The 57,671-nt window shown below is 37.2% G+C and carries 37 protein-coding genes, 2 tRNA genes, 1 pseudogene and 1 riboswitch (1 of these 41 cut by a window edge); of the genes and pseudogenes, 18 read left to right on the top strand and 22 right to left on the bottom strand.

The window, feature by feature from the left end:
- The 6 genes from mutL to ACN1CD_RS07975 form a co-directional block, all read left to right on the top strand.
- A protein-coding gene (mutL, locus tag ACN1CD_RS08000) for a DNA mismatch repair endonuclease MutL (protein ID WP_419129887.1) crosses the window boundary here: on the top strand, positions 1 to 1,073 show its 3' portion. It extends 766 nt beyond the left edge of the window; only the last 1,073 of its 1,839 coding nucleotides appear in the window; its start codon lies beyond the left edge, outside the window; it ends in the stop codon at positions 1,071 to 1,073.
- 236 nt (positions 1,074 to 1,309) lie between these two features.
- Positions 1,310 to 2,050: a rhomboid family intramembrane serine protease gene (locus tag ACN1CD_RS07995; protein ID WP_419129886.1), complete on the top strand. Its 741-nt coding sequence runs from the start codon at positions 1,310 to 1,312 to the stop codon at positions 2,048 to 2,050.
- Positions 2,043 to 2,897, top strand: coding sequence for a rhomboid family intramembrane serine protease (locus tag ACN1CD_RS07990; protein ID WP_419129885.1), 855 nt, complete (start codon positions 2,043 to 2,045; stop codon positions 2,895 to 2,897). The genes ACN1CD_RS07995 and ACN1CD_RS07990 overlap by 8 nt, the downstream gene beginning before the upstream one ends.
- On the top strand, positions 2,897 to 4,021 hold the full coding sequence (locus tag ACN1CD_RS07985; RefSeq protein ID WP_419129884.1) for an endonuclease/exonuclease/phosphatase family protein: 1,125 nt from the start codon (positions 2,897 to 2,899) through the stop codon (positions 4,019 to 4,021). Before ACN1CD_RS07990 ends, ACN1CD_RS07985 begins: the two co-directional genes overlap by 1 nt.
- Before the next feature lie 95 nt (positions 4,022 to 4,116).
- A complete protein-coding gene (locus ACN1CD_RS07980) occupies positions 4,117 to 4,749 on the top strand; it encodes an NAD(P)H-dependent oxidoreductase (protein ID WP_419129883.1) in 633 nt (210 codons plus the stop codon).
- Positions 4,750 to 4,926: 177 nt separating this feature from the next.
- Positions 4,927 to 7,653, top strand: coding sequence for a carboxypeptidase regulatory-like domain-containing protein (locus ACN1CD_RS07975; protein ID WP_419129882.1), 2,727 nt, complete (start codon positions 4,927 to 4,929; stop codon positions 7,651 to 7,653).
- A gap of 203 nt (positions 7,654 to 7,856) precedes the next feature.
- On the opposite strand, the gene ACN1CD_RS07970 is transcribed toward ACN1CD_RS07975, so the two are convergent.
- The 6 genes from ACN1CD_RS07970 to ACN1CD_RS07945 all read right to left on the bottom strand — a co-directional run bounded on the left by ACN1CD_RS07970 (position 7,857) and on the right by ACN1CD_RS07945 (position 18,332).
- Positions 7,857 to 8,816 (bottom strand): 2-hydroxyacid dehydrogenase, encoded by a 960-nt coding sequence (locus ACN1CD_RS07970; RefSeq protein ID WP_419129881.1) that lies wholly within the window; start codon positions 8,814 to 8,816, stop codon positions 7,857 to 7,859.
- A 51-nt stretch (positions 8,817 to 8,867) separates the two neighbouring features.
- Positions 8,868 to 9,665 carry a DUF4249 domain-containing protein gene (locus ACN1CD_RS07965; RefSeq protein ID WP_419129880.1) on the bottom strand — a complete coding sequence of 266 codons (798 nt, stop codon included), beginning with the start codon at positions 9,663 to 9,665 and terminating at the stop codon, positions 8,868 to 8,870.
- Between the two features lie 3 nt (positions 9,666 to 9,668).
- A complete protein-coding gene (locus tag ACN1CD_RS07960) occupies positions 9,669 to 11,993 on the bottom strand; it encodes a TonB-dependent receptor (RefSeq protein WP_419129879.1) in 2,325 nt (774 codons plus the stop codon).
- A gap of 123 nt (positions 11,994 to 12,116) precedes the next feature.
- Complete coding sequence (locus ACN1CD_RS07955; protein ID WP_419129878.1) at positions 12,117 to 12,779, bottom strand: GDSL-type esterase/lipase family protein; 663 nt, start codon at positions 12,777 to 12,779, stop codon at positions 12,117 to 12,119.
- A 935-nt stretch (positions 12,780 to 13,714) separates the two neighbouring features.
- Positions 13,715 to 15,148, bottom strand: a complete 1,434-nt coding sequence (locus ACN1CD_RS07950; protein WP_419129877.1) for a SusD/RagB family nutrient-binding outer membrane lipoprotein — start codon at positions 15,146 to 15,148, stop codon at positions 13,715 to 13,717.
- Positions 15,149 to 15,158: 10 nt separating this feature from the next.
- A complete protein-coding gene (locus ACN1CD_RS07945; RefSeq protein ID WP_419129876.1) occupies positions 15,159 to 18,332 on the bottom strand; it encodes a SusC/RagA family TonB-linked outer membrane protein in 3,174 nt (1,057 codons plus the stop codon).
- 355 nt (positions 18,333 to 18,687) lie between these two features.
- A riboswitch (SAM riboswitch) is annotated at positions 18,688 to 18,793 on the bottom strand.
- Between the two features lie 133 nt (positions 18,794 to 18,926).
- On the opposite strand from ACN1CD_RS07945, the gene ACN1CD_RS07940 reads away from it, so the two are divergent.
- Positions 18,927 to 20,189, top strand: coding sequence for a peroxiredoxin family protein (locus ACN1CD_RS07940; protein WP_419129875.1), 1,263 nt, complete (start codon positions 18,927 to 18,929; stop codon positions 20,187 to 20,189).
- Positions 20,190 to 20,637: 448 nt separating this feature from the next.
- Here the strand turns inward: ACN1CD_RS07940 and ACN1CD_RS07935 are convergent, their stop codons facing one another.
- The 3 genes from ACN1CD_RS07935 to ACN1CD_RS07925 all read right to left on the bottom strand — a co-directional run bounded on the left by ACN1CD_RS07935 (position 20,638) and on the right by ACN1CD_RS07925 (position 25,312).
- Entirely contained in the window at positions 20,638 to 23,091 is a 2,454-nt protein-coding gene (locus ACN1CD_RS07935; protein WP_419129874.1) for a TonB-dependent receptor domain-containing protein, read from the bottom strand.
- Between the two features lie 109 nt (positions 23,092 to 23,200).
- Positions 23,201 to 24,955, bottom strand: a complete 1,755-nt coding sequence (locus ACN1CD_RS07930; protein ID WP_419129873.1) for a PspC domain-containing protein — start codon at positions 24,953 to 24,955, stop codon at positions 23,201 to 23,203.
- Positions 24,956 to 24,967: 12 nt separating this feature from the next.
- Positions 24,968 to 25,312, bottom strand: coding sequence for a PadR family transcriptional regulator (locus tag ACN1CD_RS07925; RefSeq protein ID WP_419129872.1), 345 nt, complete (start codon positions 25,310 to 25,312; stop codon positions 24,968 to 24,970).
- A gap of 974 nt (positions 25,313 to 26,286) precedes the next feature.
- Here ACN1CD_RS07925 and ACN1CD_RS07920 point away from each other — a divergent pair.
- The 4 genes from ACN1CD_RS07920 (at position 26,287) to ACN1CD_RS07905 (ending at position 33,394) form a co-directional block, all read left to right on the top strand.
- A complete protein-coding gene (locus ACN1CD_RS07920) occupies positions 26,287 to 27,744 on the top strand; it encodes an amino acid permease (RefSeq protein WP_419129871.1) in 1,458 nt (485 codons plus the stop codon).
- A gap of 456 nt (positions 27,745 to 28,200) precedes the next feature.
- On the top strand, positions 28,201 to 31,278 hold the full coding sequence (locus ACN1CD_RS07915; RefSeq protein WP_419129870.1) for a SusC/RagA family TonB-linked outer membrane protein: 3,078 nt from the start codon (positions 28,201 to 28,203) through the stop codon (positions 31,276 to 31,278).
- A gap of 11 nt (positions 31,279 to 31,289) precedes the next feature.
- Positions 31,290 to 32,948 carry a RagB/SusD family nutrient uptake outer membrane protein gene (locus tag ACN1CD_RS07910; protein WP_419129869.1) on the top strand — a complete coding sequence of 553 codons (1,659 nt, stop codon included), beginning with the start codon at positions 31,290 to 31,292 and terminating at the stop codon, positions 32,946 to 32,948.
- 281 nt (positions 32,949 to 33,229) lie between these two features.
- Complete coding sequence (locus ACN1CD_RS07905; protein ID WP_419129868.1) at positions 33,230 to 33,394, top strand: hypothetical protein; 165 nt, start codon at positions 33,230 to 33,232, stop codon at positions 33,392 to 33,394.
- A 14-nt stretch (positions 33,395 to 33,408) separates the two neighbouring features.
- Here ACN1CD_RS07905 and ACN1CD_RS07900 read toward each other — a convergent pair whose 3' ends face one another.
- The 9 genes from ACN1CD_RS07900 to recO form a co-directional block, all read right to left on the bottom strand.
- On the bottom strand, positions 33,409 to 34,305 hold the full coding sequence (locus ACN1CD_RS07900) for an NAD(P)/FAD-dependent oxidoreductase (protein ID WP_419129867.1): 897 nt from the start codon (positions 34,303 to 34,305) through the stop codon (positions 33,409 to 33,411).
- A gap of 71 nt (positions 34,306 to 34,376) precedes the next feature.
- Positions 34,377 to 35,003, bottom strand: a complete 627-nt coding sequence (locus ACN1CD_RS07895) for a class I SAM-dependent methyltransferase (RefSeq protein WP_419129866.1) — start codon at positions 35,001 to 35,003, stop codon at positions 34,377 to 34,379.
- Positions 35,004 to 35,056: 53 nt separating this feature from the next.
- Entirely contained in the window at positions 35,057 to 35,968 is a 912-nt protein-coding gene (locus ACN1CD_RS07890) for a hypothetical protein (RefSeq protein ID WP_419129865.1), read from the bottom strand.
- Positions 35,969 to 36,388: 420 nt separating this feature from the next.
- Positions 36,389 to 37,813 carry a hypothetical protein gene (locus ACN1CD_RS07885; RefSeq protein ID WP_419129864.1) on the bottom strand — a complete coding sequence of 475 codons (1,425 nt, stop codon included), beginning with the start codon at positions 37,811 to 37,813 and terminating at the stop codon, positions 36,389 to 36,391.
- A gap of 3 nt (positions 37,814 to 37,816) precedes the next feature.
- Complete coding sequence (locus ACN1CD_RS07880; protein ID WP_419129863.1) at positions 37,817 to 39,016, bottom strand: hypothetical protein; 1,200 nt, start codon at positions 39,014 to 39,016, stop codon at positions 37,817 to 37,819.
- A gap of 278 nt (positions 39,017 to 39,294) precedes the next feature.
- Positions 39,295 to 39,489 carry a GIY-YIG nuclease family protein gene (locus ACN1CD_RS07875; protein WP_419129862.1) on the bottom strand — a complete coding sequence of 65 codons (195 nt, stop codon included), beginning with the start codon at positions 39,487 to 39,489 and terminating at the stop codon, positions 39,295 to 39,297.
- A 63-nt stretch (positions 39,490 to 39,552) separates the two neighbouring features.
- Positions 39,553 to 39,627 (bottom strand) — tRNA-Val (locus ACN1CD_RS07870).
- 54 nt (positions 39,628 to 39,681) lie between these two features.
- Positions 39,682 to 39,756 (bottom strand) — tRNA-Val (locus ACN1CD_RS07865).
- A 63-nt stretch (positions 39,757 to 39,819) separates the two neighbouring features.
- The gene (gene recO / locus ACN1CD_RS07860; protein ID WP_419129861.1) at positions 39,820 to 40,545 is read right to left on the bottom strand and encodes a DNA repair protein RecO; all 726 of its coding nucleotides are present in this window, start codon (positions 40,543 to 40,545) and stop codon (positions 39,820 to 39,822) included.
- A 117-nt stretch (positions 40,546 to 40,662) separates the two neighbouring features.
- Between recO and ACN1CD_RS07855 the strand changes: the two genes are divergently transcribed.
- Together ACN1CD_RS07855 and ACN1CD_RS07850 are read left to right on the top strand one after the other, a co-directional pair.
- Complete coding sequence (locus tag ACN1CD_RS07855) at positions 40,663 to 43,014, top strand: efflux RND transporter permease subunit (RefSeq protein ID WP_419129860.1); 2,352 nt, start codon at positions 40,663 to 40,665, stop codon at positions 43,012 to 43,014.
- 223 nt (positions 43,015 to 43,237) lie between these two features.
- Positions 43,238 to 43,678 carry a transposase gene (locus tag ACN1CD_RS07850; RefSeq protein ID WP_419129859.1) on the top strand — a complete coding sequence of 147 codons (441 nt, stop codon included), beginning with the start codon at positions 43,238 to 43,240 and terminating at the stop codon, positions 43,676 to 43,678.
- 109 nt (positions 43,679 to 43,787) lie between these two features.
- Here the strand turns inward: ACN1CD_RS07850 and ACN1CD_RS07845 are convergent, their stop codons facing one another.
- Entirely contained in the window at positions 43,788 to 44,060 is a 273-nt protein-coding gene (locus ACN1CD_RS07845) for an isoleucyl-tRNA synthetase (RefSeq protein ID WP_419129858.1), read from the bottom strand.
- Positions 44,061 to 44,329: 269 nt separating this feature from the next.
- On the opposite strand from ACN1CD_RS07845, the gene ileS reads away from it, so the two are divergent.
- The 4 genes from ileS (at position 44,330) to ACN1CD_RS07825 (ending at position 49,568) form a co-directional block, all read left to right on the top strand.
- Positions 44,330 to 47,731, top strand: a complete 3,402-nt coding sequence (gene ileS / locus ACN1CD_RS07840; protein ID WP_419129857.1) for an isoleucine--tRNA ligase — start codon at positions 44,330 to 44,332, stop codon at positions 47,729 to 47,731.
- 30 nt (positions 47,732 to 47,761) lie between these two features.
- On the top strand, positions 47,762 to 48,145 hold the full coding sequence (locus tag ACN1CD_RS07835; RefSeq protein ID WP_029286865.1) for a TraR/DksA family transcriptional regulator: 384 nt from the start codon (positions 47,762 to 47,764) through the stop codon (positions 48,143 to 48,145).
- Complete coding sequence (locus ACN1CD_RS07830) at positions 48,145 to 48,747, top strand: lipoprotein signal peptidase (protein WP_154281572.1); 603 nt, start codon at positions 48,145 to 48,147, stop codon at positions 48,745 to 48,747. Before ACN1CD_RS07835 ends, ACN1CD_RS07830 begins: the two co-directional genes overlap by 1 nt.
- 308 nt (positions 48,748 to 49,055) lie before the next feature.
- Complete coding sequence (locus ACN1CD_RS07825) at positions 49,056 to 49,568, top strand: DUF4269 domain-containing protein (protein WP_419129856.1); 513 nt, start codon at positions 49,056 to 49,058, stop codon at positions 49,566 to 49,568.
- A gap of 412 nt (positions 49,569 to 49,980) precedes the next feature.
- On the opposite strand, the gene odhB is transcribed toward ACN1CD_RS07825, so the two are convergent.
- From odhB to ACN1CD_RS07810, 3 genes are all read right to left on the bottom strand, one after another.
- Complete coding sequence (odhB, locus tag ACN1CD_RS07820) at positions 49,981 to 51,225, bottom strand: 2-oxoglutarate dehydrogenase complex dihydrolipoyllysine-residue succinyltransferase (RefSeq protein ID WP_419129855.1); 1,245 nt, start codon at positions 51,223 to 51,225, stop codon at positions 49,981 to 49,983.
- A gap of 100 nt (positions 51,226 to 51,325) precedes the next feature.
- Complete coding sequence (locus ACN1CD_RS07815) at positions 51,326 to 54,124, bottom strand: 2-oxoglutarate dehydrogenase E1 component (protein ID WP_419129854.1); 2,799 nt, start codon at positions 54,122 to 54,124, stop codon at positions 51,326 to 51,328.
- 335 nt (positions 54,125 to 54,459) lie between these two features.
- On the bottom strand, positions 54,460 to 55,734 hold the full coding sequence (locus tag ACN1CD_RS07810; RefSeq protein WP_419129853.1) for a DASH family cryptochrome: 1,275 nt from the start codon (positions 55,732 to 55,734) through the stop codon (positions 54,460 to 54,462).
- Positions 55,735 to 55,916: 182 nt separating this feature from the next.
- On the opposite strand from ACN1CD_RS07810, the pseudogene ACN1CD_RS07805 reads away from it, so the two are divergent.
- A pseudogene (locus ACN1CD_RS07805) lies at positions 55,917 to 57,530 on the top strand (DUF4139 domain-containing protein).
- The last annotated feature ends 141 nt before the right edge of the window (positions 57,531 to 57,671 follow it).

Genomic DNA, 57,671 nt, shown 5'->3' with positions numbered 1-57,671 from the left:
ATCGTTTCATTAAAGATCCTTATTTAAATCATGCCGTAAGCTCTGCTTTTGAAGATCTTTTACCTGACGATAGCTATCCGCTTTATGTCTTGTTTATTGAGATCGATCCGTCGAAAATTGATGTGAACGTTCATCCTACCAAAACAGAGATTAAATACCTGGATGAAAAATCCATTTATGCAATTTTGAAATCGGCCGTTAAGCGTTCGATAGGAAGATACAACATTGCCCCTACTTTAGATTTTGATCAGGAAACTGGTTTCAGTAACATGATTACGCATAAAGCGGTAGAAGATATCGTTCCGCCGAGCATTAACTTTAATCCGGATTTTAACCCCTTTGCCAGTGATAGCAGTTCTGTTTCCGGTTACGCTTCCTCGCCAAGAAACTACGATGCAAAACCGAGCGCTAAAAACTGGGGATCATTGTATGAAATTACCGATCAGCCGGTGATCGAGCAAACGTCGATTTACGCAGAAGACACCAATGAACTGGAAACGCCGAAAAAGCAATATATGCAATTGCACAATCGCTACATTGTTTCGCAGATCAAATCTGGCTTAATGGTAATCGACCAGCAAATGGCACACGAACGAATCCTTTACGAACGTTTCCTCGTACATCTCGATGATCGGAAAGGTGCTTCGCAACAAAGCTTGTTTCCACAAACCATTACTTTAAATGCCAACGATTTTGAACTGGCCAAAAGTTTATTGGATGATATAAAAAGTTTAGGCTTCGACGTACGGGAATTCGGTAAAAATACGTTGGTGGTAGAAGGTGTTCCTGTAGACTTAGGAAGCAGCAATATTAACGAAACGCAACTCTTTGAGCAATTAATTGAAGGTTTTAAAAACACTCAGCAAGAATTGAAGTTAAGTAAGCGTGATCGCCTGGCCCGGAGTTTAGCTAAAAATAGTGCAATTAAAGCTGGCACCGCTTTAGCGCAGGAAGAAATGAATACCCTGATTGATGAACTATTTGCCTGCAAAACGCCTAACTTTAGCGTGAGCGGAAAACCCGTGATCCAAACCATTACCCTTGGAGAATTGGATAAGAAGTTTGAGAAGTAGGAGAAGCGGAAAGCCTAAAGACTAAAGCTAAAAGACCAAAGCTTGATAGCCATGACGGTAAACGAAGGACGAAAAACAATAGACTAAAGTTATGAGTTGAAAGTTATAGGTTGTAAGTTATAAGGTCAAAGCTAAAAGCCGAAAGATTAGCTTGATAGCCATAACGGTAAACAAACAACGATACGCGATAGACGACCAACGAAAAACGACAATAACGATAGAAGATAAACTAATAAATGAACAACATATATATCCCACCAGTAGTAAAAAATCTGCTGATTATTAATATTTTATTTTTTCTTGCCACACTATATTTTGAAACAAAAGGAATCAGATTAGGCTTTTCCCTTGGTGCTTTTTATTTCGATTCGCCATTAGCGAAACCATGGCAGCCGCTTACCTATATGTTTATGCATGGTGGCTGGGCACACATTTTCTTCAACATGTTTGCACTTTATTCTTTCGGTACATTATTAGAAAGCCGTTGGGGTGCCAAGAAATTTTTAACATTTTATTTAATCACCGGGCTTGGCGCATTGGCATTACAATTGGGTGTGCAGGCATTTGAAACTTATCAGTTAACAGGCGCAGTGGTAAATCCTGGTGCAGTTACTGTAGATTTTGCTTCAAACATGGTTCAATCAAATGTCAAGGGCTTAAATAATGAGCAATTAAACAAGTTGATTGAGATTTACACCACCCCGATGGTTGGCGCATCTGGTGCTATTTTTGGGTTATTGGTTGCGTTTGGAATGCTTTATCCAAATGCAGAGCTGATGATCATGTTTATTCCAGTACCTGTAAAGGCGAAGTACATTATACCTTTTTATATTTTAGTAGAATTATTTTTAGGCATCGGTCAGTTTGAAGGAGATTCTATTGCGCACTATGCACACTTGGGCGGGGCTTTAATTGGCTTCATTCTCATTAAAATATGGAAGGATAAAAACACAAATTTTTACAATTATTATGAATAATACTTTTAAAGATTTAAAGTTTAAGATCTTTCAATCTGGCAATCCTCTGTTTTTTTACATTGGTATTAATGCCATTTTATTCCTGGCCACAGCGATCATCTCTGTATTTTTGTTTCTCGGCAAAAGTGATTTTATTATTGGGGAATGGATCAGGGATTATTTTGGTGTGCCTGCAGCATTTTCTGCACTGCCAACCCGTTTCTATACGGTACTTACCTACATGTTTTTTCATGATGGCTTTCTTCACCTCTTGTTCAATATGCTTGGGCTATTCTGGTTTGGAAATATTTTTATGAATTTCTTAAAAGGCAAACAATTTCATTTTGTTTACCTGGCGGGGGGCATGGCTGGTGCATTAATTTACATTGCAGGTTTAAACATCTTCCCTGCTTACGCTGGTGGTTTGGTTGGGCAAACTGTTATTGGTTCTTCAGCGGCGGTAATGGCCATTATAGTAGCTACGGCTACACTTGTTCCAAACTATACCATTATGTTAATGCTTATTGGTGAAGTGAAGATAAAGTGGGTGGCAATCGCTTATTTCCTGATTTCATTTATTGGATTATCATCTGCCAATGCCGGTGGTAACCTGGCACATATTGGTGGGGCACTTTTAGGCTTTGCATTTATAAAAAGTTTGCAAAGCGGCCGCGACTGGAGTAAATTATTTGAGCGGAAGCCAAAACTTCGCGTCGTTAAAAATGAAAAACCGCCCATAAAAAAACCTGCTTTTAAAGATGTTTCGCAAAAAGAAATTGATGAAATTTTAGATAAGATTTCATCTTCAGGTTATGATAAACTCACTGCAACTGAGAAAGAAAAGTTGTTCAAAGCAAGCAAAGATTAATGGCAAATAAAAAGTATAATTTACTGGATAAACTTTTATTACCAATTGCAATTATATTGGCAATAGCATTGATATTGGGAACAGTTGCAGGCAATATGGATCCGAGGCAACATCCCATCATTGCTTTTTTTGGTTTAGCTTATCCTTATTTTTTATTCCTTCATATCATTTTCATCGCCTGGTGGTGCATTAGTAAAAAATGGATTTTTGCGTTGGTGAGTGTATTGGTCATCGCCTATGGCTACAAAACATTAAGGGCAACTTTTTCTATCATGGGCGATCAGGGGCCCGTGGCGAAGACTGAAAACAGCATCAGAATGATGACCTATAACGTTCATAATTTTAAGTTATATGGCGGCGAAAATGATGAATCGGTAAAAGAGAAAATGCTTCAGGTAATAAATGAACAGAGTCCTGATATCATCTGTTTCCAGGAATTTTACACGCGTTATAAGGGAAACTTCGATATCATCGATAGCCTGAAAACGATTCTAAAAACAAAGCACTTCTACTTCGTACCTACCAATAAAAATGATTATGAAGCCATTGGCTTAGCTATTTTTTCCAAGTTTCCAATCAAGCATTCAGGCAAAATTTCTTTTGCAGAAGGTTATGCCGGAAACATGAGTATATATACCGATTTAGACATTAAAGGGCAAACCTTACGTGTTTATAACGTGCATTTCCAATCTATTTCTTTTGAGAAGCAGGATTATGATTACCTGGATAAGGTGAAGGAAATGAATACACAGATTCAACCATCTAAACGCATCTTAAGAATGCTAAAAAGTGCATTTTTAAAGCGAAGCAGTCAGGTAGATGAAATGAAGAAGGAAATGGACAATTGCAAAATACCATACCTGATTGCCGGCGATTTTAACGATACGCCCGCTTCCTACGTGGTGACGCAGATTACCGAAAAGCTGAATAATGCTTTTATCAAAAAAGGTTCGGGTTTTGGAACGACCTATAATGGTAAATTTCCAAATTTCCAGATCGATTACATTGCTACTTCGAAAGATTTGGAAGTGCTGAATTATAAAATAGAAAAGGCTAAGCTATCAGATCACTTCCCGGTTAGAAGTGATTTAAAATTCATTACAAAAACAGCAGAAACAAAATAATCTGTCTGCTTATGGCAGAATTGACTATTTCTTAACATAAATCAATAATTACAGCTAAATTAATTTAGATCTTTGTTTACAAAATTCAAAAAACTATGAGCACAATAGACGCACTAAACTGGCGCTACGCCGTTAAAAAAATGAATGGTCAACCGGTAGAACAAGAGCAGGTTGATAAAATTATAGCGGCTGCGCACCTGGCTCCAACATCATCAGGTTTGCAACCATTCAGAGTTATTTTGATTACCAACCAGGAATTGAAAGAGAAGATCGCACCCATTGCTTACAACCAATCACAAATAATAGATTCTTCTCATCTATTGGTGTTTGCTGCGCAAGAAAAGTATACAGAAGAAGGCATAGATAAGGTATTTGATAGAATGAATACTGAACGTGGTTTGCCATTAGATACAACTGATGCTTATAAAAATCAGTTGAAAGCGACTTTATTATCTAAATCTGATGAAGAAAACTTCCACCATGCGGCCAAACAAGCTTACCTTGCTTTTGGAATTGCCATTGCTGAAGCTGCTGTATTGAAGGTAGATGCTACACCGATGGAAGGCTTTAATAATGCTGCGCTGGATGAACTTTTAGGTTTAGACAAAAAAGGCCTAAAAAGCGTAACCTTATTGCCGCTCGGCCATAGAGATGAAAATGGCGATTGGATGGTAAATCTTAAAAAAGTCCGTACCCCTAAAGATGAATTTTTAATCGAAATAAAATAAGTTATTTAACGTCAATTCAGAGTTGTCGACTTTAATAGCCATCTGGTTATAAAGTTGACAACTATTCTTCCCCAGCGCAACAGTATTTTATGTAAAAAAGTGTTAAACATGATGACAATTTAGGCGCTCTATTTTTAATTGGATATATTTACAACCTAAGTATTTAATTTCCAATTCATGAAAATTTTTAGACTATCCCTTTTAATACTCTCCGTTCTCCTCACTATAAACTTCTCTTCATCGGCACAAACCGATACCGTTAGTATCAATACCCTCATTAGTAAAACCAGTAAAGCACTTAATGATTATCCATCGGAGAAAATTTACCTCCATTTTGATAAACCATATTATGCCATTGCCGATACGGTTTGGTTTAAAGCTTATGTAACCGAAAATCAGAATCTGCTTTCAGGAATCAGTAAGATCGTTTATGTTGATGTGATTAATCAGAAAGATTCGCTTATTCAAACCATTAAATTACCCATCACTGGTGGCGTGGCGAATGGAAACTTCCCGTTAGACCAGGTAAACTACAAACAAGGAAATTACCATGTTAGGGCTTACACCATGTGGATGCTGAATTTTGATAGTCCGGCGTTTTTTAATAAGACTTTTTTTGTTGGCGAGGCTATTGACAAAGAAGTAAAAACACACATCACTTATAAAGATACATCTAACGATAAGCAGGAAAAAATTGATGCACGCGTACAGTTCAAAGACCCTAATAATAAACCTTATGCCAATCGAAATGTGAGCTGGCAGGTGGTTACCAGCTATACCGTTATTGCAAAAGGAAGAGGTACAACTGATGCAAATGGTTATCTAACCATTGCCATGAGTGCCAACCAGAAAGCAGAATATCAATTGAAGAAAGGCGAATTGATTACCAGCATCAATACGACTGATAAAGATGTAGCAAACAATAGCTTCACCTTGGCTAATGCGATTCTGAGTAAAGATTTTCAATTCTTCCCGGAAGGAGGAAACTTCATTGCAGGTTTAACAAACAAAGTTGCCATTAAAGCAATTAGGAGTGATGGATTGGGAATCAACTCGAAAGGAACCGTTACCGATAGCGATGGCAAACAAGTGGCTACATTTAATGCCCAGCATGTAGGGATGGGAAGCTTTGATTTACTTCCCGAAACTGGAAAAACTTACAAAGCCAATGTGACTTACGTTGATGGAACAACGGAAACTTATAACCTGCCTGCGGTAAGTGAAAAGGGCATTAAAGTAACCGTTGATAATACTGATGCAGAAAATATTCAGGTAAAAATCCTTTCTAATGATGGTTTTTTCGAAGAGAATAAAGGAAAGAAGTTTTACCTGGTGGCGCAAAGTAAAGGTGTAATTTGTTACGGTGCGCAAACCGCTTTATCCAATAAAGAATACAGCTCAACGATTTTAAAATCAAAATTCCCATCTGGCATTGCACAATTTACCTTGTTTACCGATGCAGGAAAACCATTGAGTGAGCGACTGGCTTTTATTCAACATAAAGATAACATGGCAGTAGCCCTAACCACTGCGGCTCCATCTTATGGGGTTAAGAAAAAAGTAAAAGTAAATGTTGCTGCTAAAAAAGACGGTGTGCCAGTAGAAGGAAATTTCTCTGTAACTGTGGTTGATGAAACCAAAGTTCCGGCGAATGAAGATGCCGCCAGCACCATTTTAACTGGTTTACTTTTAAGTAGTGATCTTAAAGGTTACGTGGAAAAAGCCAATTATTACTTTAACGCTCCAGACACAAAGAAGAATACAGACCTGGATAATTTGCTGCTTACGCAAGGTTATCGCACCTTTAATTACAGCAATATTCTTGCTGGCAGCCTGCCAAAAATCAGCTTTTTGCCAGAGCAGGGAATTGAGGTTTCAGGGATATTGAGGATGAGTAACGGGATTCCGGTTAGGAAAGGCCAGTTGTTGTTAACCATCCCTGATAAGCGTTTCAACCTGGAAGGCACTACTGATCCAGTAGGAAACTTTAAATTCCAGAATTTAGTTTTAAATGATTCTTCAAAAGTGACCATCACCGCAAAATACAATCCGAATTACAGGGCTATGGCCATTAGTTTAAACGGTTCTCCGGTACCAAGTTTAACCCGAAATTTCAGTGCAGCAGAAGAGGTTTTGAATATTGATAGTGCCCTTACTACCTATTTAGATAATAGCAAAAAACAATATTCTTACCTGCATACCTTGAAAGATGTTGTAATTAAGGGGGCAGTAATTCCGAAAGTGAGTCATAAGGATTACCCGGCCTTAACGGGTTTGAGCCAAATGGCCGATCATGAAGTTACCGGAGATCGTTTACAAGGTTGTGCTTTGTTGATCAACTGTTTACAAGGCATGCTGGCAGGTGTTACTTATCAGGATAATAATTTTTACGTAACCAGAGATTTTAATGCTGGAAAACGCATTCCGATGGGGATTTTTATTAATGGAATGAGCGTTGATGTAAACCAGATTAACACCTTAAATCCAAATAATATCGAATCGATTGAGGTATTTTTAAGAGATGAGCTGGGATTGGTAAACCGTGCGAATAACGTAAATGGTGTTATCGTTTTCAACCAGAAGAAAGCGCCAAAAGGAACTAAAATTTCTAAAGCGCAATTGCTGGATATGATTCCTAAAAATTACGAAGTAACTTTCTCTCCGCAAGGATACAACAAAGAGAAACAATTTTATTCGCCTAAATATGATGTTCCGGCTAATATGAATAGAAATGATTTGCGTACCACTATTTACTGGAACCCGAAAGTAATTACTGACGCGACTGGAAATTCATCTTTCGAATTCTATAACGCAGATGGAAAAGGCCAATATAAAGTGATCATAGAAGGGATTGATGCCAATGGAAACTTAGGTAGATCAGTGTTACGTTATACCGTTAAATAAAATCAATAGCTTTATGATAGAAGGCTCGAATGCATACGCATTTGAGCCTTTTTTGTTTATCTACTATAAAGAGTAAAATATTTCCCGCTAATTTTGCAGATTACGCAGATCTAGAGCGCTTAATTGCATTCTATATGGCTCAGATCCATTTAAGTCTACGCTTTTTATCACCTTAAATCTGCGGGAAAACCACCCGATCGCCCTTACCAAATAGGATGTGGCAATTTCTCACCATCCAATCCGGCGATGATATTCTCAGCGATAAGATTAGCCATTGCATCTCTGGTTTCTTCTGTGGCAGAGCCAATGTGAGGCAAAACAGCAACGCTATCCATATTTAGTAAAGGATTATCTTTCTTCATCGGTTCCGGATTAGTAACATCCAAACCAGCACCCCAGATCATTTTTTCTTCTAAAGCCTGAATCAGGTCTTTTTCATTATGGATTCCGCCTCTTGCTGTATTTACAAAAATCGACTTCGGCTTCATCTTTTTAAAAGCCTCCATCGAGAACTTATCTTTGGTTTCATCAGTCAGTGCAGTATGTACAGAAATGACATCGCTCTGCGCCAACAGTTCATCAAAAGAAACATATTTGGCATCAATCTCTTTCTCTGCATCCTCATTACGGGATCTGTTGTGGTAAATAACAGTCATCTGGAAAGCTCCGGCACATTTCTTTGCCATCTCTAAACCAATTTTCCCTAAACCGAAAACGCCTAAGGTTTTACCATTTAATTCGATACCGAGTTCTGGCGTAGGTTCATAATTGTGCCAGTCGCCATTAATGATTTTTTTATGCAGGTAAAAAGCTTTTCTCGAAACCGCCAGCATCAATAAAAATGCGGTATCAGCAGTCGCGCCACTTAGCACACCTGGCGTATTGCCAACAGGAATATTCAACTTTTTGGCCTCCTCCATATCAACCTGATCAAAGCCTACAGAGTGAAGTGCAATAACTTTTAAATGTTTGCAGGCATTTAAAAATTTAGCATTAATTTTGTTAGGGCCAACACTCACTAAAGCATCCTGATCCTGACAAGCCTCAATTAATTCATCAGCAGAAATTTGTCTGTCTTCTTCCCACCGGGAGATTTCAATACCATGATCTTCCAGTTGCTTTACGCCAACCTGTGCAATATTACCACTTATAAATACTTTCATACTTTAAAAACAAGGAACCTTTTCAGGAGTTTTAATATTTTAAAATCAGTACTATTTTACCGTAGCATTCATCCTTTGGAAAGTATTCGCGCTAAAATAGCCTAATGCACCATTAGAAATGTTAGAGGTAGGATTTGAAGGCGTTGTGCCTTGATTTGGTCCTCTTCCATCCTGCTGACTTAGCGCAAACCAATAATTAAAAATGTTCGAATCAATTCCTTCCATTTCAATACTGAAAGTATCTCCGCTTTTTAAACCATCATCGTTATCATTGGCTTCGTAAAACAGTTGGACACGAAGATTATTCCCATTGGTTAACCGATCATTTTCAACGAAGATCCGATCAGCAAAAACTCCATTTACATACAGGTTGAAATGATAAGCATTAGTTTGGTTAGCAGGATCAACAAAAAAAGCAGCAGCCGTTTTACGCTCCTCTCCAAAAAAAGAATTACTAACTACACCAATCGAATCCAACTTAACCGGATTGGGCATTTTAGAACTGGCCTGATAGTTTTTACCTTCAGCAGTAACATCCATGGTATAGGTTACACCATAAACTCCTCTCATTCTGTTCACGTAGATACCAGGTGATTTCTCCGTAAAAGCATAATTATTTCCCCTGCTGTCTGTTACCTTAACCGTGGCTCCGGTTATTTTCGGATAAATCCCTACCTCATCATAGCCAACCGTTTTAGTGATCAAAATTTGTTGTTCAACCAAACGGTCTACAATTTTCCCTTCAATCACAACCTGAGGTTCGGCATTTTTAGTGTCGATTTCGATAATTTTAGTACAAGACGTAAGCCCGGCAGTGGCAATCAACAGATATATAAAAAGTCTTTTCATGGTTTAAAATTTAAAATTCCAGGTAACAGATGGAATAATGCCAAAAAGGGAGGTTTGCTCCGCAGCTGTTTTACCAGGGTTTGTTGGATCGTTTATAAACTCTATGGAATAAGGGTTCTTCCTGGCCAGGGCATTGTAAATACCAAAGTTCCAGCTCGACTGAAATCTTCCCCTCCGCTTTCCTTCCAGCGTTGCACTTAAATCCAAACGCATGTTATATGGCATTCTGCCTGCATTTCTTTCCGTATAATAATAAATGGTTTGGCCGCCTACCACATATTTCCCTGCCGGAAAAGTCACCGCATTTCCTGTACTGTAAATAAAGCTGGAGGAGAATGTCCACCTTTTGTTGAGGTTATAAATACCCACAACAGATAAATCGTGTGTACGATCCTGCCTTGCCGGAAAATAGTTTCCATTATTTAACTGTGCAAATTTGCGTTCGGTTTTAGATAAAGTATAACCTACCCAACCGTTCAGTTTTCCAAATTTCTTTTTGAAAAATAATTCTAAACCATAAGCCCGCCCGATGCCGTAAAGTAATTCTGATTCTACATTGGAATTGGCAAGCAATTGCGCTGCATTCTTATAATCAATTTGATTTTGCAACCATTTGTAGTAAACCTCTCCGGAGAGTTCAAATTTATTTTCATCGAGGTTTTTGAAATAACCCACCGCTACCTGATCTGCAATTTCTGGCTTGATGTTATTACTGCTTAACACATATTGATCGGTAGGTGAACTTGATGTGGCATTGGTTAAAATATGGATGTTTTGCGTGTTCCTATTATAAGACGCTTTTACGGAGTTTTGCTCATTAAATAAATAACTAACAGAAAAGCGAGGTTCCAGATTGAAATAGTTTTTATGAAACTTCCCGCTGCTTACGGTTTCAGTGCTGACAATGTTGCCGCTAGCATCGTATTCGCTAAAGTTACCCGGGCCCAAAAGTGAAAAAGCAGCCAACCGAACACCATATAAAAAGTTCAGCTTTTCATTCGCCGCCCATTCATCTGACACATAAGCTGCGCTTTCCAAGCCATACCTTTTTTCTTGCGTAAGTGGATTTACCTGAGATGCCTGACTGGTAGTGATATCAATCGGCGAAATACGGTGATGCGTGGCATTTACCCCAAACCTCAGCGTATGCTTATTGCTGAAATATTGAAAATCTTCTTTAAAATTGAAATCCCGAACCAAAGAGGTCGCCTTAAAGTTGGTTACATCATTTAGCAATTGTACCGTGTAGTTGTAATTATTGTAAATTAGGGAAGTATTGGAAAACAACCGATCGTTAAAAATATGATTCAGGCGGACGGTAGTGGTAACATTACCCCAGTTATTTTCGAAAAGATCTTTGATCCCGATATTATCCTTGCCAAAGTAGCCAGAAAGGTAAATGGTATTTTTATCGTTAATTTTGTAGTTCGCCTTGGCATTTATATCATAAAAATTTAAGGTACTTCCGTTGATGGAAGAATCGGGAGAGGCCCGTAAAAACAGATCGATATAAGTTCTCCTGAAACTCACCATAAATGATCCTTTATCTTTTACAATTGGTCCTTCAGCTTTAAACCGGGAGGCAATTAAACCAATTCCACCCTGAAACTTAAATTCCTTATTATTTCCATCATCCATTTTAACATCTAATACAGATGATAAGCGGCCACCATATTGCGCTGGCATTCCACCCTTATAAAGACTTACATCCTTTATGGCATCTGCATTAAAAGTGGAAAAGAAACCTAACAGATGTGATGAATTATAAACCACCGCTTCATCCAGAATAATCAAATTTTGATCGGCCGCGCCGCCACGAACATAAAAGCCTGTATTTCCTTCACCGCCCGATTTTACCCCCGGCAGCAATTGAATGGTTTTTAAAACATCTTTCTCGCCCAATAAAACAGGGATAGAATTTAAGGATTCCATATCGATCCTTTCTAAACCCATTTGCGCACTTTTAACGTTTTCGTTTTTGCGGTTATTGGCACTTACCGTTACTTCGGCAAGGTCATTAGCTGTTTTCAGTTCTTCATTCAGCTTAATATCCTTGTTTAAATCGATATTTCTGGTTACAGGAACATAGCCTGTGTAACTGATGGTAACAGTATAAGTTCCCTGAACTTGCGTCAAAGCAAAATAACCATATCCATTGGTTAAGGTGCCAGCACTTACCGGACCAGTAAGTTTAACGGTTGCACCGATGAGTGTTTCGCCAGAACCCGCATCGCGAATGGTACCACTTAGTGTAAATTTATTTTGCGCAAAAATAGAAGAACTGAGTAAAAGGAATGAAAGAACAGAAAGGTAAAATTTTATCAACATATAAGCGCAACATTTTGAGATGAAACCTCAAATGTACGAAATACAAAATGATGTAGATGTGACGAATCTGTTAACTAAAATGCGTTCTGTAATTTGATAAAACACCACCAAAACAACCTGTGGTTATTTCTTCAATAAGTGCGGTTCTACAGCCTTCCTCCAGATGGCATAGCCAGCCACGTTCATGTGAAGCATATCTTCAACAAAAAGTTCAGGGCGAAGTTTTCCACCTTTGGTGAGCATCAAGCTATACACATCGATAAATTTAGTGTTAGCCTCTTTAGAAAGAAAGGTTTTGATCAAAGCATTCGAAGCGATTGCTTTTTCTTTAAATGCATCTCTGCTTGGGCTAGGCTTAATTGAAATGTAAACAATTGGTGTATTTGGAAGCTTTGCCCTGATCGATTGGTAAAGATTAACCGTTCTGTTTAACACAGAATCTGGAGTGGTTTGCGCATTAGGCAGATCATTCTCTCCAACATAAATTACAATTTGGCGGGGCTGATATGGGAAAACAATGTCTTTCAAATAAAAAGTAATATCGTTGGTTACTGCACCGCCGATACCCCGATTTAGTGCATTGTATTTCGCAAAAACCTGTGTTAAATCGTCCCACTTCCGAATGGAAGAACTGCCCACAAACAAAACCGGATTAACCGGTGGCTTAAATAATTGATCATATTTTTTAATGGTTTGCACATCATCCCAAAAAGCGGGTTTGCTTTGACCAAAGGCAGCAATAATTATAAGTTGCAAGAAGAGCAGAGTTAAGCATATTTTTTTCATGCGGCTATTATTATTTAAAAGCACACAAGGTAGTAATCATCCTAAAAAAATGCAGTAAAAAGTCTGTAACGGATTGAATAGTTTGAACAATATAACTTCAAAAGCGGTTAGATGTAATAGAGTTTAAAACAAAAAAAATCATTAAGACTGACGAAGTTTCCCCTATGCGCAAATTCCCTCTAAGCTTCGTAAGTCTAACTTGCGAAGTCTCAAAGGGCAGAGCGTAGCAGGACTTCGCAAGTTTCTGATTTGAAACATTCATGTATTAAGAAAACGAAGAATTCATCATTTCAGTTCAAGCGAATTTACCACCCCACCTTTCAGGCAACCTCCGGAGGAGGAGAATAGCAATGCGCAGATAACGATCGCTGTAAAAGCCAGCAAGGCCAAACCACTGTTTCTTCGTTCTGCTCTTAGACCGGCATGGTCAATTTTTCGGGATGGCACTAACCTAGCCTAACTACTGACTTTAACAGAAAAACGGCGCAGCCCTCATGAATACCATTAAAAACATATAAACTATATGAATAATTGCGAGCCGGCAGTTTTGTTTCTTTTGCTGTCAAAAGAAAATAAGCCCGTCCGACAAGGACAAAATAAAATCGTTTTAAATACAAAGAGTGAAAGACATTTTAATTGTAGCATCATGTTATTAATAAACGCAGATAGCGATCGCATTAAGATTGCTTCGTACCTCGCCATGACGACCTGTCTACCATTGACGCAATTTCTTTAATTACTAAAAATCCATTAATTACGATCAACTTGCGAAGTTTTGGAGGCCTTTGTTGTGGGAAATAATCGAAAGTTTTATGGTACACTGTCATTAAAACTTACGAAATTCTTCAGCGCACCGGCTTTTGAAATTTCGTAAGTTGATAAATTATAATTATTAGACAGCCTCATTAAATAATCAATGTTTAAATATTGCTCATTTACTTTACATCAAACCATAATCTGGTGGTTAACAAATCCGTTCCCTGGCTGGCTACCGCATTTCTGTATTGTTGTCCGTTCAACGATTGTTCCGTTCCAGGATAAATAAACCGAACCGGAATTTGTCCGTTTAATACGGTATTTACAGATGCAGTAAGTTCGGGGTAATCCAATCTGCGTCTTTCTGCCCAGGCTTCTAAACCTTGCCCAAAGAGTGCCAGCCATTTTTGTTCTCCAATAGATTTTTTATAGTTTGCCCCATCGTATTGAACTGCAGCCTGAGCTGTATAGTTGGCCACTAAAGCATCGGCAATGCCAAATTGTTTTAACGATGCTACGATACCTTGATTGTATAAATCAGCTGCATTTTCTGTGGTGAAACCACGAGCGGCTGCCTCTGCCCGATCAAATAACAATTCAGCATAACTGAAAATTACCGCCGGCGATTGAGGCGTTAGAAAATAGGCGCCTGGTCTTGATGTTCTGGCAAAGCCAAGATTACTGGCTTCAGAATTAGTCAAACCATTTGGCAATCCCACATATTCTTCTGGTGTAGCCGTTTGTGTTTTACTGGCGTAAACAGGTAAACGTGGATCATTCAGGCTGAATAATTTATCTACAATTATTTTACTGATTCGGTAATCATCCCTGGTATCAAACTGTGCGCTTACCGGATTTTGTTGTGGAGAAACCTGATAAATTAACTGGGCGATATCTGCATTTGCACTAATATAACTACTGCCCTCACTTTTAATCTCATCTAATACCTGTTGCGCTTTTGCTGGTTCTCTATCCGCAATGCGAAGTGCAATTCTCAACCGCAAGGAGTTAGCGAACTTTTTCCATTTTGTAATGTCGCCATTATAAACAATATCGCCACCAATAGCTGATCCGGCAGGATTTAAAATATTATTCGCAGTTTTTAAATCTTCCAGTATTCCATAATAAACGTCTTTTTGTTTGTCGTAAGCAGGTGTAATAAACTCATTTATTTTACCGGCCTGGCTGTAAGGCACGTCGCCATAAGCATCAGTAAGCAATAAAAACGACCACGATCTTAACGTTAAAGCCACACCCCGGTAATTTGGATTATTGGTGGTATTTCCAATTTCAATCACCTTATTTAAACCCGTAATACTGGTAGCATATAAGGTAGACCATAGGGAGGTGAAACTACTGTTGGAGTAGATAAAACGATCTTCTTCTGTATACTGAACCTTTGCCCATTGCTGAACAAAAAGCAAGCTGGAATTCATGTTATTGGTGGTTCCCCAATAAGCATCAGCCGTGTTTTTAATGGCAGCAGTTAACAGGTAATCTGGCTGTGCATTTTCAGTAGCATTTGGATTGATATTTACATCGTCTAATTCTTTACGGCAAGATGCAGAAAACAGTGAAAGTAAAATAAAGGTATATATGATATTATTTTTCATGATGGGAAGATTAAAATTTAATGTTCAGGTTGATTCCGTAAGTACGTGTAGTTGGGTTTGATAAACTTTCCAAGCCTTGTCCGTTACCCGTATTAAAAGCCACTTCGGGATCGATGTCTTCAGTATTACGATGTAAAATGGCGAGGTTTCTACCCACTAATGCCACCGAAACACCCTGTAAATTCAGAGAACGAATCCATTTAGTTGGTAAATTGTAGGTTAATTTAATTTCGCGAAGTTTTACATAAGAAGCATCGAAAATATTGGCTTCGTCTATCGTACGGAAAGACTTGTAATAAGTTTGGGCAGATAGGATTTTATCGTTGCGTTTTCCATCAGCAGTTACGCCATCGAAAATCATTCCGTCATCGTAAACTGTTGTCCCGGCTGGTGCACTGGCGCCATTGGCCAACCTAACGGCTGCATTGGTTTTTAAATTATCTGGATAGTAATAAGAAATTCCGCCAAATTCTGCCCCTCTTCCAGGTAGAGTTGAAGCTAAAACACCCGTGTAAGTACCTGTAGCATAAGTACCATTATAAATAGAACCGCCAAAACTGGCATCAACCAAAACACCCAGACTAAAGCCTTTATAATTGAAGGTATTGTAAATTCCACCGATCCAATCTGGTGTATATTTTCCTAAAACCCTTTTCGTTGGATCTGTTTGTGGGGCACCTGTTGCATTCACCACAATATTACCATTACCATCTCTCAGAAATGCATTACCAAATAAGGTTCCGTAAGGTTGGCCAACTGCTGCAATTACCTGTGCAGAATTGGTAGCTACCACATAATTTTGCAATAAACCTTCTTTGTCTAATTCAATTACCTTACTCCTGTTTGCTGCATAATTTACATCGATATCCCAGGTGAATTGTTTCTTAATCGGCGTAATGCCCAATTGAACTTCAATTCCTTTATTATTAATTTTTCCGGCATTTAGCAATTTAGATCTAAAACCTGTACTCTGACTCACATCAACACTCAGAATCTGATCGTAACTATTGGTATTGTAAACACTTAAATCAAAACGCAACCGCTTATTAAACAATACGGCTTCTGCACCTAACTCTGATGATGTCGTTGTTTCTGGTTTTAAATTTGGATTCAAATCTGTAGCAGATGGTGTAAGTTGAGGACTTGACCCAAATGGTGCGCCTGAAGTGTAAGTATTGAGCAAACGATAAGGATCTGCATCTTTACCCACTTTAGACCAGCCTCCGCGGATTTTCGCATAATCCAATACTTCACTTTTAATATCAAAAGCCTCGGTAAGTACGAAACTTCCGTTAAAAGAAGGATAGAAATACGACCTGTTTTGTGCTGGCAAAGTAGAAGACCAATCGTTACGAGCAGTTATATTTGCAAACAGGTAATTTCTAAATCCAATTTGCGCTGATGCATAACCACTGTATGATTTTAGTTCGCTGTAGTTGTTGGAAGATGTTAATGGATCTCTTGAGTTACTTAAGGTATATAAACCAGCTACAGCCAAACGAGGAGCACTTTGATCATTTTGTTCGATATATCTGGAGCGAATATTTCCTCCCAATAAAACTTCCAGACTAAAATCATCATTCAGCTGCTTGTTATAGCTTAAAGTTGCATCGGTATTATTCTCGTTTACAGTAAAAGCACTTTCCGTGTAAGATCCAAATGGTGTCCCGTTTGTGCCATAGGCAATTTTTATCTTCCGCCGATCATTATAGTAATCCGTTCCCGAACGGAAATTAAAATTTAATCCATCGATAATTTTATAGTTCAAACCAATGCTTCCAATAATCCGGTTTCTGTTTTGAGATACGGTATTTTCATAAGCTACCCAATAAGGATTGCTATAGTAACTGTTGTTCCAGTTGAAGGTATTTCCATTTTCATCCAGGTAGTTTTTCAACTGATTAATATCCACCTGTCTGCCAAACCAGGCAAACTGAAGCATGGTACTTGTTGATCTTGAACCGCCTGTTCCAGGCAAATTATCAGAACCCAGTTTACTATAATTTGCATTGGCGGTAATCGTTAACTTTGGTGTTAACCTCAACGTTGTATTTAATGCGAAGGAGTTTTTATCCTGACCAGAATTCGGCACGATACCTACCTGTTTCAGGTTATTGTATGATAAACGGTAATCAAACTTATCGCTCGCATCTTCTATAGATAAACCATTCGCCAAAGAATATCCTGTTTCGAAGAAATCTCTCACATTATCCGGATTGGCTACAAATGGAACAGCTACTCCTTTTGAAAAGAACTGAGGAATTAAACGGCCATCCATTCTCGGGCCCCAACTCTCATCCACACCATCGTTTACACCTGCACCTCTTCCATTTACATAACTAAATTTCCCTTCAGATCCTTGTCCGAATACATCCTGATATTTTGGTAAGGTTAATAAACTTTCAATTACCGCATTTGAATTGAAGGAAATCCCTAAGCCTTTTTTCGATTTTCCGGTTTTGGTTTTGATGATGATCACACCCGCTGCAGCCCTGGATCCGTATAATGCCGCAGCATTCGGGCCTTTTAGCACACTGATGGATTCAATATCGTTCGGGTTGATATCTGAAATGGCATTGGCATAATCTCTCGCGCCAGCAGAATTAAGTTGCGAGTTATCTACCGGAATTCCATCCACCACAAACAAGGGCTGATTGTTACCAGAAATAGAAGTTTCTCCCCTGATGACCACCCGGGAAGAACCCATATCACCCTGACTGTTTGTTACCCTAACTCCGGCTACTTTACCAGCAAGTGCGTTAACCAGGTTGGATTCCCGTGCTTCGGTTAAGCTTTCGCCCTTTAATTCCTGAACGGCATAACCCAAAGATTTCTTTTGTCTGGAGATACCCAAAGCCGTTACCACCACTTCATCGAGCGCATTTTCACCGTCGCTGAGCGTTACCACCAAAGTTTTCGTTGCTTCGGTTACTTCTATTTCGCGGGTAGTAAAACCAATATAAGAGAAAACCAGCGTGTTTTTTCCGGCAACTGAAATACTGAATGCACCATTATTATCGGTGGTTACCGCTTGTTTAGTCCCTTTTACAAATACCGAAACGCCTGGCAGGGTCTCACCGGAAGCGCCCTTTACTGTTCCGGAAACTGCGATGTTTTGCGCCTGAACGAAATTTGAAAGCAATAGCAAAAAGAATATCGCCGGCAGCTTTATTTTCTTAAACATAATTTAGTGTTGATTAATGATCATTTAAAATGGTGAATGCAAAAAATTCGGACAAAGCAATTCCATTTCGCTGTTAGGCGATTTTTTTACAGACATGAATAATTATTTAATTGGAGTGGGATAGTCTGGTATTTATCAGCTGCTACAGCAATAAATACCACTGCACATTCGAAGACTTAAAAAGGTTCCGAAATTTACTTTTTGAATTAATTGTTTTTTGTTAGTTTTTTCCATCAAATTTCTTTTAACGCTACATCACTACTTATCAGGTTTTGCAAATCTGGCTTATAAAAAAAGCACGCCTGTAAAATCAGGAGTGCTCTCATATATTATCAATAATATTTTGCATTCAACTGACTTAACTTACCCAAATTGCTTTGGGATGGAATTAGCACCATGTCTTTTTAAAACTGGTTGCTAAGGTTTCACAGGGCCATTCCCTCCACCTTTCTTGATAAGTATTTTAAAATAACTGGCGCAAAGATAATATAAAAATCATAATGACTACAAATTCTATAGATTTTATTGAAAATATTTTTTCTCCGCTCATTTGATGCTTACATTTGTCGTATTATCAATAGATTAAAACATCCCATGAATATAAAATCATCATTATTTCTGCTATTTGCTTTTACACTTGCACAAAATCTACAAGCACAAACCCAGAAAAAACAATTACCTGCTCAACATAAATTAAGCACTGCATTTGCGCCAGGTGGCAACTGGCGAGGTATTTTTGAGATTAAACCAGGCATAGAAGTACCATTTAATTTTGAAATTACCAAGAGTATAGACAAACCTCATTTAGTATTTTTAAATGCGGAAGAACGTTTTGAAGGAGGCATCGTAAAGCAGACTTCAGATTCTATCTTAGTTTCTTTAGATCAGTTTGATAATGAACTTGCTTTTAAAATTTCAGGCGATTCACTGGTTGGAACATTACGGAAACAAGATCGATCCGGAACACCCTTGGCCGTAAGTGCAACAAGAGGAAAAAATTATCGCTTCAAATCAACTGGTAAAGCGGCAGCAGCAGATTTTTCTGGCAAGTATGACGTTACTTTTAAATCTCCAAATGGGAAAGACGAAAATGCTGTCGGACTGTTCAAACAAGATGGCAACAAAATCTCCGGAACATTTTTACGCATTACCGGCGATTCCCGTTATCTGGAAGGAATTGTAGAAGGCAATGATTTTTATTTATCAAGCTTTATCGGCTCGGGTCCGTCTTATTACAAAGGAAGTTTTGAAAAAGATGGAACCATTACAGGTGAGGTGGTTAGCGCAAGGGGAAATACGCCATTTAGTGGAAAGCAAAATGAAAACGCTGCGTTGCCAGATGCCTATAAACTAACTTATTTGAAAGATGGTTACAAAACACTCGACTTCTCTTTTCCTGATGTGAACGGTAAGAAAATCTCGCTCAGCGATGAAAAATTTAAAAATAAAGTCGTGATTTTAACCATTACTGGTACCTGGTGCCCGAACTGTGTGGATGAAGCTTCCTTTATTGCGCCATGGTATAAAGAGAACCGCAACCGCGGAGTAGAAGTGATTGGTATTCATTACGAGAGACAATTGGATTCTGCCTATGTGCGTAAAGCATTGACTCGGTTCAGGGAAAAATTTGATATCCAATATGACCAGGTGATTGCTGGTACACCAGATAAAAAAGTGGTGGCTGAATCATTGCCTGCTTTGAATAATTTCCTTTCTTTCCCAACCACGATTATTATCAACAAGAAAGGCGAAGTAGCGCAAATTCATACCGGCTACAGCGGACCGGCAACTGGAAAATATTACACTGACTTTGTTAAAGAATTTAACACCGAAATTGATGCTTTGTTAAAGGAGTAATGAAGTAAACCTTTGGTAATAATTGTTTATGCTGGATTTATTATTTTATCCTATTGAGTGAGGATAGGGTAGAATTTTGGTTCTGTGCCTTGTAGCCTGGGGATTCTTCACTGCATTCTGAATGACATCTTCGGAATAGGTTCTGAATCAAGTTTAGAATGACCCGTGATATTTTTCTTAATGCTCCTTAATGCCTTAATGTTTCAAAATAAACCATACTTCCATATTTTCGGTTCTGTACTTTGTGCCTGGAGATTCTCACTGCATTCTGAATGACATCTTCAGAATAGGTTCTGAATCAAGTTCAGAATGACGCGTGATGTTTTTCTTAATGTCCCAATGGTTAATAAAAAACCTGCTTTTACCTTTAAATTTAAATGATCCTTTAGACTTTTAATTTCATGCCGATTCGACTAATGACTTTGGACTAAAGACTCTAGACTCAACACTATCCCCCCGCTCTATTCTTCATATCCTCAGTTGCGGTATTTCTAGATCTTGCCGATTTTACATTTTGATTTCCGAAGCTGTAACTGATATTAAAGGAAACTCTTCTATTGATGTAATAATTCTGAGCCCGTAAGTTTACATTCTGATAATTCAGTGTACCCTTCCAATAATTTGTTGCGAAAATATCATCGATGTTCAATTTTAACTTTAAAGATTTGTTCAGGAAACTTTTCTGCACACCTGTATTTAAAGCATATTGATAAATAGTGGTTGTCTCCAATCCCCTCACCCTTGGAGAATTTAGCCAGAAATTAGTTTCGATAGTCCAGTCGGCGGGCAATGTAATTGAACTTGTGATATTAAAATTATAAGACAGCTTACTTAATTCAAAAGGTGCTCCCTCCAAATTGTTATCATTAAATTTGTTGTAAAAAAGGTTGAAATTATTTTGAAAATTCCACCATTTCGCAACCGCCAAAGGAAAATACAAACCTGCAGAATAATACTCACCACTGCCAATATTTCCTTGCCCAACGGTTACAATCCTTGTGCTATCGTTCTGTGCTGTTTTACTATCCAGGATCAGATCTTTAACCTTCGAATAACCTAAAGAAAAGGATAATCCACTTTTATAACTATAGCTCACCTCAAAATTATTAGTAAACTGAGGTTTTAAGTAGGGATTTCCTTGTTGTATGGTATAAGGATCCATATAAAAATTGAAAGGATTTAACTGTTGGTAATTAGGTCTGTCAATTCGTCTCCCATAGGTATAACGCAAGTTACTATTTTCAGAAATTTTTTGGTTAACAAAGACTGTTGGAAACAAAGAGAGGTACTTTTGATCTGCTTCCGTATTATTGGTTACCAAAACCCCGGTGGCATCGGTATATTCCGCCCTTAAGCCAGCTTGAATTTGCCATTTACCTAAGTCTTTTGATAGGTTTGCATAAGCGGCATTTACATTCTCTTTATAAATAAAATGGTTGCTTTGGCCTGCAATATTTTGCCATTCATTATTCAAAAATGCTGAAGACAAAAAATCGTTGTTGGTTTTAACAAAACTGGTCTTTAAACCAGTCTCTAATTTTGCTGTTTTGGATAATGGCCATGTAAAATCGATTTTCGAAGCAAATATATTGATATCAGTTTTACTATCATTTTTAATAAAAGTTTGATTGTAAACAATTCCGCTTTCATTATAAAAATCAGTATTAAAATTCTCTAAACCAGTATAATTAAATCCTGAATAATCAGCATCGAAATTTAGGCTTGCACCTTCCTTTTTAAAGTCGTGTTTAATATTAAAGTTTGCACTATAATTTTTATTAGGAGTATTAGCATCTGAAGATAATTGAAGTGAGTTATTACTTATTACTCCCGCTCTGATTTCATTAATAAATGTTTGCGAAAAATTATCTAATTTCCTGGTGCTGGTACTCCCATCCACCATCACACCAATTGTTGTTTTTTCACTAACATAATAATCTGCACCTAGCTTAGCGGCTAATCTGGAACCTGTATATATTTTTTGAAAGTTTTGATTAAAAGCACTCTGTAATCCATCAGAGTTAGTGGTTCTTTCTAAAAATAAGTTGGAGAAATTATTGTTTTTTGAGGCATTGGCATTACTGTAAAAATTCCATTTCTTATTGCGATTGTTAATGTTAAAATTCAGGTCAGAACCATAGATATTCCTGGGCAAATTTGCCCTTATTGCATTCCGATAGGTAGAAGAAATACTTCCATTTGTACCAAAAGCCTTGTTCTTTTTTAATTTAATGTTGATAATTCCTGCGGTTCCGGCTGCATCATATTTTGATGAAGGATTAGAAATAATTTCGATGGTAGCAATCTGACTACTCGTCAAATTACTTAAATAAACGGCTAAATCTGATCCAGATAAAAAATTATTCTTTCCATCTATCATCACCATTACGCCCGATTTATTGTTTAATAAAATCCTTTCGTTCTGTTTGTCAACCTGCACACCTGGCGCCTTTTCCAATAACTCAAGTGCCGTGCTTCCTGTGGAAACGATACTATTTTCTACATTCAGCACCGTTTTATCAATTTGATGTTCGATAAACGGCTTTTTACCAGTCACACTCACCTCATTTAACTGCCTGGTAGCACTTTCCAATTTTATGGTGGGTATTTGCCAATCGCTATTTAAAACGAACCGTTCCGTTTTTTTTGTTTTGAAGCCGATAACCGAAATTGAAAGCATATAAGTACCATCTTTTACCTGGTCAATTTTAAAGATACCATCAATATCTGCAGCCACCATTTTCACCTTGCTGGTGTCTGATGCATTTAATAGTTGAGCGACCGCAAAAGGTACAGCAACAGTCTTTTCATCTACAATTTTCCCGGTTATGGTGTGAAGTTTTTGGGCAAAAGAAGTCCCCCATACCATCAGGCATGTCATTAGCGTAAATAATATTTTCATGGTTTTTTTAGCTTTTATTATAACTGTAGTGTAGCGGAGATATTTTTTTTAATTCATATGTGTATTTAAAAAATCTCCGCTTTGGCAGGAATAACAATTCAGGTATATTTTAACGATATTTACGATCTTCAGGATTAATACCCAATTCTTCTTTCAATTCCCTGATTCTGTTTAAGACAGAATCCTGCTTAAGTGTATCAACAGGTTTATTTTTTTGCGAAAGTTCTAAATCATGCAATTCATCTTCAAGTTTTTGCTTATTTATCGCTTCTTCTTTTAACTGAGCGATGCATTTTAAGCCATCCTCTGTCATGATCCAAGAAGTGTAATCATTTTTGTCGCCTTCCTTTTCGCCGCAATCCCAGATTCCATAATTATTTACATACCTATATGAATCTTCTTTTAAGATTACTTTTGTACCAACCGGAATTTCAAGTTGTAAGCGAACTTCCTGATTTCTCCAAATGGTTCCTTTTCGGAGCTGAAAACGTGGATTAAAAACTATTGTCGAATCTTTTAGGCTGTATTTATAATCTATATTCTGTGCGTTTTGTAAGGCGCTTTGAAAAGTTTTACCCTGAGATTCATATTTTTGTATCAGGCGTGTAGCATTTGTAGCACCTCTTTCAATATCAATACGGATATTATTTGGCATCACGAAAGGTCCGTTTTCAAAATCATCAGTCACAATTTGCCTATTTTCATTGTCATTAATATGATAAGTAATACTGTCTTCTTTGCTAAAATATTTACTTCTGTCAATATCAATAATATAAGTTTTAAAAGATTTCAAATCAACAGTTTGTGTTAATTCGGCATGTTGCTTAAATTCTGAGGAGATTTTTGCGGCCTGGTAACCGCCAATCGCCACACCAGCCAACCAAATGATCAGTAAAGCGAAAGAAAACGTTTTGTTAATGGCCTGTTTATTAAAAGCAACCCGTATAGAGAAGAGCACCAGCGCTAAAACCGGGATAAATAATATGATAAATGCACTGAACAAAATTATACCCCTGTTGCCATCATCGATAATTGAAAAAGGGAAAAAATCATAAATACTCGCATCCAAAAAGCCCTGAAAAGCAGCAGTACCCAAAATCAGCATCAGTAAAAAAAACGCACCAAACACGATGATAAAACCTGCGATGACTTTGAAAATGACTTTTCCTGTTCCGGATATAAATCTACCTAACCATTCAAAAAACTCACCGATAAATATTCCAAAGCGTGCAAATAATGGTTGTGCATGTCTGTTAACTTCTCCTAAACGTTCTTTAACCGCTTGTAATTCTTCATCTAAATTCTTCTGAAAACCTTGCAAGTTTGCAGGCTCTCCTTTCATCTCCATTTTCTCAATCCGTGATTTCGCCTTTGGCATAATGATCCACAGAATCATGTAAACTAAAATTCCAAAACCGCCCAAAAAGGCCATAAGTAAAACAGCAACCCTGATCCATTTTGCATCCGTATTGAGGAAATGTGCTATTCCAGAACAAACACCAGCAACCACCCGGTCGTCCATATCGCGGTACAATTTCTTCTCCGCATACTGATGTTGGTAACCCGTTTGAAGTACAGGTTCTTCTTCATTTTCTTCGATCGTATCAAAATCTTTTACGCTACCCATTTGCGCAACCACATGTTGTACATCTGCCGCGTCAACTACTTGTTTCTTCTGCGCTTCCAGCTGCTCCGTTAACAATTCTGCGATTCTGTTTTCGATGTCTGTTACGATCTCCAGATCGTCGGCATGGTTGGCGAAATACAACTTAACTTCATTTAGATAAGCTTTTAAAGTATCGTAGGCACTTTCCTCGATGTGAATAATCGTATTTCCTATATTGATGATGATGGTCTTTTCCATTTCCTTGTTGCGTTAAGAGGTTTTTGTATTGGCACCACTTTGCGATATGCCAACAGCATAAGCAAGTTCTTGCCAGGTTTGATCTAGTTTGGATAAAATTTCCCGACCAACTTCAGTTAAAGTATAATATTTTCGGGGCGGACCTGAGGTAGATTCTACCCAGTTGTAGCTTAATAAACCATTGTTTTTAAGCCTGGTTAATAATGGGTAAAGTGTGCCCTCCACCACCAACAGTTTTGCCGAGCGTAATTCAGCAATAATATCGGAAGCATAAATCTCTCCCCGAGATATAATCGATAAAACACAGTACTCCAGAATTCCCTTCCGCATTTGCGTTTGCGTATTTTCTGCTATCATAATACAAAGATATATGTTTTATATTGTACTATGCAATACATAGTACTAAAATAATTTAAAATTACAAATCAAACAACTGATTTTCAATATCTTAATTTTTATTATAAAATTTTAACTTGTAGTATTTAGGTTCTTTTTAGGCTGGACTTCGTTAAATCAATCAACTTGCGAAGTCTCAAAAGGCATGAACGGGGTAGGACTTCGCCAGTTTAAACACGCATCCTAATTTGTTATTAGACTGACGAAGTTTCCCTTCCGCGCAAATTCCAATTAAACTAACTTGCGAAGTCTCAAAGGGCATGAGCGTAGCAGGACTTCGCCAGTTTAAACGCATATCCTAATTCGTTATCAGACTAACGAAGTTCTCTCCGCACACAATTCCAACTAAACTTCGTAAGTCGATCAACTTGCGAAATCTCAAAGGCCAAAGCGCAGAAAGACTTCGCAAGTTTAAACACGCATCCTAATTCGTTATTAGACTGACGAAGTTTCCCTTCCGCACAAATTCCAATTAAACTAACTTGCGAAGTCTCAAAGGCCAGAAGCGCAGCAAGACTTCGCCAGTTTAAACGCGCATCCTAATTCGTTATCAGACTGACGAAGTTTCCCCATCGCTCAATTCCATCTAAACTTCGTAAGTCGATCAACTTGCGAAGTCTCAAAGGGCATGAGCATAGCAGGACTTCGCCAGTTTAAACGCGAATCCTAATTCATTATCAGACTGACGAAGTTCTCCCTTCCGCACTAATTCCATCTAAACTTCGTAAGTCGATCAACTTGCGAAGTCTCAAAGGGCATGAGCGCAGCAGGACTTCGCCAGTTTAAACGCGCATCCTAATTCATTATCAGACTGACGAAGTTTCCCTTCCGCACTAATTCCATCTAAACTTCGTAAGTCAAATCACAAAACAAAGCACGACAAATACCATGGATTTAATATATTTTGATAATTTTGCAACTCTTTAACTTGTTTCATGAAAAAATCAATAGCCAGCATCGTTGCTGAGGCGAATCAAAGCGGCGAAGGTACGCTCAAAAGAACCTTAGGTCCGGTTAATTTAATTTTAATTGGTGTTGGTTTAACGCTTGGTGCTGGTTTATTCTCTATCACTGGTTTGGCTGCAGCCAATCACTCAGGTCCGGCGGTAACGCTTTCTTTTGTAATCGCAGCCCTGGGTTGTGGCTTTGCAGCACTTTGTTACGCAGAATTTGCCTCCATGATTCCGGTTGCAGGTAGTGCTTATACTTACTCTTATGCCACAATGGGCGAACTTTTCGCCTGGATTATCGGATGGGATTTGGTATTGGAATATTCTGTTGGCTGTGCAACAGTGGCCATTAGCTGGTCGCAATACTTAACGAGATTTTTAAGCAGTTTAGGCATTTTTCTTCCTCCACAACTCACACTATCCCCTTTCGAAACTGCAAAACTTGCAGATGGATCAACAGTAAACGGAATTATAAATATTCCCGCAGCTTTGGTAGTCGTTTTAATGACTGCCATTTTGATTCGTGGCACAAAAGGATCTGCAATTGTAAATGGCATTATTGTATTTTTGAAGGTTGGCGTAGTTTTGGTTTTCATCGCCTTAGGCTGGCAATATATTGATCCGGCTAACTATCATCCATATATTCCAGAAAACACGGGAACTTTTGGTCAGTTTGGCTGGAGTGGTGTGTTACGTGGTGCGGGGCTTGTATTCTTTGTATTTATTGGCTTCGATGCTGTTGCTGCTTCCGCCCAGGAAACTAAAAATCCAGGAAGAGATTTACCGATCGGAATTATCGGATCTTTGGTGGTTTGTACCGTACTCTTTGGCTTATTTGGCCACGTGATGACGGGTTTGGCAAATTACAAAGAGTTTGCAAATAGTGGCGCTCCTGTAGCAATAGCCATTGAGAAAACACCTTATGCCTGGTTAAGTCAGGCGATTATTTTGGCCATTCTGATCGGTTACACTTCGGTAATTTTAATTGATTTGATGGCGCAATCTCGGATGTTTTATTCCATTAGTAAAGATGGATTGCTACCTAAGATGTTTTCTGATGTACACAGCAAATTCAAAACCCCCTGGAAATCGAACATTATTCTTTGCATTTTCATCGGGCTTTTTGCTGCATTTGTACCCATGAATGTGGTTGGAGAAATGACGAGTATCGGAACATTGCTCGCCTTTCTAATGGTATGTGTTGGCATCTTAATTTTAAGAAAAACTAACCCTGAAGCGAAGCGACCATTCAGGGTTCCTTTTGTACCCTTAATTCCCATTCTTGGAATTCTAACTTGTATCGCTATGATGGTGTTTCTTCCCTGGGAAACATGGCTGAGGTTAGCTGTATGGTTAGTTATCGGGTTAGGTATTTATTTCTGGTATGGTAAGAAGCATAGTAAACTTAATATCGGTGCTGAAGAGGAAACTAAAAGTCTTTAATCTATTAATGGAAAGGTATTGATTATTATTAAATAGCTGTTTTTGAAACATTAAGATATTAAGGAGCATTAAGAAAAACATCACGCGTCATCCTGAACTTGATTCAGAACCAAATCCCGGGATGTCATTCAGAATGCCGTGATGAATCCCCAATCGACAAAGCACTGAAGCTAAACTTACTCACCATCTAAATAGTGCAGACTTATTCTGTATTACTACTTTTTCTATTCATTTTTTGATTTTCTAAATCAAAAAAACTAAATCGTTATTCTATATAATTGACGCGGATGTATTCTTAAAATGAGTCTCAATTTCGAATTAACTTTACGGGAACGATTGCACAGTTTTGTAGCAAATTATAGTTAAGAATTGAAATGGGTTGGCTAAATTGTAAATAAGTAACCAAATATAGTAGTCATCTCAAATGACTATTTTTCAATTTTAACCAAATAACCCATGAAAAAAACATTACTTTTTTTCGCCATTTTGCTATTGTTCAATACCATTCTGATGGCCCAAAACCAGAGAATTTCAGGTAAGGTAATAGATGAAAAAGGCGAAACCTTAATTGGCGTATCAGTCAAAGTCAAAGGCGCAGCAATAGGCGGCTCCACAGATGTAAACGGCAACTTTTCGTTCGATGCGCCACCAAATGCCACGTTAGTTTTCTCTTTTGTAGGCTATAATAATAAAGAAGTAGCCATTGCCGGACAAAAAACTTTAACCATTACCCTCACAGAATCTGCAAGTCAGCTAAATGAGTTAGTGGTTGTTGGATACGGAACGCAAAGAAAATCTCAGGTAGCTACGGCAGTAGGAAGCGTACAAGGCGATGCCATAGCCGAACGCGGAACGGTAAGTGCCTTGCAAGCCGTTCAGGGGCAGGTTGCCGGGGTAGATATTTCCGCAGGTTCTGGTCGTGCAGGTGCCAGTTTCAATGTGCAAATCAGGGGACAAAACTCCCTTGCAGGTGGTCAGCCGCTTTTTGTGGTAGATGGAGTAATCGTATCAGATATTAACTTCCTTAATCCGCAGGACATCGCCAAAATGGACGTGTTAAAAGATGCGGCATCTACCGCAATTTACGGTTCTAGGGGATCAAACGGGGTTGTGTTAGTTACCACAAAAAATGGTGCTACCAACAAAAGTAGCGGTGCAACGATTTCTTATGATGGCTATGTTGGCGTTCGTAAAGTAGCCAGAATGCCCGATTTTATGACTGGTGAGGAATGGTGGGAATACAGACAAAACACTTTCATCTCGCCCGAACTTATCGCCGGAAGAACCTTTACCAATACCATTGGAAGTTTAGATAACCCAACTGTTTTACAAACGGTGGCTAGCCACGATTATACTGATTGGAAAGACCTGGTAATTCAGGATGGAATTCAAGCCAATCATTGGGTAACGGCATCGGGCCGGAGTAGTAACAATGATATTCAATATTTAATTGGCGCAGGTTACCAAAATGAAAAAGGCAACTTTTTACAGGATAATTTAAGTCGGTATAATTTCAAAATCAATGTTGATGGGAAGATAAACAAAAGTTTTTCTGCTGGAATGAGCATCAACTTTTCATTTACCGAAACGGAACGCGGAAGTGATGATGCGGTTAGGAATGGCTTCAATATGGCGCCGATATTCAAACCTTATGACGCCAATGGAAACCTCGTTTTTAGGCCAGGTCAGATTCCAGTTCCGGGATCTAACGTTGTTTCCAGTTTTACAAGTGTTGTAAATCCGTTGTTGGAAATTACCAATTCACAAAATAACACGAGAAGACACTTTGGTGTGGGTAATGTTTATCTTCAATATGCACCTGCAAGCTGGATAGATGTAAGATCTACTTTCTCTCCAAGTGTAAACTTTGTTAGAAATGGCAGGTATTGGGGTTCTTTGACAGGTGTTGGAGATGGATTGTTACCTGATGCGCAACGCGTAAATCAGCAATCACAATCTTATATATTCGACAATGTGGTGAACATCCGTAAGAAAATAAAGGAGCATAATTTTGCCTTCACAGGCTTGTACAGCATGCAGAAAGACAGATTTGAAAGCGATACGACAAAAGTAAATGATCTTCCTTTCAACTCATCTTTCTACAATTTGGGTTCATCGAATAACAGACAATTATCATCCAGTAATTTCAATCAATTTTCTATCCTTTCATTTTTAGCCAGGGTAAATTATTCCTTCAAAGACAAATATTTTGTAACGCTTGCCAATCGGTGGGATGGCTCATCAAAACTGGCCGAAGGCAATAAATGGTCATCATTTCCATCAGCAGCAGTTGCTTGGCAAATTTCGAGAGAGTCTTTTATGCAAAGTGCAACCTTTGTATCTGATTTAAAATTGAGGTTTAGTGCCGGAGTTGCGGGGAATAACAATAACATCAGGCCTTATGAAACGCAGATGAATTTAAGTTCACCTACTTATTATGATTTCGGTGGAACACCGGCATTGGGATATTCTCCTAGCAGATTGCCCAATTCGTCACTCACTTGGGAAAGAACCCGGGAATTTGATTTAGGTGTTGATTTTGGCTTCTTAAAAAACAGAATTTCCGGATCCATAGATCTTTATGACAAACTTTCTGAAGGTTTACTGCTGAACAGAGATTTACCTCTCGAAACGGGTTATACTTCTATTAAAGATAATGTGGGTTCTGTAAGCAACAAAGGGATTGAAGTTTCCTTGAGAACAATCAATGTTTCTACTAAAGATTTCACCTGGTCTACCTCATTTACATTCGCCAGAAACAAAAATGCCATCATCGATCTACTGGATAAGAAACAAGATCTGGTAGGTAACTCCTGGTTTATCGGCCAACCGATCAATGTAAATTATATTTATGTTTTTGATGGCATCTGGCAGGAAAGCGAACGTACACAAGCTTTAACCTATGGTCAGCTTCCTGGTCAGGCGAAAGTGAAAGATTTAAATAACGATGGTAGAATCAGTAGTACAAACGATAGGGAAATAATTGGCCAGAAAGATCCGAAATGGACTGGTGGTTTCTCAACACAGTTTACTTACAAAGCTTTCGATTTATCAGCTTCGCTATTTGCCAGACAAGGCATGCAGGTTTACAGCGCTTTCCACAGTGTTTTCACCAGGTACAATGATCGCGGAACCAATAAAATTTACAATGATTATTATATGCCGGCAAATTCGGTAACGCAGGGAAGAAGTTCTAATACTTATCCTCAGCCAAATAACATCGGCCCTTATTGGGATGGCGTAGCTGGCGTTGGTTATTATAAAGACGTATCATTTGTAAAAATTCAGAACATTTCTTTAGGTTATACTTTACCAGGCAAGCTGATTGAAAAACTTAAAATCAAAAGTTTAAGAATTTATGCCAATGTGCTGAATCCTGTAGTATGGACAAATTATGATGGTTTTGACCCGGAGAGTGCAAGTGGTATTGATCCATCAATAACCCTGGAACAAACCAATACGACCGTAGGAAATATCAACAATACCGGTCCGAGCACCATTACTTATCAACTTGGCGTTAACCTTAAATTTTAAATAAAGGGATCATGAAAAAGCAAATTATACTGTCACTTCTCCTTCTTGCCTGCGCATTTACAGGATGCAAGAAGTTTTTAGAAGAAGAAAATAAATCAAATATTGTATCCAATGAATATTATGCAACCGCAGAAGGATACGAAAAATTAATTAACTCCACTTACGCAACCTTAAGGCGGGTTTACAGTTCACCATATGTGTTTTGTGCCGGTACTGATATGTATGTAGAAGGGAGAGATGCACAGCCAGTGGGTATTAGTGAATATCAAAACTTAAACCCCGATAATACCGAGGTAACTGCATTTTACACCAATACTTATTCTTCTATTCAGCTGTGCAATACCGCACTTTATTTCAATAGCAATACTGCGGCCAGTGCTAACCTGCCAATTAGAAAAGGGGAAGTGCAGTTTATACGTGCATACTATTACTTTTTGCTGGTACAATCTTTCGGCGGAGTAAGTTTAGTAACCGATCGTTTCGACTCGCCGGTTGAACAATTTAAGCGAAATACTGCCCAGGAAACTTATGATTTCATCATTAAGGAAATGAATGAGGCACTTGCTCTGGTACCAGAAACAACCACTGATTTTGGTCGTGTAACGAAAAGAGCTATTCGCCATTTCCTTGCAAAAGTGTATTTAACCAGGGGATATGAATCCTTTGGTTCCGCACAAGATTTCGCTACTGCAGCTACCTTTGCCGATGCTGCCATTGCCGGAAGAACGTTAACTACTTCTTTTGAAAATTTATTCTATCCAGGCAATGAGAAGGATCAGGAAATACTATTTTCAGTGCAGTTTGATGCCGCTTCATTACCTACTGCAACCACAGGAGGAAATACACAAGCTGCATTTTTTGGGCCATATCAAGGTGGTTCTGGCGGCGCACAAGGCTATCCTTACCGGGCGTTTGTGCTGGTACCAACACTTTATACCTTTAATACTTTTACTGAAAATGATGCCCGCTTTGACGCCACTTTTATGATCAACCTCTATCAGAGATATTATGATTATTACGATAGAAGTGCAGAAAGAGCAAACCTGAACATCAGATTTTACTATAAACCAAAATGGGATACCACTACTGATGCAGCATGGCGAGCCGCAGATCCAACACGTAGGGCGACTACCACAATTATCCCCTATTCTAATGCTTGGCAGGCATCCAGAAGTACGGTATTGGATAATGCCACACCTTCTGTTAAAAAATTTGATGACCCAAAATCTCAGTTTGGAGGCGCAACTAGTACACGAGATTTATTTTTAGCCAGATTGGGCGAAACTTATCTAATTGCTGCTGAGGCTTACCTTAAAGCAGGTAACCAGGCACTTGCAACCGCAAGAATAAATGAAGTAAGAAGAAGAGCTTCAAAGCCAGGAAAAACTGCTGAAATGGCCATTACTGCAGCCGATGTAAACATTGATTTTATTCTTGATGAAAGAGCAAGAGAAATGGTAGGCGAATATGAAAGATGGTTCGATTTAAAAAGAACCGGAACACTGGTAGAAAGAACCCGGTTATACAATCGCGATATCAAAACCAACTGGTTTGATAAAGGTATCAATCCATTTGCTGGTGTTGGCGGAGCATTAAAATTGTTAAGGCCAATTCCAAGCAGGGCGATAGATCTTAACGCTGGATCATTTGCTCAAAATCCCGGCTATTAGTTCCATTTACTAAATAAACATTAACCCTAAAATATTTGGGTTAATGTTTATGACTTTTCAGCGTAACTATTTTAACTTACTATGAAACAAATACATACAAAACAGTTACTTGCATCATAATCTATACACAATATCAGCTTTAAAGCATCAAAAATAATACAATAAGCTTAAAGCAAGGCTGTTAGTTAACAAAAAAGCTTTAGTTATCCACAATTCAACATATCTAAACTTTTTTGGCTTGGGGTTTGTCTTAAATGAAATACCTTTTAAAACATATCCCTATGATTATTAAATTAGACACCTCAATATTCAGGCTGGCAAGACCGAAAGCGGAAACGATCAGAAATGCTGAAGTTCCTTTAACAAAAGCACAGTGGATCAATGCAGACCGGATTGTAATGGCTGCAATGTTCATCGCCGTAATTATTTGTGCGATTATATTCTAAGTGCTGATGCTTTTTCAAAAATCTTCTGCAAGTATTTCCCGATTAATCATAATGCCCGCCATAGTTCCGGAAGCATTAATGATAGATAACGATCTCATTAGTGTCGTACTATCTCCTGCGGCATAAACGCCTTTAGCAGTAGTTTCATGCTGCTCATTTATTTTTATTGTATTCAACTCTGTTAACTCAAATCCCAATTGGATATCAAAATTTACATGTTGAGACACTGCTGAACGGGCATAAAGCGCTTTTAAAGCTACCTTCTCTCCTGTTGATAATATTACATTTTCTAAAATGCCATCTTTGTGTTCGAGTTCAACAATTTCTGCTTCAATAATTTTTATTGATTTCGAAGTTAACTTTTCAGTTTGCTCATTTGTTAACTGTGATTTTCCATTGGTTAGCAGCGTTAAATCACTATTCCATAAACTGATCGTTTTTGCCATTTCAAAGGCATGATCACCGTTCATCATTAAGCCAACCTTTTCATTTTTCACTTCATAACCGTGGCAATACGGACAATGAATAACTGTAATTCCCCAGCATTCGGAGAAACCGTTAATATCGGGTAGTGTATCTTTCAATCCCGTAGACAATAATATTTTCCGGGCTGAAAAGGTTTCTCCAGTTTTAAGGTTGATACTAAATCCTTCAGTTGTCTTCCTTGCCGTATCCACATAACCATCAATAAATTTAACGGTTGGATATCTTAATACCTCAGCTTTTGCTTGTTCTGAAATCTCTGCCGGAGTATCTCCATCATGGGTAAGGAAATTATGTGAATGTGGGGTTTGTCTGTTGCAAGGCTCACCAGAATCTACAATGAGCACCTTTCTGGTTGCTCTGCCTAATGTTAAAGCTGCAGACAACCCTGCATAACTTCCGCCTATTATAATTACATCGAAATCCATATCTAATTTTTAAACAAAAATCGACATACAAATCATCAAACGCAATTTAGTTGCACTAAAAAATTGTCATTTTATTTTTGATAGACGGTTGCTGAGATAAAACTGGCATAATAAAACTGCTGCTCTACAACCAAATAGGATTTTTTATTAAAGAGCGGATGCATATCGGTTAGCTTATTTGTTTCAACGATTCCGATTAATTTAAAGAATACATACATCGATTTTAATATAAGTGATTTCCACCATCTCCCGTTTTTGGCATTCAATGAAAAATCAACAAAAAACCACAGACCCGTTTTTTTTAGCCGGCTATGTAATAATTCAAAAACCATTTCCGCCCGATGCTCAATAAAATTATCAAATAAGAAAGGAGTTAGCATCACATCAAAAAGTTGATCAGTTTTGAAATCCTCAATTCCGAGGTTGATGAATTCAACTTTGTTATTTTTGAAATCTCTGGTCTGAGAAAGTGAGATCATTTTTTCCGAAATTTCTACATAAATAATCTGCAAGCCAGAGGCATGAATTTTTGCAATTTCTTCTAAAATCCAACCTGTTCCGCCGCCAACAATGAGTATCGAACTGTTTTCAGCGATATATTTTAATTGATTAATTTGCGCATTTACCTGCGATTTAAAAAAAACCAACCTACTTAAGAAATCATATTGATTGGCTATTTTGTCGTAGTTATTAATCAAGATTTTTAGGTTTTAAGATTATACCGGAATCAAATTTAATATTCATTTATAACTTACATTACAAATTGCATCCCAATGATTCCACAAATGGCTTTGAATAAAATCAATCCATCAATAACCATCAGGTAGTACAAAATATTTTTTCGCCTGTGCATAGAATAAGCCACATAAATGGTCAACACAAATGGCAATACGTTACAAAAAACTTGAGGCAAACCAAACCCCTTATAGTCGGCAAAAATGCCTAAAGAAATTAAACCAATTAGCAATAATGGAATTAAAATACTAAAAATTGTTTTCCGTAATCCATAGCGCACAACGAAAGTCCGCAAATATTTATTTGCATCTGTAGGATAATCTTTAATATCGAAAATGATGGCATTAACGGTACAAAACATCCAGTTTTTGATGAAGAGCCATGTCCATAAAACGGAATCGTGATAACCAATTCCTGTTTCAATCTTAAGCATAATTAAAGGCAATACATTGGCGCAGCAGGCCCAAACGAAACCAATTACAAAAGCCTTTAACCAACCAGTGTTTCTGAGATTAAATTTAAGGAATGATCTGGGCAGTAAACCATAATACAATGCCCCGGCAATAACGATGATGATAATGGCCAGCCAGTAAATAACCGGAAGACTTAAGATATGTCGATAATTTTGATAGAAGAGGTTTAGCGATAGAAATATACAAAACACAAAAAGCAAAATCTGACTCCAGCCGATTATCTTCTTATGTTCAAAATACCACTGTGTTCTGGGATTAGTTGCAGATGGCTGAGTAGAAACTTTATTATAAGCGTAGGTGTAATAGATAGTCGGCGCTAAAAAAAGCAACAGGTAATAATTTAGCGAGTTGAAAGGAAGCCGCAATTGATAAGTTGCCTCGATGGTTAGCGCAACAGCTAAAATGCCGACAAAGTAATTCCCAAAGAAAATAAACCGGACAATTTTATTTAACATCAAGACGTATCATTTGCAGTTGGCAATTTCGGATATAAAACTGAAATATGCCAGAAATAGAAATGTTAAATAATATCTGCAACATTAAGATTGAAATTCTTTTATCAACTCAACCACCATTCACGTAGAAGAAAGCAATATGTTTTGGAAGCAACTAATGATTCTAAACCATTAAATTCGATTATCCATGATTAGCTTCGCTACTCGTGGCCGAAATGGAAGATTTACTTGAAAAACTGAACTTTGGATTGAATCCAATTGGTTTTTATCTCTATTGATATGAATGTAGATACCATAGATAAACTAATTAAATCACGAAAAGGTATTAACAGAATTTTATTTACCTGATTAGACGAATTAAAACAGTTATTAAAAGGTCTAGTTACTGATATTCTCTAGACCTTTTACTTAGTATTTAGCTTATTTTATTTTAAAGCTTAATAGAGACATTTCATTATTGTTGACAATTCTCCCTTGAAGGATAGTATTTTTGTCTGGAAAATAAGTAATTAACTGATTCAAATATTTTCCTGAGCCATTCCCATAGGGATCAACACCTTTAGTACGAGCTTTGTAAATGTCTTTATCTATTTCATTAAGATTATTTAAAGAATAAATATCCCCAGATTTACCTTTTGCAATATAATATGCACCCTTTGCGTTGATAAAACCAAAAGAAGGAAATATTTCAGTTTCAGCAATGGAATTTACACGAAGATCCCTTGCTTCTTTAAGCTCTCCCTCAAAATTAATTTTAAACATGAAAGAAGGCCCTACAATCATCTTGTCAAGTGATGTAGATATAGGCGCTGCACCATATCCTGTAGTTGAACCCATCATAACATTTGCCTTTGCTTCAGCTAAGATATTTATTTCATTATTCTGTAAAACGACATTACGAATAGTAACTTTACGGAGTCCTTTTACCGATGCGAAGGATGTAATTTTTGTGTTATTTAAAATTTTACCTGATTTTAAATCATAAAGCATTAATGAATTATAAAAATCTTCAATGAAGTTTTTAGAAGCAGAGTTAAATGCAACCAAATATTCTTCAGGCCCGATAGATATTGATTTCATTTCATTAAGGAAAACAGGTGACTCAAAAGTTTTATTTTCCTGACTGCTATCAGATATCGAAACCAAATAGGTTATTCCCTTTTTTGAACCCTTCATATCTCTAACTAGGATAACTTTCCCTGAATTTGTAACAGTAAAATTTTGAGATGTATATTCATCTTCAAAAGAAAGTTCCTTTTGCCAAACAACCTCCAATGTACTTGAATTAATTACAATAATTTGGTTTTTTTCTGCCAATCCTTTATTCCGGTACTTTTGAAAGTTAATCGCGATAAACCTTCCATTCTCTGATTTTTCGAGAGAAATTGAACCTGATTTCATTAATGAAATTATTGGATTTGTGGCAAGCAGTATAGTCGTGAATTTAGATGTTACTTTATCAAATTCAATTTTATAAATCTCACTTTTATTGGCTCTTCCTGAGTGAACTTCAACAAATGTTGCAAGCTTTCCATTTTGACTCTCAGCAAAGCCAAGGTATTCATATAAAGAATTTGCATCCATTGTAGGGAAGTCAGCCTTAAAGTTCCCAACCAGATTATTTTTTTGATCGAATTTTCTAATAATAATTTGATGTCCAGCCATAACTCCATCAACATTTATATTCGTTAGCAGATAATGGTTGTAATTATCTAGAAGCACAAATGAAGGGTCTTTTTCATTGGAAGTTTCAAATTCAAACTTTTCACCATGTAAATTTTCTTCCTGAGCATAACTATTTGTAAGAAAAAAGAAGATCAGAATAATGGCATATAAATATCTCATCTCTTATTTTTTTATTTGATAAATATCTTTTTCCATATTTTTTAATTCATTGGCTTCATCATAGGATAGTTTTATATATACCAGATTTTCTTGCAACTGATTTAAATATTTTTCGGCATCAGCTTTTTTATTCAAAGCAATATTTAAATTAATTAAATTGAAATAAATAAATTTTCCAATCTTGTCATTGAAATCAGCTTTGTCATTTTTATATTCAATTTTGGATAAAGTTTGTGTCCAGATATCAATCCCTTTTTGAAGATTTGCAAAGGCCGTAACATTTACATCACTGTTAGATGCCTGCATTTTTCTTAGATTTGTCTTCACATAAATATCAGCACGTTCTAAATAATCAAATTTCCCCTTATTCTTAACACTAAGGATTTTTACACTTTTCGTTTCTACCTGAAAACCAAAGATATTATTTATATAATCGTTTAGAAATTTGATAACTTTACTTAAATGGTTCTTCTCCTCAAGTGGCTTATTAATATTATTACTGGGTGAAGATGATAGGAAAGTGTACTCTTGAAAAAATGTATTATTTATTTTTTCAATTCCATTAACTTTTATAACAAGTTTTGTTGGCTGATTAGCAAAAGTTTGCCCTGTATTATCCTGAAAATTAACTGCTTTTATATCTACGCTTATATCTACATATCCTACACCCCTCGTAAAACCTGCAATATTAATTTGTGACGCTAAAACATTATTATCAACGATAGTAAAATCGTTAAGATTAGGCTGTTGATAGATAGGCAATGCTGGTTTAACGTAATAAGGTTTTGCAGGAAGCACCAGTTTTGGATTTTTACCTTGATCGGTAAGTGTTAGTCGTTCTAAAAGTGTATTTTTTTTAAAATCAGCAGATTCAATTGCAAACTTTTCTTTTGCTTTCAAAACATCAGAATCATAGTCTTTTGTTTTCTGATCAAAATCTTTTACACTGTTTGCAACTGTAGCATCGTAATCGGCTAATGCTTTTTGATGATCGATTTTAGATTTTTTAATTACATCATCCGCAGTAACGTTATAAGGCGACATAACCGTAACTTTATAATTACGTGAGTTTTCATCAATAGTTACTTGAGGAGATTTTACTAATTGAAAATCAATTGTTTCTGCACTAATACTTTGAGCAGATAGGTTGATAGAGCTGAGCTTGAGTATTAAAAATAATACACAAATAATTTTAGATTTCATTTTTTATCTTTCTTGCAAAGATATGAATTCTAATTTACAAGCAATACGTTAGCAGACAATTATATATTATATTACCTACAATATATATATGAATTTGATTTTTTAACACTTAAGAAAAATATATTTTTCAATAAATAAAAGCATCTCAATTCCCTGAAAGGCTTAATGCAAGAAATGAGGAGTTTGATAGCTACACCAACTCTCCAACTGAAATATCTGGATTTAATGGACTTGCTGAGCTAATTAATTTTTCTATTAAAATCTTACTTTTCCACGATTTAATTTGCTTTTCTCTTTAGGACCTCAAATTTTGTTTGAAAATTTTCAGCCCAAACTATCTCCCAATCACCCGTATGCCCTGTGAAAACAGAGTGATTAGTATTATGCTTTTTCAATCTTCCTTCTAAATTGGAAGTGGATCTGACATAATATTTACTTCGAAGTTTAGAATACAAAATATAAGCATAGAACATACTTAAAGATACAGAAAAACATATAAATCAAAAAAGCCTCTCAGTTTCCTGAAAGGCTTAGTGTGGGAAATGAGGGGTTCGAACCCCCGACCCCCTCGGTGTAAACGAGGTGCTCTGAACCAGCTGAGCTAATTTCCCTTTTTTGTAAAGGCTTTTTGTTAGTAATAATCTTTCAAATCCTTGAAAGTTGTGTGGGAAATGAGGGGTTCGAACCCCCGACCCCCTCGGTGTAAACGAGGTGCTCTGAACCAGCTGAGCTAATTTCCCTTTCCTTTTGGGAATGCAAATATAGCGCTATAATCCTGTTTCGCAAATCTTTTTTATCTTTTTTCAGCTTAATAACGTTTCTAATATTTTATGAGATTGTACTTCACCAAACGACGCAGTATGTAAGGTATAGAAAACCAATATCTTATCTAAGAGAAATCGCCTTCGCACATTACTCATTTTTATTTCATAAATTTTTTCCAGAGGGGTATTAAAAAGAGAAACGAAGCTCAATGCATCCTCAAGCTGAAGATAATTTGAATGAATGGGCACCCGGGATACAAATTCACCTTCCTGTAAATCGAAATAAACCTGATCACTTCGTTTTTTCTCATTTGGCGAAAAACCCAGAAACCGCGTTAACTTCAACAAAAAAGACAAATGAAAATTCGGATTAATTTCTTCTATCTCATCAAACCAGGCTATAGAATTGAAGATATAATCGAATAAACTTTCATCAGCAGATTGCTGCCTGATACTTTTATAAAGCACTTCGTTTAAAAAAATGATAATGCTGGTCTTAACAATATCGTATGGAATAGTTTTGAAAACTGGTGTTTGTCTCATCTCAGAAACCCGCTGAATATTTGTATTTGCTTTATGATAAACTACCATATCTAACAAATGGAGCGACTGAAGCATATTCATTTTAATCTTCGCCTTTGGCTTTTTAACACCATTAATCAAATAAGATTGCATCCCAAATTTATCGGTAAGCACCTGTACAATTACGCTGGTTTCGCTATAATTTGTTGTTTTTAAAACAATGCCTTTTACTTTGTGCAACATCTTACGGAAACATTTTCTTCAAAAGTAGATTATTTGTGCAAATTTAATTATGCTAAAAGTTATTCTGATTTATAAATAAGATTAGTTTTGTCAATATCATTAAATTAAATTAGACACATGTGGGTAAAGCTATCCAGGTTTATTCTTCAGAACCGTATTGCCATCATTACTTTCTTTGTATTGGGCACCGTTTTCATGGCTTATCAGGCGAAACATGTAAAACTTTCTTATACGGGCAGTAAAATTTTACCAGTTACGGATAGTGCATTTGTGAAATACAATGCTTTTAAGAAAACTTTCGGGGAAGACGGTAGCGTGATGGTGATAGGTATCCAATCGCCGGGTATTTTCAAAAAAGAGATTTACAATCAATGGGTTCAGCTTTCTAACGATATTCAAAAATTAAGCGGCATTAAGCAAGTGTTATCTTCCGGCAGGATATTCCAACTGCAAAAGGACACTGTTGAGCAAAAATTTATTCTTGAAGCAATTCCCGGAGGTTTAGTAAAAACGGATGCAGAAATGGATTCGATTAAAAACACACTCTACAATACGCTGTTCTTCGAAGGACTTGTTTACAACAAACAAAACGCCACTTTAATGGCCATTACCTTCGACACCAAAATACTCAATTCAGCAGCGCGTAATCCAATTCTTAAACAGATTGAGGAAAAAGCGAAAGCTTTCCAGAAAAAATCAGGTATCCAGATTCATATCTCTGGTTTACCCTATATCCGCACTGCGGTAAGTAAATTAGTTAGTAATGAATTTGTATTGTTTTTGGGTTTATCAATCCTGGTTTCGGCGATTATCCTGCTATTTTTCTTCAAAAAGTTTTATGCCGTTTTCTTCCCGATTTTAGTGGTAATTATGGGCGTGATCTGGAGCATCGGCACACTGGTGTTATTCGGATTTGAACTCACCATTTTAACCGGGTTAATTCCGCCACTCATTGTAATTATCGGAATCCCGAACAGCATTTTGTTATTAAATAAATACCAGAATGAGTTAAGAAAAGACGGAGATAAACAAAGGGCTTTAAGCGTTACTATTGAAAAGATTGCGGTCACCACATTGATCGCGAACATTACGGCAGCGATCGGTTTCGGCGTTTTATATTTCACCGGAAGTGAATTATTAATGCAGTTTGGTAGCGTAGCTTCCATCAATGTAATGATCACCTGGCTGATGTGCCTATGCTTAATTCCAATTATTTTCAGCTATTTACCCGCGCCAAAACTAAAAGCACAAACTCATGTTGAGGAAGGTTTTCTACACCAATTATTGGTTAAAACGGATCGCCTGGTACAGCAAAAAAGTAGCCTGATTTATGTGGGTACCATCGTGATTTCCATCGTTGCAATTATTGGTGTAATGAAGATTAACGTTAATGGCTACGTGGTTGATGACCTTCCTAAAAATTCGGGAATTTTAGCAGATTTAAAGTTCTTTGAGAAAAATTTCGAAGGCATTCTACCTTTAGAAGTAAGCGTTGATACCAAGAAAAAAAATGGTGTTTTCAACCTGACTAACCTAAAGAGAATTGAGAAACTGGAGAAGATGATTTCTGCTTACCCGGAATTCTCCCGTCCGATTTCGGTAAACATGGGCTTAAAATATGCTACCCAGGCTTTTTATAATAACGATTCTACTTTCTTCCGCCTGCCGGATAACATGGAGAAAAACTTCATTCTGGCTTACATTGCGAGTGGCGGAAAAGGCAATGCCAGTTTGCTTACTAACTTTGTCAGCAAGGGAAACCAAAGTACGAGAATCAGTTTTCAAATGGCAGATGTAGGCTCAAAACGCCTGGACGCTATAATGACTGAACTGAAGCCACGCATCGATAGTATTTTACCTCCTGCTAAGTTTGATGTAGAACTTACCGGGTCAAGTGTAATCTTCTCTAAAGGAACGGATTACATGCTCAAACACCTGTTCGAAAGTATCGGTCTGGCCATCATCCTGATTTCTCTTTTACGCCTTGCCCAATTTAAAAGTTTAGGGATTATGTTTATCTCCCTCCTACCTAATATTGTACCACTCATCATTACAGCAGGAATCATGGGCTACTTCGATATCTCGCTAAAACCATCAACCATTTTAATCTTTACGATTGCTTTTGGCCTGGCTTCAGATCAAACCATTTATTTCTTAACCCGCTATCAACAGGAATTGAATCTTACTAATTTCTCCGTTCCGAAGGTGGTAACCGATACCATAACAGAAACAGGTGTAAGCATGACGCACATTGCCATAATCTTGTTTTTTGGTTTTGGAATTTTCACTGCATCAACTTTTGGAGGAACGGTAATTTTAGGATTATTGCTTTCCATTACCCTATTTGTAGCACTGATTTTTAACTTAACCTTATTACCTGCGCTGGTATTATGGCTGGATAAAAAGAAGGTAAGAAAATTTGTTTCAGATGATGAATCGGCAAAAAATGCTGCTGAATTTGATCATTAATCCAAACCTATAAGGTTTTAAAAACCTTATAGGTTTATTACTATATTTATGAAAAAATTGACATGAAATATTTAGCTAAATTTCATCCCGACAATTTTACCATATTTTTAATCATGCAGTTGGAAAAGAAAATCTATTTCACAAACATGAAAATTACATCTTCTTTCTTTCGAAGTTTGATCATTATATCTCTCCTGTTGCAAAGACATTTTGCTATTGTCTAATGCCAAATCATTTTCATCTTTTAATCCAAATAAGAGATGAAAGTAAAATTAGAAGTTTGGCAAAAAACTATACAGCATCTTTTGATTTCCATAAATTCATTATGCAGCAATTCAGCAATTTTTTGAATAGCTATGCAAAAGCTTTTAATAAACAACATAATAGGAAAGGGGCATTATTTTTAGACTACACAAAAAGAAGAGAGATCAAAGACGAATTCTATTTTTCTAAGCTGATTAACTATATTCATCAAAACCCTGTACATCACGGCTTTTGCAAGATGCCAGCAGACTGGAGTTATCCTTCATACAATTCAATTATTTCAACTCACAAAACTTCAAAATTAGAAAGAAATGCTGTATTTGATTGGTTCGGTGGAATTGAGGAATTTCTTACTTTTCATCAGCATGAAAAGCCAGGAGTAGAGTTTCCAGATTTTTAAAATTTTTATCTATCGGCTAGTGTCCCACCTGCCGAAACATTGATTAACACGTTGATTGGTGAGACACCAACCAATAGGAGGAGGTTTACAAAAACTTCACAGGTTTTCTTTATTCTGTAGCCGGCTTTTCTTCTTCTTCATCTACCGGAACCTCCACATTAGGATCAGTGATGATTTCTGCATTTCCATCCCGATCTTTTTTAGCAAAAAGTATAGGATAAAGCATCCACAGTGCGCCTACCATCACTAAAATACCAGCCAATATTTGCAAGTAGCGTGCTTCTTCAACTTCATAAGCGTCTAAAACCAAGTATAAAACGTAAGCGATCACGCCACCAATAAGTACCAAAACGGCTTTCTGTAATTTCAATAATTTTATCATCCAGGCTTATTTTTTAAGGTAAAAATATGAATTAAAACATAAACAATTCCCATAACGTTTGAAAGGCTTTAGAAATTAATGCCATAAAATACATAAATCATAGTCTGCAATTCCAACTGTTGTCCGGACAGATAAGGCAATTACGATGTTAGTCATCAACATTAAACCACTATTAATTAATTTCAAATCGAAAGTATTTACATCTAAACTACCGAATTTGAGCGAAAAATTTTAACTTTGCATCCTTAATTTTTTGAGGTACTTGATTGATGTATAGCGAATTTAAACAATTGGATCTTGCCAAAATAGGGCAGGAAATACTGGATTTTTGGAAAGAAGAAAACATCTTTGAGAAAAGCATTTCTTCCCGTCCGAAGTCTAATCCATTTACTTTTTACGAAGGACCACCGTCTGCTAATGGCATGCCGGGCATTCACCACGTAATGGCTCGTGCTATTAAAGATATTTTTTGCCGCTACAAAACAATTAAGGGTTACCAGGTTAAAAGAAAAGCAGGTTGGGATACACACGGCCTACCGGTAGAACTTGGAACAGAAAAAGAATTGGGTATTACCAAAGAAGACATCGGTAAAACCATTTCTATTGAAGATTATAACGAAGCTTGTAAAAAAACAGTAATGCGCTACACTGATGTGTGGAACGATTTAACTGAGCAAATGGGCTACTGGGTAGATATGGATGATCCGTATATTACTTACAAATCGAAATACATGGAATCGGTTTGGTGGCTTTTAAAGCAGATTTACGATAAAGGATTAATCTATAAAGGTTATACGATCCAACCTTATTCTCCAAAAGCCGGAACCGGACTGAGTTCTCATGAGGTGAACCAACCTGGTGCGTACCGCGATGTTACTGATACCACTATTGTTGCGCAGTTTAAAGCTTTGACTGATACTTTACCAACATTTTTACAGGCATTTGGCGATATTTACCTGATGGCATGGACAACAACGCCATGGACTTTACCATCAAATACAGCCTTAACGGTTGGACCGAAAATCGATTACGTTTTAGTAAAAACCTTTAACCAGTATACATTTCTTCCGACAAACGTAATTCTGGCAAAAAACCTGGTTGGAAAGCAATTCAGCAAGATTTTCTTTGAGAGCAACGAAGCAGAAGATTTTATTAATTTCAAAGCTGGCGACAAGAAAATCCCCTACCAAATCCTTGCAGAGTGTAAAGGAACTGAATTGGTTGGAATCAGATACGAACAACTTTTAACTTACGCTTTACCCTATCAGAATCCTGAGAATGCTTTCAGGGTAATTTCTGGAGATTTCGTTACCACAGAAGATGGTACCGGAATTGTACATACTGCTCCAACCTTCGGTGCGGATGATGCTAAGGTTGCTAAAGAAGCCGTTCCCGAAATCCCTCCAATGTTAGTTTTAGACGACAATGAGATATTGGTTCCTCTTGTAGATTTGCAGGGTAAATTCACCAAACACGTTGGCCCTTTTGCAGGCAAATATGTAAAAAATGAATACTACAATGCTGGCGAAGCACCTGAGAAATCGGTTGATGTGGAAATCGCCATTTTATTAAAAGAAGAAAATAAAGCTTTTAAAGTAGAAAAATATGTTCACAGTTACCCACACAGCTGGAGAACTGATGAACCGCTTTTATATTATCCATTAGATAGCTGGTTTATTAAAGTTACCGACGTTAAAGACCGGATGTTCGACCTTAACGAAACCATCAACTGGAAACCAAAATCTACAGGTGAAGGTCGGTTTGGCAACTGGCTAAAAAATGCCAACGATTGGAATTTATCACGCTCCAGATATTGGGGAATTCCGTTACCCATCTGGAGAACTGAAGATAAAAAAGAAGAGGTATTAATTGGTTCGGTTGAAGAACTTTACAATGCTATTGAAAAATCGATAGCGGCAGGTTTCCAGAAAGAAAATCCATTTAAAGGATTTGAAATCGGAAACATGTCTGAAGAAAATTATGACCTGGTAGATCTGCATAAAAACGTTGTAGATGAGATTGTGCTGGTTTCTCCATCAGGCAAACCAATGCGTCGCGAAAGTGATTTAATTGATGTGTGGTTTGATTCAGGCTCCATGCCTTATGCACAATGGCATTATCCTTTTGAAAATAAGGATACCATAGATGCAAATGAAGATTTTCCTGCAGATTTTATCGCAGAAGGCGTAGATCAAACACGTGGCTGGTTTTATACTTTACACGCCATATCTACACTTGTTTTTGATAAAGTGGCGTATAAAAATGTAGTTTCAAATGGATTGGTATTGGACAAAAATGGGCAAAAAATGTCTAAACGTTTGGGCAATGCCGCCGATCCGTTCAAAACCATAAAAGAATATGGTGCTGATGCCACACGTTGGTACATGATTTCAAATGCAAATCCCTGGGACAATCTTAAATTTGATGTTGAAGGGATTGCTGAGGTTCGCCGTAAATTCTTTGGAACGCTTTATAACACTTATGCTTTCTTCGCATTGTATGCCAACATTGATAAGTTTGAAATAGATAAAAACAACCTCAGTAAAGTTGAAGACCGCACAGAGTTAGACCGTTGGATTTTATCATTATTGCAAAATTTAATCAACGAAGTTGATGAAAGCTATAACGCTTACGAACCCACAAAAGCTACCCGTGCCATTCAAGCCTTCGTAGATGAGCATTTAAGTAATTGGTACATCAGGTTAAGTCGCCGCCGTTTTTGGAAAGGCGAAATGACAGATGATAAACGTGCTGCCTACGAAACGCTTTATACTTGCTTAGAAACTTTAGCACAGCTGATGAGTCCTGTAGCACCTTTCTTTGCAGATTGGTTATATAGAAACTTAACAGTTACAGATAAAGCGGCTGAGCAATCGGTTCATTTAACATTATGGAATGAAGCAGATCAGGACTTAATCGATAACGCTTTGAACGAGAGAATGCTTTATGCTCAAAATATCTCTTCGATGGTTTTATCGCTGCGTAAAAAATCGGGCATCAATGTTCGTCAGCCTTTAGAGAAAATCTTAATCCCATCTTTAAATGGCGATTTTGAACAAAAAATATCGAAAGTGGCCGATTATATCCTTTCAGAAACTAACGTTAAACAGATCGAGTTTATCACCGATACGCAGGGCATCGTGAAGAAAAAACTTAAACCAAACTTTAAATCGTTGGGTAAAAAAGTTGGCAAGGATATGAGTCTTGTAAAAGAGGCGTTAGAAAAAATGAATCAGGATGATATCCAACGTTTGGAAATCGATGGTCACATTGATGTGTCTGGAAGCAATGATGCTCAATATGCCATTGATTTAAACGATGATGTTGAAGTTTTTGCAGAAGACATTCCCGGATGGCAGGTAACTAACTTGGGCAACTTGACGGTTGCGCTGGATGTAACCATTTCTGAGGAATTAAAACAAGAAGGACTTTCACGTGAATTGGTAAATAGAATTCAGAATTTAAGAAAGGAATTAAATTTTGAAGTGACCGATAGAATTAAAGTGACTTTACAAAATGATAACCTTGTAGCTACTGCTGTTGCTAAAAACAAGGCCTACATTTGCGCAGAAATTTTAGCGGATGAATTAGAATTAACGGATACTGTAATAAACCCAAACAAAATCACGATTGATGATGTTGAGTTAAGCATTTCGGTAACTAAAATATAAATCCATATATTAGAAAACTAAATTAAAAACATGGAAAACAGTAACAAAACACGCTACTCAGACAGTGAACTTCAGGAATTTAAAGAGCTTATTCAAGATAAATTACGCAGTTCTAAAGAAGAACTAAATGCATTGACCTCATCATTGAGTAATCCAAATGCTAATGGTACAGAAGATACTTCTGGTGCTTATAAAACATTAGAAGATGGTTCTGCAACAATGGAAAAAGAGCAAATCAATCAATTGGCTGCCCGTCAGAAAAAGTTTATTGATAACCTTGAAAATGCCTTGGTTCGTATTGAAAACAAAACTTATGGTATTTGCCGTGAAACTGGTAAATTGATTCAAAAAGAACGTTTACGTGCAGTTCCTCATGCAACTTTGAGCATGGAAGCTAAATTAAAACAAAGTTAATGAAAGGCTATACAAAACCTTTACTAGTTATCTTTTTGGTTTTACTTGCCGACCAGGTATTAAAAACCTGGATCAAAACCAACATGTACCTTGGTCAGGAGTTCAATATTATTGGTAAATGGTTCATCATCCACTTTACTGAAAATAATGGAATGGCCTTCGGTATGGAGTTTGGCGGAGAATTTGGCAAGCTAGCCTTATCATTATTCCGTATAGCTGCCGTTGCAGGTATCGGTTATGGTTTACATTATTTAATTAAGCATAAATACCATCGTGGATTAATTTTAAACGTTGCACTAATTTTTTCAGGTGCTTTAGGAAATATCATCGATTCGGTATTTTACGGTAAAATCTATGGCTACGAAACCTGGTTTCATGGTCGCGTAGTAGATATGCTTTATTTCCCAATTGCTGAAGGTCACTTCCCAAGTTGGATCCCAATTTGGGGTGGCGATGAATTTGTCTTCTTTAGGCCTGTTTTTAACCTTGCAGATGCCGCAATTTCCGTTGGGGTAATCCTTATCTTAATCTTTCAGAAAAATTACTTCAAAGAAGATGTTAAGGATGAGGTGAGCATTAACAGCGAAATGGTAGAGGACTAGGGGAATTACGATTTCAGAGTTACGATTTAAAACATGAGCATTTGTCTCCACTAAATATTTGAAAGCCCGTTTTTTAACTGAAATGGGCTTTTTTGTTATAAATTAGCCTTCATTGCTGAAGAGGAATGACGTGGCAATCTTTTACGAAAGCCTTAGGAATTTTTGGAAAGCTACATCCTACACCAATTAAAGTTACTTCCCGCTATCCTTTCTGCTCCCGATGAAAAAAATCGGTAGCATTCATACTATCGGGTTTATTAACTTTGGAAACTGCAAGAAACCAAAGTTGCAAAGTGTAAAATCTCAAAATGATGAACTTTCTTGATATCACCTATTTAAAATCAGGAACCGAAAAGCAGCAAAAAGCTTATCAGATTTTAACTACAAATAGTATTTTAGAAAAACTAAATAGCTACACTCCTATTTTAGTCGGCACTATTCCCATCAATATCGACGTTGAAACGAGCGATTTGGATATCGTTTGTAATGTTCAGGATAAAGAAGAATTCATAAATACTTTAAAAACTTATTTTAGCAATGAAAACGGTTTTATCATCTCAGAAAATTCAATGCTTAAGTCTATTAAAGCAAACTTCTTAATTGAAGATTTTGAAATTGAAATCTTTGGGCAAAACATTCCATCGCAAGAGCAAAATGGCTATCGGCATATGCTCATTGAGCATAAGGTATTGGTTGAGAAAGGTGAAGCATTCAGGCTGGAAATTATTAAATTAAAAAAGCAAGGTTATAAAACTGAGCCAGCCTTTGCGAAGCTATTAGGTCTGCCAGGGAATGCTTATGAAGCACTTTTAAACTTGTGATAAACTAGACCCGCAAGATTATAAGCAATCTTATTAAAGAGATTGCTTCCGTCGTATCTCCTCAATGACGACCGTTCATGGTCATTTTAAATACAAACAGTAAAAAAAATCTGGTTGTAGTGTTTCGCTACGACTAAACACATATTAACACTACTGGTTGGTGTCTCACCAACAAACCTATGTTTTATGCTATTTCTTTATGCGTAGTTTTTTTCGGCTGGTGAGACACCAAACCGATAGGTAATTAATAGATAGCAATCGCATTAAGATTGCTTCGTCGTGACTCCTCGCAAAGACGACTTTTCTACATAGATGGCGTATTAAATACCCGGTTGCCTCAACAAAAAAGCCTCCGATTTTTTCAATCGGAGGCTCCTCATATATCAAAGTCCCCTTTAGGGGGATTTAGGGGTTAAACACCCAATAATAATCTAGCTGGATCTTCCAATAATTGTTTCACACGAACCAGGAATCCTACAGACTCACGTCCATCAATAATTCTGTGGTCATAAGATAGGGCAACATACATCATCGGACGAATAACTACCTCACCTTTTTCAGCGATTGGGCGCTCAATAATATTGTGCATACCTAAGATAGCAGATTGTGGTGCATTGATAATCGGAGTCGACATCATGGAACCAAACACGCCACCATTGGTAATGGTGAATGTTCCACCAGTCATTTCCTCAATAGTAAGCTTACCATCACGTGCTTTTAAAGCCACAGCCAAAACAGCCTTTTCGATTTCAGCTAAACTCATGCTTTCTGCATTACGGATTACCGGAACCACTAAACCTTTTGGAGCAGAAACTGCAATAGAAATGTCGGCAAAGTTATTATAAACAACTTCTTCTCCATCAATACGGGCGTTTACAGCAGGGAAATCTTTTAAAGCTTCAGTTACAGCTTTAGTAAAGAAACTCATAAAGCCTAAACCAACACCATATTTCTCCTTGAAAGAATCTTTGTATTTACCACGTAAATCCATAATTGGCTTCATATTAACCTCATTAAAAGTGGTTAACATAGCCGTTTCATTTTTAACCGTAACCAAACGTTTTGCAACGGTTTTACGCAATGGAGACATTTTTTCACGACGCTCTGAACGTGCACCAGACGGAGTTGCAGCAACAGGTGCAGGTGCAGCTTTAGGACTTTCAGTTTTAGTCTTTCCGCTTTCAGCCTTAACCGCATCATCTTTCGTAATGCGACCATCTATACCAGTTCCTTTTACAGCATTAGCCTCAATTCCCTTTTCAGCAAGAATTTTTCCTGCAGCAGGAGAAGGTGTGCCAGTTGCATAAGAGTCTTTGGTTTGTGTTTCAGCGTCTTGAGCCTTAGGTGCTTCAGCTACAGCGGCAGGTGCTTGCGCATCCGACTGTGAACTTGAAGCTTCTGACTTAGGACTAGCAACTGCGCCACCATCTTCAATATTACAAACTACTGCGCCAATAGCTAATGTATCGCCTTCAGCGGCTATGGTTCTTAAAGTTCCAGCTTGCTCTGCAGTCAATTCAAAAGTAGCTTTGTCCGATTCTAACTCAGCAATAACTTCGTCCATCTCAACAACATCGCCATCTTTTTTTAACCATTGTGATAAAACAACTTCCGTTATCGACTCACCAACTGGTGGAACTTTGATCTCTAAACTCATATTTTTAAAATTGTAATTTTTTGTTGTTATAATGTTTAAAGATGAAAAGCCGGCATGTTTAAGTTTACATCCTCAACCTTACACCTTTTTATCCTCAATCTTAATCTGCCTCAGCTAATTTTTTACTGGCTTTTTTAGTTGCATCCTTTACTTCTTCCTCTTTAATTGATACTTCTAATGCTTTTGCTAAAATATAAGCCTGTTGATTGGCATGTTGTTTTGCAAAACCGGTTGCCGTACTGCTGCTTTCTTTTCTCGAAATCACATCAATACCTTTTAAGCCTGTTTTGTATAACTTGCGGAACAAATACGGCCATGCACCCATATTTTCTGGCTCTTCCTGTACCCAGAAAATTTCGTTAGCTTTTTTATACTTGGCTTTAATTGCTTCCATTTGATCAACCGGAGTTGGATATAATTGCTCTACACGAACAACAGCAACATGTTTCACCTGATCTGACTGTTGTTTCTCTAATAACTCGTAATAGATCTTTCCACTACAGAAAACCACGCGTGTTACCTCATCAACCTTAACATTTACATCATCGATTACTTCTTTAAAGCCACCTTCTGTAAACTCTTCTAGTTTAGAAACACAAGCCGGATGACGTAATAAGCTTTTTGGCGTAAATACCACCAAAGGCTTACGGAAATCGCGTTTAAACTGACGACGCAATACGTGGAAGAAGTTAGCCGGTGTTGAACAATTTACAACTTGCATATTGTAATCTGCGCAAAGTTCCATAAAGCGTTCAATACGTGCTGAAGAGTGCTCTGGTCCCTGACCTTCATAACCGTGAGGCAATAACATCACCAAACCGTTTTCACGTTGCCATTTAGTTTCTGCACTTGCAATATACTGATCCACAACAATTTGTGCTCCATTAAAGAAATCGCCAAATTGAGCTTCCCAAATGGTTAAAGCATTAGGATTCGCCATGGCATAACCATACTCAAAACCTAAAACACCATACTCAGATAAGTGTGAATTATAAATATCAAACGGTGCCTGTTGCTCAGAAATGTTTGCTAACGGTACGTATTCCTCCTCACTATCCTCCAATGTTAAAACAGCATGACGGTGAGAGAAAGTACCACGTTCTACATCCTGGCCACTTAAACGAATTCTTTTGCCTTCTGATAACAAAGTACCATAAGCCAATTGCTCGCCCATTGCCCAATCGAAAATGTTAGTATCATTTACCATTTTGGTACGCTCAACAAACAACTTTTCAATTTTTTTGAAGAACTTTTTATCTGATGGTAAAGTGGTAATGCGTTTACCAATTTCCAGTAAAGTAGATTTTTTAACAGCCGTTACCGGAGAGGTTTCAAAATCTTTTGGAGTAGCCATCCGCAAATCTGCCCAGGCACCACCAAATTTAACTTCATCCTTACTCGCTACAAAATCTTTAGCTTCGTTTAAGCGCTCCTGTAAAATACCACGGAAATCTTTTTCCATTTCTTTTGCCAGGCCTGCTTCCAATTTACCTTCTTTGGTTAATTGTTCGATATAGATTTCCCTTGGATTAGGGTGTTTTTCAATTGTTTTGTATAATAATGGCTGAGTGAATTTTGGTTCATCAGACTCATTATGTCCGAAACGACGGTAACATAAAATATCGATGAAAACATCATTTTTATATTTCTGACGATATTCCATTGCCAAATTAATCGCATAAACCAACGCTTCAGGATCATCACCATTTACGTGGAAAACCGGAGATAAGGTTACTTTCGCAATGTCTGTACAATAAGTACTCGTACGTGCATCTTTATAATTGGTGGTAAAACCAATTTGGTTATTAATCACTAAATGAATGGTTCCACCAGTTTTATAGCCTTCAAGTCCTGCCATCTGAATTACTTCATAAACAATCCCCTGGCCAGCAACTGAAGCATCACCGTGAATTAAAATAGGTGCTAAACGACTGTTATCGCCACCATATTTAAAATCGATTTTTGAACGGCTCATTCCTTCAACCACGCCATCAACTGTTTCCAGGTGAGATGGATTAGGGCAAAGGCTTAAGTGAACACTTTTCCCTGCTACGGTAGTTACATCAGTAGAATAACCTAAGTGGTATTTTACATCACCTCCATATGGGGTATCAGGATTATAGCTTTTACCTTCAAACTCAGCAAAAATGTCTTTGTAAGTTTTCTGCATGATGTTCGCCAGTACGTTTAAACGACCGCGATGCGCCATACCGATCACAAATTCCTCAATTCCTAAATCTGCACCTTTTTCGATTACCGAATCTAATGCCGGAATTAAAGCCTCTGCGCCTTCTAAAGAAAAACGTTTCTGACCTAAGAATTTTGTTCCGAGGAAATTTTCAAAACTTACCGCTTCATTTAATTTTCTAAGAATACGCTTTTTCTCATCAATAGAAAAGTTAGGTGTATTGCGGGAACTTTCCATTTTGCCCTGAATCCAGTTTAAAACCTCTGGAGTACGCAAGAACTTAAATTCAGCACCAATAGAACTGGTATAAGTTTGTTTTAAGAAAGCAACAATATCCTTCAACTTCGCCGCACCAATCCCAATCTCAACGCCAGAGTTAAAAACGGTTTCTAAATCGGCATCAGATAAACCAAAGTTGGAAAGGTCTAAAGTTGGTAAGTGCTTGCGCCTTTCGCGTACCGGATTGGTATGTGTAAACAAGTGACCGCGGCTTCTATAACCATCAATCAAATTTAAAACACTAACCTCTTTTAAAAATTGTTCCGGAGTTTCTACAGTTGCTGCATTCCCCTCAGAACCTCTTCCGAAATCAAAACCTTCAAAAAACTTTTGCCAACCAAATTCAACTGATTCAGGATCTTGCTGATACGACTGATATAAAGAATCTACATATTCGGCATTTTCGCCGTTGAGATAAGATAAACTATCCATTATTTACTGTTTACTATAAGCATTACAAAATTAGAATTTTACCTTATATAAATGGCAAAAAACTGGATTAATTGAAGAAAAAAATATATTTAGAAACATTCTGACATTCAACACAAATCATACTCTTCGAAATAAAGAAATATTTACCTGAACACTAAAGCAAAACACAGGCCAGTATTTAATAATTGAGTTATTGAATGATAGAATAATTGAGGGAAGGAATGACTGAATTAGTGAATGATTAAATGACAGAATTAACGAATTAGAGAATGAGCGATGGAAAGATCGAATTTTACAACATTCAACATTCAATCCTTCAAAATTCAATCATTTTATTAAGAGGCCCAGATTAAGGCATAATTTCCTTTCGGATCAAGATTTTTGATATTCTTATCTATATCAAACACGTTTTTAGATTTTTGATCATTTCCAACGCCCGCAATATTTGCCCAATTTCCCCAGGTACTTGCCGGATTATAGTCAATCAGCTTTTCTTCAAAATAGGCTGCACCAAAAATCCAGCTTACTTCTAAATTATTCACCAGGTATAAAGCAGCAGTCTGACGGGCGATGTTTGATATAAATCCTGTTTGATTTAATTCTGTCATCACAGCATCCACTACGGCAAATCCAGTCTGCCCGGCCTTCCATTTATTAAAATTTTCCTGTTCGTTTTCTATATCTACTAAACCCTGGCTCCCAAAACCATCGGGATGGAAAAAGGTATTCCCGTATTTTTTAAACATAAAACGGAAGTAATCGCGCCATAGTAAACCAAGTAAAATATGGTTAAACATGGCTTTTGTATTCGGCATGCCTTCCATTTTCTTAATTTCCCAATACACTTTCCGAGGTGAAAGGCAACCCATTGCCAGCCAGGCAGAAAGTTTAGAAACCAGAATCAGATTTTTAGTGGTAGCAGCCTGCTGCATCGCAACAATTACCTTTTGCAAATGCACTAAACCTTCAGCTTCGCCGCCTACAAATTCAAAGTCTGCTCTTTCATCTCTTTGCTGAGGAATGAGATTTAATTCTTCTAGAGATGGTAAAGTTCCCCAATCAATCACTTCAGCAACATTGATACGATCTGGAGCCGGAAAACATGGCTTTATAATAGAATCCCGTTCAATTTTTTTCTTAAATTGATTGAAAGCATCCGGAATATCTTTAATAGGAAAAGGTAAATCCTCTTTATTATATAAGGTATGACCGATAAAGTGCTTGAGGTTAACCCTTAATTTCCAGAGTGCGTTTTCTACCAAAGCAGATACATGCGTTTCTTCCCTGGCCACTTCGCGGTGATGATACACTTCAGTAATTTCATATTCCTGAATAAGCTGTGGAATAATCTCTTCCGGGCTTCCCGTTGCAATTAATAGGTTACCTCCAATTTGTTTGAAAGCACTCCTCAACCCTACTACACTTTCCAATAAAAACTGAGCCCTGATGCTCCCCGTTTTTAATGTAGCATACTTTGTTTCCGCAAATTGACGGGGATCTAAAATATAAATTGGTAAAATTGAATCTGACTTAGCAATCGCCTCCACCAACATTTCATTGTCGTGCAACCGGAGATCATTTCTAAACCATACTAAAATTTTTTTGGACATCTTTATCGGAAAAGGAATTTAAGAGAGTAACTACAAATTTATCTTATTTTTCTTTGGCATCAAAAACCTGTAAAATTCTTTACATACAGTAAACAATATGAATAGAGCGTTATGGAATGTTGGCAAATCACTTATCTTAAATTTAAATATTTAATCCAACACACACCCAAAAAATTAAAAGAATGAAACGAATTCTCATCACACTATTATTTCCATTAAGTGTTTTTGCACAGCAACAAATTAAAACCAAAGCAAATTTAGAAAGTGTAACGGTGTATAACAATGGCGCCCAACTTACACATTCAGGTAGAGTTAATCTTCCCGCCGGGACATCAGAAATCGTAATTAATAATATCTCCGGCCGGGTAAACGAAAACTCTATTCAGGTGAGCGTTTCTTCAGAAGTAACCATTTTATCAGTTCAGTTTAACCGCGATTTCCTGAACACCGATGCAGCAAATCCTGAAATTAAAAAACTAACGGATAGTGTTAAATTAATTTCTGCCGATTTAATTAAAACCAGAAATTCAAAAACCATTGAAGAACAAACGTTGGTTTTATTAGATGAAAATAGAAAATCTGGCGGTACTGCTTCAGGCACAAATGTTACTGAACTAATTAAATTAGCTGAATATTACCGGACAAAAAATGCTGAAGTAAGAAATGCCATAGCAGCGTTAAGCATTACAGAAGATAAACAAAATCAAAAGTTGAATGCTTTGCAACAGCAAATTGCAGAGTTAAGAAATAATCCTAATGAGCAACTGGGGCAATTGGTTCTGCAATTGATGGCGAAATCTAATATTAATGCCGATTACAACGTGTCATATGTTACCCCCAATGCGAGTTGGTTAGCCAGTTACGACATTAAATCAACCAGTACAAGTAAACCACTTAGCATTATTTATAAAGCTGCCATTACTCAAAATACAGGCTTAGACTGGAAAAAAGTGAAACTTTCCTTATCAACCGGAAATCCGAATTACAATATTACAGCACCAACATTAAATCCATGGTTTGTTTCAACTTATCATCAACCACAGGTGATGTTGAGGGGAATGGCATCTCCAATAGCAGAGCGTAATATGTTGAATGAAACTGTAGTTGTGGGTTATAGCAAAGCTAAAAAGGAAAATGCACCTCAGTCGGTATCAACCATTAACAACAATACTTCTGTTAACGAAACTCAATTGGGTGTAACTTTTGATATTGATATCCCTTAGGATGTAAATAGCGACAACAAACCTCACACCGTTTCTTTTAAAGAATATGAAGTACCAGCGAAATACAAATATTATGCTGCACCAAAATTAAGCACTGATGCCTATTTACTGGCTGATGTTATTGATTGGGAAAAACTAAATCTTCAGGCCGGAAATGCAAATATCATCTTCGAAGGAACTTACACAGGCAAATCTTACATCAATCCGGCCAACATTATGGACACCCTGAGTTTGAGCATGGGTAAGGATAAAAAAATTATCATCACGAAGGAAAAGCAGGAAGATTTTAGCAGCACTAAATTTATCGGCACCAACAAAAAACAATTGTTTACTTATCTAATCAAAATTAGAAATACAAAGAAAGAAGCGATTGATTTATCACTAAAAGATCAATATCCCTTATCAACTGAAAGTGATATAGAAATTGAATTATTAGACAGTTCCGGAGCCGAAGTTAATAAGGAAACCGGGATGCTATCCTGGCAGTTAAAAATTGCACCCAACGAAACCAAAATAATTAAGTTAAGTTATTCTATTAAGGCACCAAAAAATAAGGTTATTTCTGGTTTGTAAAATATTGTCCAATAATCATCCGAAGAATATCTGCAAGGTGGCAATATTCATCGGATGACCAATTGAGAGATAGTTCACTCATTTAGTCTTTAGTCTTTAGTCTTTAGTCTTTAGTCTTTAAAAAAACCCTTTTGCATCTTT

The sequence above is a fragment of the Pedobacter sp. N23S346 genome (assembly GCF_048515415.1).
Lineage (GTDB): Bacteria > Bacteroidota > Bacteroidia > Sphingobacteriales > Sphingobacteriaceae > Pedobacter.
Note: the sequence above shows the minus strand (reverse complement) of the source record. Positions and strands in the feature narration are given on the sequence as shown.

Coding starts and splice junctions, on each gene's coding strand:
- ACN1CD_RS07995 (WP_419129886.1), top strand. CDS start 1,310: ATGAACAACATATATATCCCACCAGTAGTAAAAAATCTGCTGATTATT.
- ACN1CD_RS07990 (WP_419129885.1), top strand. CDS start 2,043: ATGAATAATACTTTTAAAGATTTAAAGTTTAAGATCTTTCAATCTGGC.
- ACN1CD_RS07985 (WP_419129884.1), top strand. CDS start 2,897: ATGGCAAATAAAAAGTATAATTTACTGGATAAACTTTTATTACCAATT.
- ACN1CD_RS07980 (WP_419129883.1), top strand. CDS start 4,117: ATGAGCACAATAGACGCACTAAACTGGCGCTACGCCGTTAAAAAAATG.
- ACN1CD_RS07975 (WP_419129882.1), top strand. CDS start 4,927: ATGAAAATTTTTAGACTATCCCTTTTAATACTCTCCGTTCTCCTCACT.
- ACN1CD_RS07970 (WP_419129881.1), bottom strand. CDS start 8,816: ATGAAAGTATTTATAAGTGGTAATATTGCACAGGTTGGCGTAAAGCAA.
- ACN1CD_RS07965 (WP_419129880.1), bottom strand. CDS start 9,665: ATGAAAAGACTTTTTATATATCTGTTGATTGCCACTGCCGGGCTTACG.
- ACN1CD_RS07960 (WP_419129879.1), bottom strand. CDS start 11,993: ATGTTGATAAAATTTTACCTTTCTGTTCTTTCATTCCTTTTACTCAGT.
- ACN1CD_RS07955 (WP_419129878.1), bottom strand. CDS start 12,779: ATGAAAAAAATATGCTTAACTCTGCTCTTCTTGCAACTTATAATTATT.
- ACN1CD_RS07950 (WP_419129877.1), bottom strand. CDS start 15,148: ATGAAAAATAATATCATATATACCTTTATTTTACTTTCACTGTTTTCT.
- ACN1CD_RS07945 (WP_419129876.1), bottom strand. CDS start 18,332: ATGTTTAAGAAAATAAAGCTGCCGGCGATATTCTTTTTGCTATTGCTT.
- ACN1CD_RS07940 (WP_419129875.1), top strand. CDS start 18,927: ATGAATATAAAATCATCATTATTTCTGCTATTTGCTTTTACACTTGCA.
- ACN1CD_RS07935 (WP_419129874.1), bottom strand. CDS start 23,091: ATGAAAATATTATTTACGCTAATGACATGCCTGATGGTATGGGGGACT.
- ACN1CD_RS07930 (WP_419129873.1), bottom strand. CDS start 24,955: ATGGAAAAGACCATCATCATCAATATAGGAAATACGATTATTCACATC.
- ACN1CD_RS07925 (WP_419129872.1), bottom strand. CDS start 25,312: ATGATAGCAGAAAATACGCAAACGCAAATGCGGAAGGGAATTCTGGAG.
- ACN1CD_RS07920 (WP_419129871.1), top strand. CDS start 26,287: ATGAAAAAATCAATAGCCAGCATCGTTGCTGAGGCGAATCAAAGCGGC.
- ACN1CD_RS07915 (WP_419129870.1), top strand. CDS start 28,201: ATGAAAAAAACATTACTTTTTTTCGCCATTTTGCTATTGTTCAATACC.
- ACN1CD_RS07910 (WP_419129869.1), top strand. CDS start 31,290: ATGAAAAAGCAAATTATACTGTCACTTCTCCTTCTTGCCTGCGCATTT.
- ACN1CD_RS07905 (WP_419129868.1), top strand. CDS start 33,230: ATGATTATTAAATTAGACACCTCAATATTCAGGCTGGCAAGACCGAAA.
- ACN1CD_RS07900 (WP_419129867.1), bottom strand. CDS start 34,305: ATGGATTTCGATGTAATTATAATAGGCGGAAGTTATGCAGGGTTGTCT.
- ACN1CD_RS07890 (WP_419129865.1), bottom strand. CDS start 35,968: ATGTTAAATAAAATTGTCCGGTTTATTTTCTTTGGGAATTACTTTGTC.
- ACN1CD_RS07885 (WP_419129864.1), bottom strand. CDS start 37,813: ATGAGATATTTATATGCCATTATTCTGATCTTCTTTTTTCTTACAAAT.
- ACN1CD_RS07880 (WP_419129863.1), bottom strand. CDS start 39,016: ATGAAATCTAAAATTATTTGTGTATTATTTTTAATACTCAAGCTCAGC.
- ACN1CD_RS07875 (WP_419129862.1), bottom strand. CDS start 39,489: ATGTTCTATGCTTATATTTTGTATTCTAAACTTCGAAGTAAATATTAT.
- recO (WP_419129861.1), bottom strand. CDS start 40,545: ATGTTGCACAAAGTAAAAGGCATTGTTTTAAAAACAACAAATTATAGC.
- ACN1CD_RS07855 (WP_419129860.1), top strand. CDS start 40,663: ATGTGGGTAAAGCTATCCAGGTTTATTCTTCAGAACCGTATTGCCATC.
- ACN1CD_RS07850 (WP_419129859.1), top strand. CDS start 43,238: ATGCCAAATCATTTTCATCTTTTAATCCAAATAAGAGATGAAAGTAAA.
- ACN1CD_RS07845 (WP_419129858.1), bottom strand. CDS start 44,060: ATGATAAAATTATTGAAATTACAGAAAGCCGTTTTGGTACTTATTGGT.
- ileS (WP_419129857.1), top strand. CDS start 44,330: ATGTATAGCGAATTTAAACAATTGGATCTTGCCAAAATAGGGCAGGAA.
- ACN1CD_RS07835 (WP_029286865.1), top strand. CDS start 47,762: ATGGAAAACAGTAACAAAACACGCTACTCAGACAGTGAACTTCAGGAA.
- ACN1CD_RS07830 (WP_154281572.1), top strand. CDS start 48,145: ATGAAAGGCTATACAAAACCTTTACTAGTTATCTTTTTGGTTTTACTT.
- ACN1CD_RS07825 (WP_419129856.1), top strand. CDS start 49,056: ATGATGAACTTTCTTGATATCACCTATTTAAAATCAGGAACCGAAAAG.
- odhB (WP_419129855.1), bottom strand. CDS start 51,225: ATGAGTTTAGAGATCAAAGTTCCACCAGTTGGTGAGTCGATAACGGAA.
- ACN1CD_RS07815 (WP_419129854.1), bottom strand. CDS start 54,124: ATGGATAGTTTATCTTATCTCAACGGCGAAAATGCCGAATATGTAGAT.
- ACN1CD_RS07810 (WP_419129853.1), bottom strand. CDS start 55,734: ATGTCCAAAAAAATTTTAGTATGGTTTAGAAATGATCTCCGGTTGCAC.